The sequence below is a fragment of the Streptomyces sp. NPDC028419 genome, assembly GCF_055565515.1.
In genome coordinates this window covers 19976-77646 of the sequence record NZ_JBVHUE010000030.1, presented here as the reverse complement: position 1 = coordinate 77646, position 57671 = coordinate 19976, and the positions used below count along the sequence as shown (strand labels likewise).

44 protein-coding genes and 1 pseudogene (1 of these 45 cut by a window edge) are annotated in these 57671 nt (G+C 72.8%); 23 read left to right on the top strand and 22 right to left on the bottom strand.

What is annotated here, in order from left to right:
- Positions 1-431: the 3' portion of a 3-keto-5-aminohexanoate cleavage protein gene (locus ACZ4UB_RS29725; RefSeq protein ID WP_468074849.1), read on the top strand. 271 nt of this gene lie to the left of the window's left edge; the window shows 431 of its 702 coding nt (coding positions 272-702); the start codon falls outside the window, past its left edge; it ends in the stop codon at positions 429-431.
- Here the strand turns inward: ACZ4UB_RS29725 and soxR are convergent.
- Positions 418-876: a redox-sensitive transcriptional activator SoxR gene (soxR, locus tag ACZ4UB_RS29720; RefSeq protein WP_354383577.1), complete on the bottom strand. Its 459-nt coding sequence runs from the start codon at positions 874-876 to the stop codon at positions 418-420. The genes ACZ4UB_RS29725 and soxR overlap by 14 nt on opposite strands.
- 162 nt (positions 877-1038) lie before the next feature.
- Between soxR and ACZ4UB_RS29715 the strand changes: the two genes are divergently transcribed.
- The gene (locus ACZ4UB_RS29715) at positions 1039-1500 is read left to right on the top strand and encodes a MaoC family dehydratase (protein WP_354383576.1); all 462 of its coding nucleotides are present in this window, start codon (positions 1039-1041) and stop codon (positions 1498-1500) included.
- A 58-nt stretch (positions 1501-1558) separates the two neighbouring features.
- On the opposite strand, the gene ACZ4UB_RS29710 is transcribed toward ACZ4UB_RS29715, so the two are convergent.
- The 3 genes from ACZ4UB_RS29710 to ACZ4UB_RS29700 all read right to left on the bottom strand — a co-directional run bounded on the left by ACZ4UB_RS29710 (position 1559) and on the right by ACZ4UB_RS29700 (position 3826).
- Positions 1559-2185 carry a TetR/AcrR family transcriptional regulator gene (locus ACZ4UB_RS29710; protein WP_468074847.1) on the bottom strand — a complete coding sequence of 209 codons (627 nt, stop codon included), beginning with the start codon at positions 2183-2185 and terminating at the stop codon, positions 1559-1561.
- A 72-nt stretch (positions 2186-2257) separates the two neighbouring features.
- Positions 2258-2572, bottom strand: coding sequence for a YiaA/YiaB family inner membrane protein (locus ACZ4UB_RS29705; protein WP_468074845.1), 315 nt, complete (start codon positions 2570-2572; stop codon positions 2258-2260).
- Between the two features lie 96 nt (positions 2573-2668).
- Positions 2669-3826, bottom strand: a complete 1158-nt coding sequence (locus tag ACZ4UB_RS29700) for an acyl-CoA dehydrogenase family protein (protein ID WP_468074843.1) — start codon at positions 3824-3826, stop codon at positions 2669-2671.
- 156 nt (positions 3827-3982) lie between these two features.
- Here ACZ4UB_RS29700 and ACZ4UB_RS29695 point away from each other — a divergent pair, with 156 nt between their 5' ends.
- Positions 3983-4627: a TetR/AcrR family transcriptional regulator gene (locus ACZ4UB_RS29695; RefSeq protein WP_468074841.1), complete on the top strand. Its 645-nt coding sequence runs from the start codon at positions 3983-3985 to the stop codon at positions 4625-4627.
- Positions 4628-4962: 335 nt separating this feature from the next.
- Here the strand turns inward: ACZ4UB_RS29695 and ACZ4UB_RS29690 are convergent, their stop codons facing one another.
- From ACZ4UB_RS29690 to ACZ4UB_RS29655, 8 genes are all read right to left on the bottom strand, one after another.
- The gene (locus ACZ4UB_RS29690) at positions 4963-6042 is read right to left on the bottom strand and encodes a Zn-dependent alcohol dehydrogenase (protein WP_468074839.1); all 1080 of its coding nucleotides are present in this window, start codon (positions 6040-6042) and stop codon (positions 4963-4965) included.
- A 26-nt stretch (positions 6043-6068) separates the two neighbouring features.
- Positions 6069-7481 carry an aldehyde dehydrogenase family protein gene (locus tag ACZ4UB_RS29685; protein ID WP_468074837.1) on the bottom strand — a complete coding sequence of 471 codons (1413 nt, stop codon included), beginning with the start codon at positions 7479-7481 and terminating at the stop codon, positions 6069-6071.
- A 95-nt stretch (positions 7482-7576) separates the two neighbouring features.
- Complete coding sequence (locus ACZ4UB_RS29680; protein WP_468074835.1) at positions 7577-9085, bottom strand: CitMHS family transporter; 1509 nt, start codon at positions 9083-9085, stop codon at positions 7577-7579.
- Between the two features lie 73 nt (positions 9086-9158).
- Complete coding sequence (locus ACZ4UB_RS29675) at positions 9159-11357, bottom strand: molybdopterin oxidoreductase family protein (RefSeq protein ID WP_468074834.1); 2199 nt, start codon at positions 11355-11357, stop codon at positions 9159-9161.
- A 145-nt stretch (positions 11358-11502) separates the two neighbouring features.
- Complete coding sequence (locus ACZ4UB_RS29670; RefSeq protein ID WP_468074913.1) at positions 11503-12129, bottom strand: TetR/AcrR family transcriptional regulator; 627 nt, start codon at positions 12127-12129, stop codon at positions 11503-11505.
- A gap of 18 nt (positions 12130-12147) precedes the next feature.
- Positions 12148-13707, bottom strand: a complete 1560-nt coding sequence (locus ACZ4UB_RS29665; protein WP_468074832.1) for a hypothetical protein — start codon at positions 13705-13707, stop codon at positions 12148-12150.
- On the bottom strand, positions 13704-14525 hold the full coding sequence (locus tag ACZ4UB_RS29660; RefSeq protein ID WP_468074911.1) for a cupredoxin domain-containing protein: 822 nt from the start codon (positions 14523-14525) through the stop codon (positions 13704-13706). The genes ACZ4UB_RS29665 and ACZ4UB_RS29660 overlap by 4 nt, the downstream gene beginning before the upstream one ends.
- A gap of 110 nt (positions 14526-14635) precedes the next feature.
- Complete coding sequence (locus ACZ4UB_RS29655) at positions 14636-16801, bottom strand: right-handed parallel beta-helix repeat-containing protein (RefSeq protein ID WP_468074830.1); 2166 nt, start codon at positions 16799-16801, stop codon at positions 14636-14638.
- Positions 16802-16973: 172 nt separating this feature from the next.
- Here ACZ4UB_RS29655 and hmgA point away from each other — a divergent pair, with 172 nt between their 5' ends.
- From hmgA to ACZ4UB_RS29640, 3 genes are all read left to right on the top strand, one after another.
- Complete coding sequence (hmgA, locus tag ACZ4UB_RS29650) at positions 16974-18287, top strand: homogentisate 1,2-dioxygenase (protein WP_468074828.1); 1314 nt, start codon at positions 16974-16976, stop codon at positions 18285-18287.
- 43 nt (positions 18288-18330) lie between these two features.
- Positions 18331-19080: a GntR family transcriptional regulator gene (locus tag ACZ4UB_RS29645; RefSeq protein WP_468074826.1), complete on the top strand. Its 750-nt coding sequence runs from the start codon at positions 18331-18333 to the stop codon at positions 19078-19080.
- A 152-nt stretch (positions 19081-19232) separates the two neighbouring features.
- Complete coding sequence (locus ACZ4UB_RS29640; protein ID WP_468074824.1) at positions 19233-19526, top strand: hypothetical protein; 294 nt, start codon at positions 19233-19235, stop codon at positions 19524-19526.
- A 43-nt stretch (positions 19527-19569) separates the two neighbouring features.
- On the opposite strand, the gene ACZ4UB_RS29635 is transcribed toward ACZ4UB_RS29640, so the two are convergent.
- A complete protein-coding gene (locus ACZ4UB_RS29635) occupies positions 19570-20493 on the bottom strand; it encodes a hypothetical protein (protein WP_468074822.1) in 924 nt (307 codons plus the stop codon).
- On the bottom strand, positions 20490-21503 hold the full coding sequence (locus ACZ4UB_RS29630; protein ID WP_354384393.1) for an SPFH domain-containing protein: 1014 nt from the start codon (positions 21501-21503) through the stop codon (positions 20490-20492). Before ACZ4UB_RS29630 ends, ACZ4UB_RS29635 begins: the two co-directional genes overlap by 4 nt.
- Before the next feature lie 141 nt (positions 21504-21644).
- On the opposite strand from ACZ4UB_RS29630, the gene ACZ4UB_RS29625 reads away from it, so the two are divergent.
- Both ACZ4UB_RS29625 and ACZ4UB_RS29620 read left to right on the top strand, forming a co-directional pair.
- Positions 21645-22853 (top strand): type ISP restriction/modification enzyme, encoded by a 1209-nt coding sequence (locus tag ACZ4UB_RS29625; RefSeq protein WP_468074820.1) that lies wholly within the window; start codon positions 21645-21647, stop codon positions 22851-22853.
- Positions 22854-22954: 101 nt separating this feature from the next.
- Entirely contained in the window at positions 22955-24157 is a 1203-nt protein-coding gene (locus ACZ4UB_RS29620) for a CaiB/BaiF CoA transferase family protein (protein WP_468074819.1), read from the top strand.
- A 117-nt stretch (positions 24158-24274) separates the two neighbouring features.
- Here the strand turns inward: ACZ4UB_RS29620 and ACZ4UB_RS29615 are convergent, their stop codons facing one another.
- Entirely contained in the window at positions 24275-24544 is a 270-nt protein-coding gene (locus ACZ4UB_RS29615; RefSeq protein ID WP_354384390.1) for a hypothetical protein, read from the bottom strand.
- Positions 24545-24848: 304 nt separating this feature from the next.
- Here ACZ4UB_RS29615 and ACZ4UB_RS29610 point away from each other — a divergent pair, with 304 nt between their 5' ends.
- Positions 24849-26552, top strand: coding sequence for a serine/threonine-protein kinase (locus ACZ4UB_RS29610; protein ID WP_468074818.1), 1704 nt, complete (start codon positions 24849-24851; stop codon positions 26550-26552).
- A 13-nt stretch (positions 26553-26565) separates the two neighbouring features.
- On the opposite strand, the gene ACZ4UB_RS29605 is transcribed toward ACZ4UB_RS29610, so the two are convergent.
- The gene (locus ACZ4UB_RS29605; protein WP_468074816.1) at positions 26566-27369 is read right to left on the bottom strand and encodes an SGNH/GDSL hydrolase family protein; all 804 of its coding nucleotides are present in this window, start codon (positions 27367-27369) and stop codon (positions 26566-26568) included.
- A 199-nt stretch (positions 27370-27568) separates the two neighbouring features.
- Here ACZ4UB_RS29605 and ACZ4UB_RS29600 point away from each other — a divergent pair, with 199 nt between their 5' ends.
- A complete protein-coding gene (locus ACZ4UB_RS29600) occupies positions 27569-28666 on the top strand; it encodes a DUF5925 domain-containing protein (RefSeq protein ID WP_354384387.1) in 1098 nt (365 codons plus the stop codon).
- A gap of 115 nt (positions 28667-28781) precedes the next feature.
- Here the strand turns inward: ACZ4UB_RS29600 and ACZ4UB_RS29595 are convergent, their stop codons facing one another.
- Positions 28782-29168 carry a GntR family transcriptional regulator gene (locus ACZ4UB_RS29595; RefSeq protein WP_468074814.1) on the bottom strand — a complete coding sequence of 129 codons (387 nt, stop codon included), beginning with the start codon at positions 29166-29168 and terminating at the stop codon, positions 28782-28784.
- 92 nt (positions 29169-29260) lie between these two features.
- Here ACZ4UB_RS29595 and ACZ4UB_RS29590 point away from each other — a divergent pair.
- Positions 29261-30190: pseudogene (locus tag ACZ4UB_RS29590) on the top strand (GNAT family N-acetyltransferase); the annotation flags it as partial.
- Positions 30188-30703 (top strand): ribonuclease FAU-1 family protein, encoded by a 516-nt coding sequence (locus ACZ4UB_RS29585; RefSeq protein ID WP_468074909.1) that lies wholly within the window; start codon positions 30188-30190, stop codon positions 30701-30703. The pseudogene ACZ4UB_RS29590 and the gene ACZ4UB_RS29585, both read left to right, overlap by 3 nt.
- Positions 30704-30823: 120 nt before the next feature.
- Here ACZ4UB_RS29585 and ACZ4UB_RS29580 read toward each other — a convergent pair whose 3' ends face one another.
- A complete protein-coding gene (locus ACZ4UB_RS29580; RefSeq protein WP_468074812.1) occupies positions 30824-33787 on the bottom strand; it encodes an NACHT domain-containing protein in 2964 nt (987 codons plus the stop codon).
- Between the two features lie 296 nt (positions 33788-34083).
- Between ACZ4UB_RS29580 and ACZ4UB_RS29575 the strand changes: the two genes are divergently transcribed.
- Entirely contained in the window at positions 34084-35157 is a 1074-nt protein-coding gene (locus tag ACZ4UB_RS29575; protein ID WP_468074810.1) for a lytic polysaccharide monooxygenase, read from the top strand.
- A gap of 39 nt (positions 35158-35196) precedes the next feature.
- On the opposite strand, the gene ACZ4UB_RS29570 is transcribed toward ACZ4UB_RS29575, so the two are convergent.
- The 3 genes from ACZ4UB_RS29570 to ACZ4UB_RS29560 form a co-directional block, all read right to left on the bottom strand.
- Entirely contained in the window at positions 35197-36057 is an 861-nt protein-coding gene (locus tag ACZ4UB_RS29570) for an esterase/lipase family protein (protein WP_468074808.1), read from the bottom strand.
- Between the two features lie 239 nt (positions 36058-36296).
- Positions 36297-37334: a DNA polymerase Y family protein gene (locus ACZ4UB_RS29565; protein WP_468074806.1), complete on the bottom strand. Its 1038-nt coding sequence runs from the start codon at positions 37332-37334 to the stop codon at positions 36297-36299.
- Positions 37331-40942: a DNA polymerase III subunit alpha gene (locus ACZ4UB_RS29560; protein ID WP_468074804.1), complete on the bottom strand. Its 3612-nt coding sequence runs from the start codon at positions 40940-40942 to the stop codon at positions 37331-37333. The genes ACZ4UB_RS29565 and ACZ4UB_RS29560 overlap by 4 nt, the downstream gene beginning before the upstream one ends.
- A 184-nt stretch (positions 40943-41126) precedes the next feature.
- Here ACZ4UB_RS29560 and ACZ4UB_RS29555 point away from each other — a divergent pair, with 184 nt between their 5' ends.
- Genes ACZ4UB_RS29555 through ACZ4UB_RS29540 form a run of 4 tightly spaced genes read left to right on the top strand, consistent with a single transcriptional unit; the run spans position 41127 to position 44769 of the window.
- Positions 41127-42236 carry a DUF3533 domain-containing protein gene (locus ACZ4UB_RS29555; protein WP_468074802.1) on the top strand — a complete coding sequence of 370 codons (1110 nt, stop codon included), beginning with the start codon at positions 41127-41129 and terminating at the stop codon, positions 42234-42236.
- Positions 42233-42940 carry an acetate uptake transporter gene (locus tag ACZ4UB_RS29550; RefSeq protein ID WP_354384375.1) on the top strand — a complete coding sequence of 236 codons (708 nt, stop codon included), beginning with the start codon at positions 42233-42235 and terminating at the stop codon, positions 42938-42940. The genes ACZ4UB_RS29555 and ACZ4UB_RS29550 overlap by 4 nt, the downstream gene beginning before the upstream one ends.
- A gap of 25 nt (positions 42941-42965) precedes the next feature.
- The gene (locus ACZ4UB_RS29545; RefSeq protein WP_468074800.1) at positions 42966-44150 is read left to right on the top strand and encodes an AAA family ATPase; all 1185 of its coding nucleotides are present in this window, start codon (positions 42966-42968) and stop codon (positions 44148-44150) included.
- A gap of 49 nt (positions 44151-44199) precedes the next feature.
- Positions 44200-44769, top strand: coding sequence for a YcxB family protein (locus ACZ4UB_RS29540; protein WP_468074798.1), 570 nt, complete (start codon positions 44200-44202; stop codon positions 44767-44769).
- A 79-nt stretch (positions 44770-44848) separates the two neighbouring features.
- On the opposite strand, the gene adhE is transcribed toward ACZ4UB_RS29540, so the two are convergent.
- A complete protein-coding gene (adhE, locus tag ACZ4UB_RS29535) occupies positions 44849-47488 on the bottom strand; it encodes a bifunctional acetaldehyde-CoA/alcohol dehydrogenase (RefSeq protein ID WP_468074796.1) in 2640 nt (879 codons plus the stop codon).
- Between the two features lie 290 nt (positions 47489-47778).
- On the opposite strand from adhE, the gene ACZ4UB_RS29530 reads away from it, so the two are divergent.
- The 6 genes from ACZ4UB_RS29530 to fxsT all read left to right on the top strand — a co-directional run bounded on the left by ACZ4UB_RS29530 (position 47779) and on the right by fxsT (position 57561).
- Positions 47779-48681, top strand: a complete 903-nt coding sequence (locus ACZ4UB_RS29530; RefSeq protein ID WP_354384372.1) for an alpha/beta fold hydrolase — start codon at positions 47779-47781, stop codon at positions 48679-48681.
- Between the two features lie 188 nt (positions 48682-48869).
- On the top strand, positions 48870-49034 hold the full coding sequence (fxsA, locus tag ACZ4UB_RS29525; protein ID WP_467962595.1) for an FxSxx-COOH cyclophane-containing RiPP peptide: 165 nt from the start codon (positions 48870-48872) through the stop codon (positions 49032-49034).
- 29 nt (positions 49035-49063) lie between these two features.
- A complete protein-coding gene (gene fxsBH, locus ACZ4UB_RS29520; RefSeq protein ID WP_468074794.1) occupies positions 49064-51337 on the top strand; it encodes a radical SAM/SPASM protein FxsBH, inactivated beta-hydroxylase extension form in 2274 nt (757 codons plus the stop codon).
- On the top strand, positions 51334-52146 hold the full coding sequence (locus ACZ4UB_RS29515) for an AAC(3) family N-acetyltransferase (protein WP_468074792.1): 813 nt from the start codon (positions 51334-51336) through the stop codon (positions 52144-52146). Before fxsBH ends, ACZ4UB_RS29515 begins: the two co-directional genes overlap by 4 nt.
- Positions 52147-52226: 80 nt before the next feature.
- Entirely contained in the window at positions 52227-53612 is a 1386-nt protein-coding gene (locus ACZ4UB_RS29510; RefSeq protein ID WP_468074790.1) for a TIR-like protein FxsC, read from the top strand.
- Positions 53596-57561, top strand: coding sequence for an FxSxx-COOH system tetratricopeptide repeat protein (gene fxsT / locus ACZ4UB_RS29505; protein ID WP_468074788.1), 3966 nt, complete (start codon positions 53596-53598; stop codon positions 57559-57561). The genes ACZ4UB_RS29510 and fxsT overlap by 17 nt, the downstream gene beginning before the upstream one ends.
- The last annotated feature ends 110 nt before the right edge of the window (positions 57562-57671 follow it).

Below are 57671 nucleotides of genomic sequence, written 5' to 3'. Positions count from 1 at the left end.
GGTCCTGGGAGGTTCTGCCCGACCGGGCCGAGGTGCGCTTCGCCGAGCCGGGGGCGGTGGAGCTGGCGGCCGCGCTGGCGGAGCGGGGGGTGGGCGTGGACGCGGTGGTGCCGGGGGGCGTCGAGGGCGCCGGGGGCGGTGCGGAGGGGGCGATGTGGGTGGCTGGGGTGGCTCGGCTGGTGGTGGAGGTGGGGGCCGGGGGTGCGGGGGGCGGGGTGGAGGTGAGTGCCGCTGGTGGGGTGCGCGAGGTGCTGGTCCACGGCCGTGATGGCGCCGCCTGGGGAGCCTTGCTCCGCGGTGCGGGGGTGGGGCCGCACGGGTGGGTCCGGACCGGGCTGGGCGACGTACTCCTCCTGCCGGACGGTCGCCCGGCCCGCTCCAACGAAGAACTGGTGGCGGTGGCGCTGGCCCTGCTCGCTACTGGGGTGTGACGTAGAGGCGGGAGCCGGTGATGCGGTCGCCGAAGACGTCGTCCGGGTTGGACAGCACGCAGGTCTCCAACGAGAGGCAGCCGCAGCCGATGCAGTCGCTCAAGTGGTCGCGCAGCCGCCCGAGTTGCTTGATCCGCTGATCGAGCTCGGCGCGCCAGTTCTCGGACAGCCGGGCCCAGTCCTCGTGAGTGGGGGTGCGCTCCTCCGGGAGCTGCGCCAGCGCCTCGCGGATGGTGAGCAGCGGGATGCCGACGCGTTGGGCGGCGCGCACGAAGGCGACCCGGCGCAGCGCGTCACGGCTGTAGCGGCGCTGGTTCCCCGCGGTGCGGCGGCTGCTGATCAGGCCCTTGGTCTCGTAGAAATGGAGCGCGGAGACCGCCGCGCCGCTGCGCGCGGACAGCTGGCCGACGGTGAGTTCGTGGACTTTTTCGGGAATCTGCGGCACCGGGCCGAGCGTAGTCGGTGGCCGCGGGTGTCCGTTGACAGACGCAGGCGGCCCCAGCATGCTGAGCAAGCGCTTATTCGTTGATCGAGTCGCTGACCGAGTCGCTGATCGAGTCGTTGAGTTCGTTCGCCGTTGTCGTCGTCGAGGGGCAGGAACACGCACATGGCCGAGCCGAGGATCTTCACGTCCGCCGAGGAACTGCGCGGGGGGATCGGCGAGCCGCTCGGGCCGAGCGAGTGGCTGGAGATCGACCAGAAGCGGGTCGACCTCTTCGCGGACGCCACCGGCGACCACCAGTGGATCCACGTGGACCCCGAGCGCGCGGCGTCCGGACCCTTCGGGACGACCATCGCCCACGGGTACCTGACGCTGTCGCTGCTGCCGAGCCTGGTGCCGCAGACGATGCGGGTCGAGGGCATGAAGATGGGCATCAACTACGGGGTCGACAAGGTCCGTTTCCCCGCGCCCGTGCCCGTCGGCTCGCGCCTGCGGTCCACCGCCGTGATCACCGAGGTCACGGAGGCGGGCGGCGGGGTGCAGGTCGCGGCGACGGTCACGATCGAGCGCGAGGGCGGCGACAAGCCGGTGTGCGTGGCGCAGACGGTGTCGCGCTACTACTTCTGAACCGACGGCCCGGGCGTACCGGGGTCCGCCCGGGCACCGCGGGCGCGCGTCCGTGGCGCTACGGGCGCGCGCCGACCATGCGGAGCACGAGGCCGGCGTAGAGGGCGCCGACCTCGTCGGGCGTGCGCTGACCGGCCGCGCTGAACCAGCGGGCCACGTCGATGCACAGCGACAGCACGGCGAGGGTGGTGCCCGGCACGTCCGGCACGTCGAACTCCCCCGCACGGACGCCGTCCGCGAGGATCCGGCGGACGGCGGCGTCGCTGCGACGGCGCAGCGCCACGATGTCGGAGCGGTGCTCCGGAGCGAGAGCATCGAGCTCGTACTGGACCACCCGCGCGGTGGTGTGGTGCGCGGCGTGCCAGAGCACGAAGGACCGGACGGCGGCTTCGAGCCGCTGGGCGGCGGTGCCGGGGCCGTCCGCGGCGGTCTCCAGGATCTCCAGGGCCTTGTCGTGGCCGATCCGGCTGATCCGGTGGAGCAGCTCTTCCTTCGTCTTGTAGTGGATGTAGAGCGCGGCCGGGCTCATCCCGGCCCGCCCCGCGATGTCGCGCGTGGTCGTGGCGTGGTAACCGCGTTCCGCGAAGGCCTCGACGGCGGCGAGCAGCAGCCGGCGCGCGGCGTCGGGGGTGACCTCCGACCAGGGCTGGTAGCCGCCGGTCGTCGCCTCGTCCGCGATGTCCATCGCCCGCTCACCCTCTTCGCCGTGCTCGTCCCCGTGTGGAAGTGAACACCTTACCGGAGGGTGAGCAAGCGCTTAGCGGTCCTGCGCGGGCTTCGGCGCCGACCGCGGCGAGAAGGGGTCGTACTCCGTCATGATCTTCTCCATCCGGGCCTGGTCGACCCGGGTGACGATCTGGGTCACCTCCTGGCGGTCACGGACCACCTTGGCGAGCGTGAAGGCGGAGGTGACGAGGTAGAGCACCGCGATGCCGAGGAAGGCCCGCACCCAGGCGTTCGCCTCCAGGTTGTAGATCCCCAGGGCGACGGCCGCCATGGCGATGCCGAAGGAGGCGACGGCCTGGCCGTAGTAGGCCCCCGTGTTCTGCTGCTTGACCGGTGTCTCGTTCATGGGTCCAGCATCGCGAGCGGGCGCGGCCGGGGTAATCCGCGCACGTACTCAGGTGAGTTCACCCCGGTACTCAGGCGCGCGGGCTCGATGGATTGATCAGAAGGCCGAAACTCCGGTCAGGGCGCGGCCGATGAGCAGCTTCTGGATCTGACTGGTGCCTTCGTAGAGGGTCATGACGCGGGCGTCGCGCAGCAGCTTCCCCGCCGGGTACTCGTCGATGTAGCCGTAACCGCCGTGCACCTGGAGGGCGTTGCTCGCCGCGCGCACCGCGGCCTCGGAGGCGAAGAGCTTGGCGGTCGAGGACTCGGCCGCGAAGGGCAGTCCGCGGTCGATGAGGTCGGCGACCCGCCAGGTGAGCAGCCGGGCCGCGTCCACGTCCACGCTGATGTCGGCGATCAGCTCCTGGACGAGCTGGTGACCCGCGATCGACTTGCCGAACTGCTCGCGCTGGGCGGCGTACGCGAGGGCCGCGTCCAGCGCCGCCTGGGCGATGCCGACGCAGCCCGCGGCGACCGACATCCGGCCCTTGGCCAGCGCGGACATCGCGACCGAGAACCCCTTGCCCTCGGGGCCGAGCATCGCGGCGCCCGGAACCCGCACGTCGGCGAAGGCGAGTTCGGCGGTGGCCTGGCCGCGCAGGCCGAGCTTGCCGTGGATCTCGCGGCGGGTCAGGCCGGGGCTGTCGGTGGGGACCAGGAAGGCGGAGACCCCGCGGTGGCCGGGCTCGTCGTTGGTGCGGGCGAAGACGAGGACGACGTCCGCCCAGGTGCCGTTGGTGATGAAGGTCTTGGCGCCGTTGACGGTGTACGTGTCGGTGGCGGGGTCGTGCACGGCGCGGGTGGTGAGGTTGCCTGCGTCCGATCCGGTGCCGGGCTCGGTGAGGCCGAAGCAGCCCAGGGCGTCGCCGGAGCACAGGCGCGGCAGCCAGGCCCGCTTCTGCTCCTCGTTCCCCCAGGCGGCGACGGTCTTGGCGACCAGGCCGAGGGAGACGGAGACGATGCCGCGCACGGCGGAGTCGGCGCGGCCGAGCTCCTCGGTGACCAGGACGTAGGCGAGGTGGTCGCCACCGGAGCCGCCGTACTCCTCGGGCACGGTCAGGCCGAGGAAGCCGACGGCGCCGAGCTTCTTGACGATGGCCCGGTCCACGCTCTCGGCGCGGTCCCAGTCGGCTGCGTACGGCATGATCTCGCGGTCCGCGAAGTCGCGGGCGAGGCGGCGGACCGCGGTCTGCTCCTCGCTGAGTTCCAGGTTCATGGCCACCCCTCGACGCCGCCGGGGCGCCCCTCGGACTCGATCTGACTCGATCGGACTCCACCGGACCCACCACTGACGGGCCCGCCGACGAGCCCACTGACGGCCGCTTAAACTATCAGCGGTAGTTTAAGCGGGACAGGCCCTACTATGTGGCGCATGGCCAGACCGCGCAAGCCCCTCCTCAGCAGAGAACGCATCGTGACGGCGGCAGGTGCGCTCGTGGACGCGGAGGGGCTGGAGGCGGTCTCGACCCGGCGGCTGGCGGCGGCCCTGGGGGTCAGCGGGCCGTCCCTCTACAACCACTTCCGCACCAAGGACCAGATCCTGGAGGCGGTCGCGGACGCGGTGAGCGCACGGGTGGACCTGTCGATGTTCGAGGAGGGGGATCCGCGCGACTGGCGCACGGCCCTGGCCGACTGGGCGCATTCCTACCGGGACGCACTGGCCGACCATCCCCACATCGTGCCGGTACTGGCCCGGGGGCCGGGGCGCCGGCCGGCCGGGCTACGGGTGGCCGACGCGGTGTTCGGTGCGATGACGGCGGCGGGGTGGCCGCCCGCGCAGGCCACGCGGATCGGCGCGCTGATGCGGTACTTCATCCTGGGATCGGCGGTCGCCTCGTTCGCCCGGGGCTTCGTGGACGACGAGACGGCGTACGACCCCGCGGACTACCCGCACCTGGGCCAGGCCCACCTACTGGCCGAGCGCCAGCGCGAGATCGACCAGGCCGCCTTCGAAACGGGCCTGACGGCCCTACTGGACGGCCTGACCCTCCAACACGAGGCCCTGCGGGGCGCCTAGCGGAGCGGGCAGGCATGCGCGAGCGTGCAGGACGGGGCCACGTACGGGGCACCCCCGACCGCAGCCCCCTCCAGCCCCACCGGCGCTTGAGGCGCACACCACCCAAACCGAGCCCCACCAGCACTCGACGCACACACCGGCCAAACCCAGCCCCGCCGGCACTCGACGCACAAACCCACCAAACCCAGCCCCGCCGTCGTTTGAGGCGCACACACCCGCCAAACCCAGCCCCGCCGGCGTTTGAGGCGCACACCGGCCGCAGGGCGAAGGCCGAGCCCGACCACCCCAGCCCCGCCGGCGCTTGAGGCGCACACCGGCGGGCGGGGGGAGCCGGCCTAGAACACGACCAGGGAGCGACCCCCCTTACCGGCAAGCATCGCTCCAAACGCAGCCGGAATCCCGTCCAGCCCGATCCGATCGGTCACCAGCGCCCCGAGGTCGAGCCGCCCGGCCCGGACGTGCGCGGCCAGCACCGGCAGGTCCCGCGCCGGGTCGCTGTTCCCGTAGACGCAGCCGGTGAGAGTACGGGCGAAGTGGAAGATCTCCAGGGCATGGAAGCTGACCTGCTGTTCCTTGCCCCCGATCCCGACGACCGTCGTACGGCCACCGCGCCGGGTGGACTCCCAGGCCCCACGGATGGTCTCGGCCCGGCCGACGCACTCGACGGCGACGTCCACGCCCCGGCCACCGGTGAGCGCCCGGATCTCCTTGGCGGTGGTGTCGGAGGCGAGCACGAACTCGGTGGCACCGGCCGCACGGGCCAGTTCCTCCTTGGCCGGCGAGACGTCCACGGCCACGACGGGACCGGCCATCGCGATCCGCGCAGCCTGGAGCGCGGCCAGGCCGACCCCGCCGACACCGAAGACCGCGACGGACTCGCCGGGACGCACCTGGGCGCTGTGGTGGACGGCGCCGTAACCGGTCAGGACGGCGCAGCCGAGCAGCGCCGCCTCCGCGAGCGGGACCCCGGCCGGTGCGGGCAGCACGCAGTTCGCCGCGACGACGGTCTCCTCGGCGAAGGCGGCCACATTGAGCCCCGGGTGCAGCTCGGTGCCCTGGGCGTCGTGGGCGTAGACCGCGCCGACCCCCGCGAGGGCGTTGACGCAGAGCCACACCTCGCCGATCGAGCAGTGGTGGCACTGCCCGCAGGACGGGGCCCAGTTGAGGACCACCCCGTCCCCGGGGGCGACGTGGGTGACGCCCTCGCCGACGGAGAGCACGGTGCCGGAGCCCTCGTGGCCGAGGACGGCGGGTACGGGCACCCGCATGGTGCCGTCGGTGAGGGAGAGGTCCGAGTGGCAGACCCCGGCGGCGGTGAGCTTGACCCGGACCTGCCCGGGTCCGGGATCGGGGAGCACGATGTCCCGGATCTCCAGGGGCGCTCCGATGGCGGGCAGGATGGCGGCGCGGACCATGGTCGTCGTCTCCGTGTTTCCGGGGCTCAGAACTGCAGGGACTTGGTCTGGAGGTACTCGGCCAGGCCGTGCGGGCCCAGCTCGCGTCCCACGCCGGACTGCTTGTAGCCGCCGAAGGGGGCGAGCGGATTGAAGCGGCCTCCGTTGATGTCCACCTGGCCGGTGTCCATGCGGCGCGCGAAGGCGACGGCGGTCGCCTCGTCCGCCGCCCACACCGCGCCGCCCAGACCGTAGACGGTGCCGTTGGCGATGCCGAGGGCCTCGTCCTCGTCGTCGTAGGCGAGGATCGACAGGACGGGGCCGAAGATCTCCTCCTGGGCGATGGTCATGTCGGGCGTGACGTCCGCGAAGACGGTGGGCGCGACGAAGTAGCCGCGCTCCGCGGGAGCGTCGGAGCCGCCGGCGACCAGGCGGGCGCCTTCCTCCACGCCCTTGGCGATGTAGCCGCGGACGCGCTCGTGCTGCTTGGCGTTGACGACCGGGCCGAGGCGGGTGGCCGGGTCGCACGGGTCGCCGGTGGGGTACTTGGCGACCGCGGCGGCTGCGAGGGTGACGGCTTCCTCGTAGTCGTCGCGGTGGACGAGCATCCGGGTCAGCGCATTGCAGCTCTGGCCCGTGTTGTTCATGACGTGTCCGACGCCGGCCGCGACCGCCTTGGCGAGGTCGGCCCCGGGCAGGATGACATTGGCCGATTTGCCCCCCAGTTCAAGGGCGACGCGCTTCACGGCGGCGCCCGCGGTGGCGCCGATCCGCTTGCCGACGGCGGTCGAACCGGTGAAGGAGACGAGGTCCACCCCGGGGTGGGCGGCCAGTGCCTGTCCGGCGACCGGTCCGGTGCCGGTCACCAGGTTGAACACGCCGGCGGGGATGCCCGCATCGTGCACGGCTTCGGCGAAGAGCTGTGCGGTCAGCGGGGTGTCCTCGGCGGGCTTGAGGACGACGGTGCAGCCGGCGGCGAGAGCGGGTGCCACCTTGGCAACGACCTGGTGCAGGGGATAGTTCCAGGGGGTGATGGCCCCGACGACACCGATCGGTTCGAGGAGAACGGTGGAGTTGCCCAGCCGCTCCTCGAAGGCGTACGTCGCGCCCAGCTCGGCGAACGAGTCGGCCACGGCGATGGGCGCCCCGACGTGGACCCTCTCGGAGAAACCGAGCGGGGAGCCGAGTTCCGCGGTGATGGTCTGCGCGATCTCGCTCTTGCGGGCGATCAGGACGTCCCGCAGGGCGGCTATCCGCGCGGCCCGTTCGGCGGGCGGGGTGGCCGCCCAGCCGGGCAGCGCGGCGCGGGCGGCCCGGACACCCGCGTCCACGTCCTCTTCGGTCCCGGCCGGAACGCTGCCGATGACCTGCTCGTCCGCCGGGTTGACGACGTCGATCCGGTCCCGTCCGACGGCGGGCCGCCATTCCCCGCCGATGTACATCCCGTCGTGGGCCTTCATCGCATTCCTCCCGAGCGCGAGCGTGAACCGCATGGACCGCATGGACCTCGCGGCCACCCTACAAACTAGCGTCGGTAGTTTTGTGGGCGCCAGGGTCAGATGATGCCGAAAAGCATCCCCGCCCCCAGGACCACGAGCGAGGTCAGGGCCGCCCACTTCACCGTGAAGCGGGTGTGGTCGCCGAATTCGACCTTGGCCATGCCGACGAGGACGTAGACCGCCGGGACGAGCGGGCTGGACATGTGCAGGGCCTGACCCACCAGCGAGGCCCGGGCGATCTCGAGCGGGGAGACACCGTGCGCGGCGCCCGCCTCGGCGAGGACGGGCAGGACACCGAAGTAGAAGCCGTCGTTGGACATGAAGTAGGTGAGGGGCAGGCTCAGCAGCCCCGTGACCAGCGCCATGTGCGGACCCATGCCCTCGGGGATGGCGCCGACCAGCCAGCCCGCCATGTCCTTGACCATGCCGGTCCCGGAGAGGACGCCGGTGAAGACGGCGGCGGCGAAGACCATGCCCGCGACGTTGAGGACGTTGTCGGCGTGCGCGGCGATCCGGGCCTTCTGGTCCGCCATGTTGGGGTAGTTGACGGTGAGCGCGAGGGCGGCCCCGAGGAGGAAGAGCACCGGGATGGGGAGCAATTCCATGATCATGGCGGTGAGCAGCACGACGGTGAGGGCGGCGTTGAACCAGTAGAGCCGCGGCCGCAGCGTGGCCCGGTGCGGATCCAACCCCTGGAACCCGTCCTCCTCCGCGCCGGGAGCGGCGGACGCCGCACCACCCGCAACACTCACATCACCCGCACCGCCGGCGCCGGCGACTCCGGACGCGCTGGCACCCGATGCGCCGGCACCGGATGCGCCGGCACCGGATGCGCCGGCACCCGTACCGGCCACGACCAGGAGCTCGGCCTCGGCCGTCGCCTCGACGTCGGCCACGGCTTCCACGCTGCCGGCGGCCTTCTCTCCGTCCACCGCACCCGGCAGGGAGAGCGCGCCCACGCGGCGGCGCTCGCGCAGGCCGAGCACGTAGGCCAGGACGAAGACGCACACCAGACCAGCGGCCAGGGCCGGGATCATCGGCACGAAGATGTCGCCCGCGTCCAGCTTGAGCGCCGTCGCGGCGCGGGCGGTCGGGCCGCCCCACGGCAGTGTGTTCATGACGCCGTTGGCCGTGGCGGCGACCCCGGTCATGACCACGAGGCTGAGACCGAGCCGCTTGTAGAGCGGGTACATCGCCGACACCGTGATCATGAAGGTGGTCGACCCGTCCCCGTCGAGCGAGACGATGGCGGCCAACACCGCCGTGCCGACCACCACGCGCATGGGATCGGCCTTGCAGAAGCGCAGGATGCCGCGGACGATCGGGTCGAAGAGGCCCACGTCGATCATCACGCCGAAGTAGACGATGGCGAACATGAGCATGGCCGCGGTCGGCGCGAGCTTTCCGACGCCGTCGATGACGTAGTCGCCCAAGTGCGCGCCCTTGCCGGCGAACACGCAGAAGAGCGCGGGGATGAGGACGAGCGCCGCGATCGGCGACATTTTCTTCATCATGATCAGAACCAGGAAGGTCGCGATCATGGCGAAGCCGAGGAAGGTCAGCATGCTGGGAAGGTAGGTGTCCGCCGGTAACCCCAACAAGACGTCGACGCGTGAGCAATACGAGCAAAACCCCAGCTCAGGGCAGAGGCGTCAACTCCACGGGGAAACCGTTGAGCACGGCGGTGCCCGACAGCGGGTCGAGCCGGGAGCCGTCCAGGAGCTGATTGACATTGACTCCGGGCACCGCCGCGGCCGCACCCAGGCGCGTGCCGGGACGGTCGTGGCCCCAGCCGTGCGGAAGGCTGACCACGCCGACGCGGATCGCGTCGGTGACCTCGACCGGGACCTCCAGGCTGCCGCCGTCGGCGGTGATCCTGGCCCGGCCGCCGTCGGCGAGCCCCAGGCGTCCCGCGTCCTGCGGGTGGACGTGGAGGGTGCAGCGGTTGGAACCGCCCGTCAGCGACGGGACGTTGTGCAGCCAACTGTTGTTGGACCGCAGGTGGCGACGGCCTACGAGCACGAGGGCGTCGGGTCGTTCGGCAAGGGCCTCCCGCAGCCGGGGCAGCTCGGCGGCGATCGGGGCCGGCAGGAGTTCGATCCGACCGCTGCGGGTCTTGAGCAGGCCCGGCAGGCGGGAGGCGAGCGGGCCGAGGTCCACGCCGTGCGGTGCGGCGCGGAGGTCCTCGAGGGCGAGGTCGTAGGGGCCCAGGCGCAACATCATGTCGAGCCGCCGTTCGGGGCCGGTGTGCCCCGCCAACATGCGGGCCCGCACGCTCGGGTCGGTACCGGAGAGCGGTGACTGCGGGTCGGCGGCCGCCCGCGCCAAGGTGTCGGCGATGACGGCTTCGTCCACGCTCCCGGGATCGATCCCGTGCCGCCCGGTGACGGCGAGGATCAGCCGGGCGTGGATCTCGCACTCGTCCATCCGCCCCTCCTCCAGCGGGATGGCGGGGGGCGAGTAGCGGGCCTGGTTGTGTACGGCGAAACCGTTGAAGGCGAAGTCGAAGTGGGCGCTCTGCGCGGGCGGCGGCGGGGGCAGGACGACATGGGCGTGCCGCGAGGTCTCGTTGAGGTACGGGTCCACCGAGACCATGAAGTCGAGCCCGGACAGCGCCCGGTCGAGCCGGTCGCCGTCGGGAGCGGACAGCACCGGGTTGGCGGCGACGGAGATCACCACCCGGACCTGCCCCTCCCCCGGGGTTTCGATCTCCTCGGCGAGGGCGGCCATGGGCAGTTCGCCCTTGGCCTCGGGATGGCCGGAGACCCGGCTCGCCCAGCGGCCGAGCGCGAACCCCCGGCCGGGCGCGGCGGCTCGGGGCGCCGCGGCGGTCGCGGAGAGCGGGAACAGTGCGCCGCCGGGACGGTCGAGATTGCCCGTGAGGACGTTCAGTACGTCGACCAACCAGCTGGCCAGGGTTCCGTGGGCGACCGTGCAGCTGCCGATGCGCGCGTAGACGGCGGCGGTCGGTGCGGCGGCCAGCTCACGGGCGAGGAGCCGGATGTCGTCGGGGGCCAGGTCGCAGGCGGGTGCGACCTCTTCCGGGGTGAACGCGCGGAGGGCCTCGGAGAGTTCCCCGATTCCTTCGAGGTGTTCCGCGAGCGCTCCGGGGTCGGTGAGCTTCTCGACGAGCAGCGTGTGCGCGAGGGCCGCGAGCAGCAGGGCGTCGCTCCCGGGGCGCGGGGCGAGGTGGCGGTCCGCGAGGCGCGCGGTGCGGGTGCGGCGCGGGTCGACGACGACGAGGGTGCCGCCGCGTGCGCGCAGGGCCTTGAGCCGCCCGGGGAAGTCGGGAGCGGTGCACAGGGAACCGTTGGACTCGACCGGGTTGGCACCGATGAGCAGCAGGAAATCGGTGCGGTCGAGGTCCGGCACCGGGATCGCGAAGGGGTCGCCGAAGAGCAGGCCGCTGGAGACGTGCTTGGGCATCTGGTCGAGGGTGCTCGCGGTGAAGAGGTTCCGGGTGGCGAGCGCCTTGAGGAGCACGGGCGGATAGAGGGCGCCGGCCATGGTGTGCGTGTTGGGATTGCCCAGGACCACACCGGTGCACTGGGGGCCGTAACTGGCGATGAGTGCGGGAACGGCGGCGGCGATGGCGTCGAAGGCCTCGTCCCACGTGGCTTCCTGGAGCTTGCCGTCGCGTCGAACCAGTGGGGTGCGCAGCCGATCGGGGTCGGCGTCGAGGGCGCCGAAAGCAGCGCCCTTGGGGCAGATGAACCCGCGGCTGAAGATGTCCTCGCGGTCGCCGCGGGCGCTGGTGACCGCGGTTCCCTCGATGGTCAGGGTGAGGCCGCAGGTGGCCTCGCACAGGGGGCAGATGCGCAGGGCGGTACGGGGCATGGGCCCTCCTGAGGACAGCGGGCTGCGGCGACACGTGGGCGGCCTGAGCATACCGACCGGTACGGACGCTGGGGAGCCCCCTGCCTCCACGAACCGGTGGCGTCCGCTTGCGTGCGGGAGGCCGGCCGGGCGCGGAAGGGGTCCGTCAGTCCAGGACCCTGGCGAGATAGGCGTGCATCATCGCGCGGATCTCGTCGATGATGTCGGGATCTCCGGACGGGGCGGACCGGAAGGCGAGCTGCACGAGGGCGTCGGTGGCCTCGACGGCGACCAGCACCACCCGCCGCAGGGTCGCGTCGGGGGTACGGACCAGGTGGAGGCAGAGCAGTTCGGTGAGGCGGGCGGCGACCAGATCGTTGGGATCGGCGGGGTCGGCGGCCTCGGTCGAGGGTGGCGGGGGCACGCCGAAGTCGACCAGGGCGAAGCCCGGAACGGTGCGCTTCATCGCGAGGTACTCGTCGAGGACCGCGTCGACGGCGGGGCGCCAGTGCGCGGCCGGGAGTTCGGCGAGCCGTGCGGTGATGCCTTCGGCGTAGCGGTCCAGGTTGCGTTCGGCGAGGGCGTAGGCCATGGCCCGCTTGTTGCCGAAGAAGCGGTAGACCGAGCCGATCGGCACGCCCGCGCGGACGGCGACGGCCCGGGTGCTCAGGTTCTCGTAACCGGTCTCGTCGAGGAGTTCGGCGCAGGCGTCGAGGATCCGGGCGAGCCGGTCGGCGCTGCGCTGCTGGATCGGGGCGCGGCGCAGGGGGTGGGCTGGAGGCACGGGGTCCATCATGCCGGTCCTCGGTTCTCAGTTCAGCAGGAGGCTCAGCCCCCCGACGGTGTACGTGATCATCAGCGCCAGCAGGGGCAGTTGTCCGGCCACGGCCCGGGCCGGCGGGAAGAGCCGCACGGACCGGTCGTGCGCGGCGACGACCCCGAGGACGTGGCCGGTGACGACGGCGATGACCTGGAGGGCGGCGAGACCGCCGGGATCCAGAGGTGGGGTCGGAGCGGGAGCCGGATCAACACCCCCCGCGATGATTACCGTGCGTGACGTTTCGGTGACGAACAGGGAGAAATAGTGGGCCGTGAGGTAACCGAGAGCGATGGGAAGGAGGGAGTGGGCGAAGGCGGTCAGGGGACCCGGTAGCGGACCGGAGACCAGGCGGGTGGCCGCCGCACAGAGGCAGTAGAGCGTGGCGACGAGGGCGACGGAGCCGAGGAGTCCGAGCGTGGCCGCGGGGGTGCGGCCGAGAGGGGAAGTCTGCATGGTGTTGATCCACGAGGGGTTGTCGGAGAAGCCGTCATAGGCGGTCGAACCGAGCAGGACGCAGACGGTGGCGACGAGTCCGGGCCGCTCGGGCGTCGCGTCGAGTCCGTGGAAGGGGTTGCGCAGGACGAGGCGGCCGTCGTCCCGACGGCCGAGGGGGGAGAAGCGGGCCAGCAGGGTGGAGTAGGCCTCGAAGGGGTCGCCCTCGGCGAACCACGATTCGCCGAAGCGGGCCGCGAGGCCGAGTTGGACGGTGACGAAGACGACGAGTGCGGTCAGAAGGGCGGTGCGCGAGGCGGGGTCCGGGGAGACGAGTTCGAGCCAGGTGAAACCGAAGAGGCCGATGGCGGCGGGCCAGAGGCCGAGCCAGGAGGGAAGGGGATGAGGAGCCGGCCCGGGGCCGCGGCCGGAGGTCGCGGTGCGGTCGGCGGTCGCGGTGCGGTCGGCGGTCGCGGTGCGGTCGGCGGTCGCGGTGCGGTCGGCGGTCGGGATGGCGCGACGCGGCGGGGTGTCGTGCACGGTCGGACCGCGGCGAGCGGTCGGGTCCCGGCGCAACAGCCGGTGCCACAGCCAGTGCAGGGTGCGCAGCGGGTTGAGCAGGCTCCAGATGGGGCCCAGGAGGAGGGAGGCGGGGACGAGCCCGACCCACAACAGGACGTAGACGGCGCCGGGAGCGGGATTGCGGGCGGGGTCGTCGGGACCGAGGAGGAGGTGCAGCAGGACGAAGAGGGCGGCGGCGAGTCCGAGGACGCGCAGCGCGGTCCGGGTGGCCGGCGCGTCGGCCACCCGCTGGACGGCGGTGGGCAGTGGACGACCGGAGCGCGCCCCCTGGAAGCGGGAGGTGGACCAGAGGAGGCCGAGTGCGAGGAAGGAGACGAGGAGTGCGGTGAAGGCGCCGGCGAAGGCGTAGAACGGCGAGATGGGCAGGTCGTGCTGCGATCCGATGCCGTGGGCGAGGGTGGTGAGCGGATCGGCGGCGGGTTGAGCAGGGAGGTGATCGGTGAGGCGATCGGCGAGGTGATCGCCGACCCGATCGGCGAGGTGATCGGGTCGGCGATCGGCGAGAGCACTCCGTAGTCCGTTCGGAGCGGAGATCATCGGACGAGGAGCTGGGTCAGGACGAGGTCGGATTCGTGGGTCTCGACCTCGAAGAGACCCGTGCGGTCGACCGTCAGGACCAAAACCGCTTCCTGGCCGGCGGGCAGCGGCAGTTCCTTGTCGTAGCCGTGGACGTGCAAAGTGTCCGCCCGGTCGCTGGTGACGCGCAGGGCGACCCGCTCGCCCCGCTTCAACTCCGTGCGACCGGGGGCGGGGGTCACCTTGCCGCCGCGGACGGCGACGGTGACCGTCCGGTCGGCCGCGGCGGCCGGGTCCGGGGCCGGCGCCTTGGCCGGCGGCGCGGACGGGGCCGCGGTGCCGGGAGTGGAGTGGTCGTGGCCCGCCGGGCCGGGCGCGGACGCGGTGAGCGGGACCGCGGCCTCCACGGCCTTGCCGTCGACCGCCCAGGCCGTGTGGTCGTCCGCGTAGAGCCGGACGGTCAGGGTGTGGGCGCCCTCGGGCACCTGGGTGGCGGACAGGTGGTACCAGGGGCCGTACAACCGGGCCAGTTTGTGCCCGTCGAGCAGCAGGTGGGCATGGCCCCCACCAGCGAGGGCGGCGCCGCCCACGCTGTCGGGGGTGAAGCGGAAGTTGCCCACCTCCAGCTGGAGGTTCCAGCCGTCCTCGCTGTCGGGGCGGAGGGAGAGCTTCACCTCCGGCGCTCCCTGCGCCGGGACTTGGCGCAGGCGGTGGCCCGCCTCGTCCTGGGCTGCCAGCAGGGTGCCGACGCTGCCCGAGGCCTGCTGGTGGGTGGTGCCGGGTTTGTGGTGGGTCGTGGCCCGCCCACCGCACCCGGCCGCACCCGCCGCGGCGAGCAGGAGCAGCGCCGCGCAGGCCGCTGCCCCGCGAACCCGCCCGGTCCGGGGGCGGGGTCGGGGGCTGGGGCCGGAGCTCGGCGGCCCGGGCGGCGTCGGCCGCTCCCCCGCACTCACGCGACGCCGTCCGAGGTGGGGAGCGAGGTGGAAGCCGGGGCGGGTTCGTGATCGCCGCGACCCGGACCGTCGGCGGCGCCGTCACCGTCACTCCCGTCGTCGCCGGCGGCGGGGGGAACGGGGACGGCGGGGTCGGGGTTCGGTCCGGGGCGGGCGGAGGCGATCACGGCCCACAGCACCCATACGAGCGCCACCAGGGCGCGGATCCACGCCGGGCTGAGCGGGATCCACGGAATCATCAGCACGGCCTTGTCGAAGGCGTCCAGCAGGGTCAGTGCGCCGAGCAGCAGCGTCAGCCGCGCCAGCCAGGGGCGGTCGGGGCGCAGTGCGACCCCGGTACCCGTCCACCACAACCCGAGGAGGAGCAGCGCGAAAGCCGGGACGGAGGTGCTGGTCAGCGCCATCGTCGACCCGGCGACGTCCAGGGCGAGCCCGGCCAGACCGAGCAGGGCGCAGAGCGTGCCGAGCCGCGATCCGCGCAGTCGCCGCCACCACAACACCCCGCCCACCAGGGCCAGTACGACCGCGACGGCCAGCGCGATCTGGGTCTCCACCCGCTCCAGGCCCCGGGCGCCGTACCAGTCGCACCCGGCCGGGAGCTTGCGCGCCTGGACGTTGTAGTCGGCGCACACGAGCAGTTGGGCCAGCTTGACCGGTTCGCCCGCCAACCGGGCCGAGCCGCCCGACACCGCTCCGCGCGCGTCGCCGCACTGCGGGAGGGTGCCCGGGGTGGAGCCGTCGGGTCCGTCCTGCCAGCAGTTCCCCGTGCCCTGGCCGTCCCACCACACGTCCGCGCCGTTGGGGCGGGAGGCTCCGGACTTGTCCTTGCCCAGGACGTTTCCGGCGTAGCGGTTGTGGTGCGAGGTGTCGGCCTGCTTGCTCCAGGCCGACTCGCCCCGGATGAAGGCGGGGACGGCGCTCAGGAAGAAGCCGGCGCGGCGGTGTCCGTACACCCAGTTGTTCTCGTACACGTTCCAGTTGCCGCCCGCGGTGATGATGCCGGTGCCCGGCGGCATGGAGATCTGCGGACAGACCACGCCCTGTTCGTAGCCGCGGTCGACGGGTGCTTTGGCGCAGGTGCCGTCGGCGACGTAGGGGTAGAAGTCCTCGTTGTTGTCGTGGATCAGGTTCCGCTCGAACAGGGCGTGGTTCTGCGGGAGTCCGGGGTGACCGGGGAAGGCGCTGTCCATCGAGGCGCCGCCCATGTTGGCGTCGAACTCGTTGTCGTGCACCCACACCGAGTCGCCCGCGGTGCCGGAGTACCCGACCATGTTGTGGTGGCTGCGACAGCCGGTGATCTCGATGGAGTGGCGAGGGACGTCGTAGCCGCGGCCGTCGTTGATGTTGGAGGCGCTGCCGGGGTAGATGCCGGAGTCGCCGTTGCCGTAGGACTCGCAGTTCTTGTACAGGCCGTGGTCGCTGGCGAAGGTGAGGAAGCCGTACTCGTCGTTCCACCGGGTCAGCACGTCGTCGATGACGAAGCCGTCGCCCGCCAGGACGTACAGCGAGTTGAAGGTGGTGCGCTGCGCGGTGAAGTTGCGGAAGTAGATCCCGTCGGACTTGTCGGCCCGGATGGCGTTCAGCTTCTGGTACTTGGCGTCGATGACGACGTCCTGACGGGACGCCCCGGTGCCCTCGATCTGCAGGTTCTTCTTGCCGAGGATGGCCACGAGGTTCTGGTTGTGGCGGCACTGCACCTGCTGCTCGTAGGACAGGATCTGGTAGCCCAGTGCGGAGTTGGAGGCCTTCAGAGCCGCACACGCGCCGGTCGGCTTGGGCAGGGAGGGCTCTTCCTCGTACAGGCCGGGCAGGATCGCGATGTTCATCCCGGGGCGGTCCACGGCGTCCACGGCCGCCTGGAGGTCGCGGTAGCCGCTCTTCTCGCACCGGTCGTACAGGGCGAGGTTGCGCTGTCTGAGCGGTTCGGGGAATCCGGCGGTCCGGCGTTCGAAGTCGGGGCGGCCGGTCTTGCAGACGAGGAGGTCGGGTTCGCCCGTGCGGTACTGCGGCACGCTTCCGGAGCCGTCGGGCAGGGTGACCGGTCGCTCCTCGTGGGCCTGCGCGGCGGGCGCGGCCGCGAAGAGGACCAGGAGCGAGAGGAGGGCGGTGAGGGCGGCGAGGAGAGCCGCCGGAACGGCAGGGAGCCTGCGGATCCACGACATGCGCGTGAGAGTAGAGCAATGTTCATGTTTTTGGATCCCCCACGTCCGCACGAATTCGACCCCCGGACCGGCGAGCGAAGGGTTGGCGAGCGGCCGGCGGATGCCCGTTGACGTCGGGGCCGCGGAATCCTACTGTCAACCATAGGATTCCTTCTACGGAGCGGGAGCAGCCATGAGCGAGCAGGCCAGGAAGACGGCGGAGGGGTTGGAGTACCTCACCGGCTTCGGCAACGAGCACAGCTCGGAGGCGGTTCCCGGCGCCTTGCCGATCGGCCGAAACTCGCCCCAGCGGGCCGGGCTCGGCCTCTACGCCGAGCAGCTGAGCGGCAGCGCCTTCACCGAGCCGCGCCCCCACAACCACCGCTCCTGGCTCTACCGCATCCGCCCCTCGGCCGCGCACCCGCCCTTCACCCGCATCGACAACGGCGCCCTGCGCACCGCTCCCTTCACCGAGTCCGTCCCGGACCCCAACCGGCTGCGCTGGAACCCGCTGCCCGCCCCGGCCCCCGGCACCGACTTCGTGTCCGGGCTGTGGACCCTCGGGGGCAACGGCGACGCCACGCAGCGCACCGGCATGGCCATCCACCTCTACGCCGCCGACACCTCGATGACGGACCGGGTCTTCAGTGACTCAGACGGCGAGCTACTGATCGTCCCGGAGCAGGGCGGGCTGCTGCTGCGCACCGAGTTCGGCCTGCTCAGCGCTCGCCCCGGCGAGATCGCGCTGATCCCGCGCGGGATCCGCTTCCGCGTGGAGCTGCTCGACGCCACCGCCCGCGGTTACGTCTGCGAGAACTACGGCCGCCCCTTCGAGCTGCCCCACCTGGGCCCGATCGGGGCCAACGGCCTCGCCGCGGCCCGCGACTTCCAGGCCCCGGTGGCGGCGTACGAGGACGAGGACCGGCCGGTCGAGGTGGTCAACAAGTTCTGCGGCAACCTCTGGACCGCCACCTACGACCACTCCCCGCTCGACGTGGTCGCCTGGCACGGCTCGCACGTCCCCTACGTCTACGACCTGCACCGTTTCAACGTCCTGGGCAGCATCAGCTACGACCACCCCGACCCCTCGATCTTCACCGTCCTCACCGCGCCCTCCGACACCCCGGGCCTGGCGGGCGTCGACTTCGTGGTCTTCGCCCCGCGCTGGCTGGTCGGCGAGGACACCTTCCGGCCGCCCTACTTCCACCGGAACGTGATGAGCGAGTACATGGGCCTGATCGAAGGGGCCTACGACGCCAAGGCGGAGGGTTTCGTCCCGGGCGGCGGGTCCCTGCACAACATGATGTCCGCGCACGGCCCGGACCGGGAGACCTTCGACCGCGCGAGCGCCGCCGAGCTGAAGCCGCAGAAGATCGAGGACGGCCTGGCCTTCATGTTCGAGACCCGCTGGCCGGTCACCGCCACCGCGCAGGCGGCCGAAGCCGAGCACCTCCAGCGCGGCTACGACGACGTATGGCAGGGGCTGGAACGACACTTCCGCGCCTAACATCGCAGCACACCGCCCTGCCCACCCGTTCGGAGAACCGCCCGTGACCGCCTTCGCACCCGACTCCCTGGTACTGAACCGGAAACTGCCGCTCTGGTACCAGGTGTCGCAGTCACTGCGCGCCTCGATACTCGGCCGCACCCCGGAGGCGACCCTGCGCCTGCCCACCGAGGAGCAGCTCGCCGAGCACTACGGGGTGAGCGTGCTGACCATGCGCCAGGCCCTCAAGGAGCTGGAGCAGGAGGGCCTGATCAGCCGGCACCGGCGGCGCGGCACGTTCATCGAGCCGGGGGCGCGGCGCAGCGCTCCGGTGCGGCTGCTGGGCTCGGTCGACGCGATCGTGGCCCAGCAGTCGGGCGAGCGCACGACGATCCTCGACCGCACCCGGACGCGGGTGCCCGGGGAGCTGCTGGAGTACTTCCCCGACCTCGCGGAAGTGGTGACGTACCGCCGGCTGCGGCACGACGGGGAGAGCGGCGAGCCGACGAACTGGGCCGAGAACGCGGTCCGTCCGGAGCTGGCCGAGGCGGTGGACCTGGCCGATCTGGAGCGGTGGCCGATGACCAAGGTGCTGCGCGACGTGGTGGGCGTGCGGATCAGCCGGATCACGGACACCGTCGAGGCGCGGCTCGCGGATCCGGCCACCGCCGAGCTGCTCCAGGTGCCGCTGCTCAGCCCGATCCTGCACTACACCGGGGTGACCTACGACGAGGACGGGCAGGTGGTGGACGTGGCCCGGATCCGCTACCGCGGTGACCGCTTCTCGTTCACGGTGACGATGGACGCGCACTAGCGGCACCGGCGGCGCTGGCGGCTCCGTCGGCACCAGCGGGTGAACCTGTGCGGCGGATGGCGGCGGGGCCGCGGGCAGCGGTGGCCGTCCGCCGGGACGCCGCCCAGGATCGGCTGGGAGGCGACCCCGAGCGACGGGAAGGGCGGCAGTCGATGCGGCAGGGAGACCAGGACGAGCGGCACGAGCGGGACGAGCAGCACGAGCGGGACGGCGTCGTGCTGGGCCTGATGGGTACCGCTCAGCCGGAGCGGCGCCGCGGGGCCTCGCACCTGCGGGCCGCGATCCGGCGGACGAACCTGCTGCCCGCCTTCCTGGTGCTCACGGTCATGATGGTGGCGCTGTGGCTGGCGGGCATGCCGTTCCTCCAGGCCCTGACGATTTCGACCGCGGTGAAGGTCGCCCTGGTGCTGCTCGAACTCCGCCGGCTGCCCGATCCCGAAGCCTGATCGCGGCCACAGCTCCCGGGGCTCAGCGCTCAGTGCTCAGCGCTCACGTCACCAGGTGCAGGGACGTTCCCGCGATGCCCACCCGTACGCTCTGGCCCCAGGTCAGCTCCAGGGCGTCGGCCTCCATCCCGTCGCCGAAGACCACGATCCGGTCCGACTCCACGGTCAGCCGCAGCTCCTGCCCCCGCTCCAGCTCACCGGCCACCCTCGTGGTTCCGGTCGTGGGAGAGGGCCAGGCCTCGCGCACGAACCACAGGAGGCGCGGGTCGCCCGGCCCGGGCAACCCCCCGGGGCTGCCGCGGTCCAGCCAGAGGGAACGCAGCCAGCCGGTGGCTCCCGTACCGGTGCCCACCACCACCCCGGACGACGCCTGCGACTCGCCCTCACCCGCTCCCGCGCCCTCACCCTCGCCCGACGCGCCGTCGGAGCCCAGGCGGTAGCGGGCCGTCTGGTGCCCGGACGAGCCCAGGTAGATCTCGTTCAGCGCGCGCAGGCGCTGGGTGTCGTCGGCGACGGCCTCGACCATGGTCAGCTCGTCCGTCCGTCCGCCGCCGGCGGTCGCCGCGCGCAGCAGGGCGGCCGTGTCGGTGCTGCGGTGCCGGACCAGGACCCCGGGGTTGCGCCCGGGGTCGGTGTCGATGCCCACCACGGGCTGCCCGCCGAGGTACTTCGCGGTGTTCGCGACCAGGCCGTCCTGGCCGACCACGACCACCACGTCCTGCGGCGCGAAGAGGAACCGGTCCAGGTCCGCCCGCTCCACCCGGGAGCTGCGCCAGGTGAGCGGCACCGCCGCCGCCACCTCCCGCAGCGCCTGCTGGTTGCGGTCGTGGCGGCGGACCACCTCGTCGATCGACCGGCCCCGGCTGGAGAGGAAGAAGGCGGCCTGCCCGTGCGTACCGTGCCGGGCGAGCAGCTCCTCGTACTCGGTCCTGCGGTGCACGAGCACCGCCCGCGGGGCCAGGCTCACGCGTCCGCTCCGCCGTCCGGACGTCCGAGCTTGCTGAGGAGCCCGGTGAGGACGTCGGGAGAGAGCGTGATGTTCTCGATCCGCGGCAGGTTCTCCGCGAGCCGGGTCGCCGCCAGGGCGTGCAGGGTGCCCGGGGCGACCTCGTCGTGCACGTGCAGCCAGGCGGCCTGCGCGTCGGCGCGCGCCGCGCCCGTCTCCCGCGCCGCCTCGGCTTCCGCGCGGGCCATGCGCACCTTGCGGTCGGCCTCGGTTCCGGTCCGGATGCCGTCGGCCGCCGCCTTCTCCTCGGCCTCACGGCGGGCGTTGGTGCCGCGCTGGTCGATCAACTGCTCCTCGCGGCGGGCCAGTTCGATCTGGCTGGCCAGCTCGTTCTCGGCGATGGCCCGCTCGCGCTCGACGGCGACGGCCCGCCGTTCGTAGGTGGCCCGGTCCGCCTCCTGCTGGATCTGCTCGCGGGCCGGGGTGCGCAGGGCGCGCTCCACCTCGACCTCGGGGCGGATCGCCACGACCCGCACGGCCACCACCTCGATGCCGGTGGCCGGGAGCCTGGGCTCGGCGGCGAGACCGGTGGCGACCCGCTCCCGCACGGAGGCGACGCCGTCCACCAGGGCGACGGCCAGCGGGGTTCGGGCCAGTACGTCCAGCGCGTGCTGCTGCGCGGTCTCGGTCAGCAGGGTGGCGATCTGCTCCAGGGGTGCGCCGCGCCAGCTTCCGGTGTCCGGGTCGACGGAGAAGTCGAGCCGGTCCGCGGCCTCGGCCGGGTCGCTGATCCGGTAGGTGACGGTGGCCTGCACGGCGACGTCCTGGAAGTCGGACGTCCTGGCATGGAAGGCCATGGCCAACTCCCGGTCGTCGACGGGCACTTCGGAGAGCGCCGCGGACAGCGACCGGTACCAGAAGCTGAGCCCCCGCCCGTCGTGGGCGAGGTGTCCGCGCTTGTGGTGCCGGATGTGGGCGGTGGGCGCGGAGCGCAGGTGGCGCCAACCGAAGCGCCGGGTGATGTCGGCCATGACGGACCCCCTAATTTCGTCATCCCGACGATAAAGGGGTCGCCCCCATATCGTCAAGAGGACGAGAAGGGAGAACTCCGACCATATTCGGGTGTGTGCGCCGACCGTGGACCGGGCCCACACCCCCTAGCATCGGATGCTGTGAGCGAAGACGTACCTCAGCCGGTCGTGCCGCCGACCGCGCCGCCCCCGGCCGCGCCCCTGTTGGACGAGCTGCTCCCCTGGTCCGTGGGTGGGATGCGGCTCGGGCGGGACTGGGTGGCCGCGCCCGATCCCGGCTCGTTGCGGGCCCGTTGGGCGGCGGTGACCGGCGCCGAAGGTGCCGAGCGGGAGCGGCTGTTCCGGCCGAGCCGCTCGCGCGGGCCCGCCTCCGGTGCGGCCGCGCTGCCCGGCCAGCGGTCGGCCACGGGGCGCTTCGGACGGGAGCCCGGCGCCTGCCCCGACCCCGTCCGGGTGCTGTACGAACCCTTCGACGAGCAGTGGTTGCTGCCCGACCAGCGGCTGATCGACCTGGCCCGCCCCGAGCTGTGGCGGGTCCTGGACGAGCACCAGCTCTTCCTCGTGGAGCCGCCCGGGCTGGCGTCCCCGCTGGTCACCGCGCACCTTCCGGCGGGGCGGCTCGGCCGGATCCGCCCGCTGCACCGCCGCCCCGGGGGCGCCGAGCCCAATCTGGCGCCGGGGCTGTTGCCGCTGCTGGGCGAGCTCTACCGCGGCTGGGTGACCCCGGAGGACGTCCTGTGCTGGGTCCTCGCGGCGGCCCGACCGGGCCCGCGGGGCGACGAGGTCCCGCTCCCCGCCGATCCGGAGCGGTGGCGGGCCGGGCTGGAGCTGGGGCAGCGGCTGCTGACCGTCCAGCTGCGCGGGGCCCGCGGGGGTGAGCCGCCCCGACTGCCGGGCGGGCGCCGCCCGTACGTCCGCTCGGCGGTGACGGGGTGGCCCGGCGAACTGGCGTACGACGAGGAGGGCGAGAGCCTGCTGCTGGGCGCCGGGAGCATCGCACCCGTCCCGGCCGCGGCGTGGACGTACGAGGCGGGCGGGGTGCGCGTGCTGGAGCGGTGGTTCGCCGCCCGCTGCGCGCACCGGGCGCCGCAGGCGCAGGGCCTGGACGCGCTGGGCCCCGCCGAGTGGCCGCAGACCTGGACCTCGGAGCTGCTGGCCCTCGTCACCACCGTGAGCCTGCTCGCCGAGCTGGCCACGGAGCGGGCCATCTTCGAACCGGGGCCCGCGCTCCCGGCGGAGCGGCTGCGCACGGCCGGGGTGCTGCCACCGCCCCGCTGGGCGCGCCGCCCGGCCTCGGTCCTGAGCCACCAGGAGGAGGGACCGGAGGGCCAGTTCGCGCTCCCGTTCTAGGCCCCGTCGCCACGGTGCCACGCGGGTCGGGAACGGGCCGCGGCCTGCGGTGGACGACCTCGGGGGGTGACAGACCGGGAGCGGGACGGTAGGACCGGGGCATGAACTCGAGCCACCAGCCACTCCCCCTCGACGGGATCACCGTCGTCGCCGTCGAGCAGGCCGTCTCCGCGCCCTTCGCCACCCGGCAGCTCGCCGACCTCGGGGCCCGCGTGATCAAGGTCGAGCGGCCCGACGGCGGGGACTTCGCCCGCGGTTACGACACCGCCGCGCACGGGCTGGCCTCGCACTTCGTGTGGGCCAACCGCGGCAAGGAGTCGATCGCGCTGGACCTGAAGGACCCGCGCGGCCTGGACGCCCTGCACGGCCTGCTCGCCGACGCGGACGTCTTCGTACAGAACCTCGCCCAGGGAGCCGCCGCCCGGCTCGGGCTGGACGCCGCCGCACTGTGCGCGCGCTACCCGCGGCTGGTCGCCGTGGACGTCTCGGGCTACGGCGCGCAGGGACCGTACGCGCACAAGCGGGCCTACGACATGCTCGTGCAGTGCGAGGCGGGCCTGGTCTCGGTCACCGGCACCCCCGACCGGCCGGTCAAGGCGGGCATCCCGGCCGCCGACATCGCGGCGGCCATGTACGCCTTCTCCGGGGTCCTCGCGGCCCTGCTGCGGCGCGGCACGACCGGGCGCGGCGGTCCGGTGGAGGTCTCGATGCTGGACGCGCTCGCCGAGTGGATGGGCCACCCCCTGCACCTGACCATGCACGGCGGAGAGGAACCGGCCCGGACCGGTCTGGCGCACGCCGTGATCGCGCCGTACGACGCCTACGCCACGGCCGACGGGGACCGGGTCCTGCTGTCGGTGCAGAACGACCGCGAGTGGCGGCGGCTCGCCGAACAGGTGCTGGAGCGACCGGAGTTGGCGGAGGATCCGGCGTACGCGACGAACGCCGCGCGCACCGCGAACCGGGAGAAGACCGATGCGGTGGTCGCCGAGGCGCTGGGCCGGTACGGGGCGACCGAGGCGCTCGCGCGGCTGGAGGCGGCCGGGATCGCCTGCGCACGGCTGAACTCGGTGGCCCGGCTGGCCGGGCACCCCCAGCTGGCGGCGCGGGACCGCTGGCGGGAGATCGCCTCACCGGCGGGTCCGCTGCGGGCGCTGCTGCCGCCGATCGGACTGCCGGGTGGCGCGGAACCGCGGATGGGTGCGGTTCCCGCGCTCGGCGAGCACACCGGCGCCTTGCTGCGCGCCCTGGGGATGACGGACGCGCAGATCACGGCACTGCGCCGGGACGGTGTGATCGCCTGAGGCCGGGGACGGGAGCGATCGGGGAGACGCTCTGGACGCGGATACGGACGCGGGTACGGACGCCGGGTACGGAAGCGGATCCGGGTGCCGCCGCAACGGCCCTGGATCCGGAACCGGTTACGAGCGCCGGCTGCCGAAGAGCGTACGACGCAGCCGTCGCAGCGGCGCGAAGAGCGAGACGCGCGCGCTCCGGCTCCGCTGTACGTGCGTGTGGTCGCGCGACGTCAGCTCACGCATCAGCAGCGTCGCCTCGGCGGCGTCACCGTGCGGCACGGCGGGTCCGCCGAGCACCGCGAGGTGACGGTCGAGGCGCGAACTGGTCGCACCGCTCCCGCAGGTGATGGCAGGCACGCGGGGCGGCCTGCTGCGCATAGCTATCTGTTCCATGTCTCTCCCCACCCGTACGAAGGCACCCGGCCCGGGCAGGTTAACCCTATCGCCCTCGCGTGGCAGTCGGGTATCCCGGTCGCGTGAATTACCCCTGTAGTGGTGGGTAGTTGACGATTACTCAGCGCAGTTGACCGTTACTCTCCGAAGTGACCCGGCGTCACGGGGCTGCCGCGGGGCCCTCCGACGGATCCGACGGCCGCGCGAGAGTGCGATGCGGAGAGTTGCGGCGCGACGGGCGTCACACCGGGAACGATCGGTTAACTTGGAGTGATCACCCCGTTACCCGGATGAGGGGGCTCGCGTGAGCGGAGAGCCGAGCGGCGACGAACGCGTGGTCGCGGGACGGTACCGGCTGCTGGGCCCGCTGGGCCAGGGCGGCATGGGCCTCGTCTGGCGGGCCAGGGACGAGGTCCTGGGCCGCGAGGTCGCTGTGAAGGAGGTCCGGGCCCCGGCCGGTATGGACGAGGCCGACGTGCAGCGGATGTACGCGCGCCTGGAGCGCGAGGCGTGGGCCTCGGCCCGGGTCACGCACCGCGGGGTGGTCACCGTCTACGACGTGGCCACCGACGGCGGGCGGCCCTGGATCGTGATGGAGCTGGTGCGCGGGCTCTCGCTCGCGGAGGTGCTGGAGGCCGACGGCCCGCTGCCCCCGCAGCGGGCCGCGCACATCGGCGAGCAGGTGCTGTCGGCGCTGCGCTCCGCGCACGAGGCGGGCGTGCTGCACCGTGACGTGAAGCCGGGGAACGTGCTGATCGCCAACGACGGCCGGGTGCTGCTCAGCGATTTCGGCATCGCCCGGCTGGAGGGCTCCTCGGCGATCACGATGACCGGCGAGGTGATCGGCTCCCCCGAGTACCTGGCGCCGGAGGCGGCGCTGGGCACCGCGCCCGGGCCCGCCTCCGACCTCTGGTCGCTGGGCGTGATGCTCTACGCGGCGGTCGAGGGGCACACCCCCTTCCGCCAGGACACCCCGGTCGCCACGCTGCAGGCCGTGGTGGAAAGGGAGCTGCCTCCGCCGCGCCGCGCCGGGGCGTTGGCGCCCGTACTGGAGGGGCTGCTGCGCAAGGACCCGGCCCTGCGCCTCTCCGCGCCGGAGGCGGCGCGGATGCTGCGGGTGGTGGGTGCGGGCGGCGCCGTACGGGCGGAGGGCGGACCGGTGTCGGGCCCCGATGCGCCGACCACGACCGCGCGCCACGGCGACGGCCCGGGTCGCGGACATGAGCAAGGGCGCGGGCCGGCCATCGGCCCGGATCGGGACTCGGGGCCGTACGGGACGCCCACGCCCCCGGCGCCCACGCTCGGGTCCGGCTACGGGCCCGCTGCGGACTCGCCCCGCACCGGTCGGGCCGGTCTGGTGCTCACCGCCGGAATCGTGCTCCTGCTGCTGGCGCTGGCCGTGCTGGGCTGGCTGCTGCTCAAGGACCGTACGGGCGGGGACGCGGGCGACGGCGGTGCGACGGCCGGGCCGGGCAGTTCGCTGAGCGCCTCCCCCGCCGGCTCCGCGACGCCCTCGACCACTCCTTCGCCCAGCCCGTCGCCGAGCGGGTCGGCCACGCCGGACCAGAAGGTCACGGTGTCGGTGCGCGCGGTGCGCGATCGGTACGCGGGCCCCTGCCCGCCGCCCGAGGAGTCCGCGCCCGCCTTCACCGCGTCCCTGGAGGTGGTCCGTACGCCGGTGGTCGTGGAGTACCGCTGGACCACCCGCAGCGGGGTGAGCTCCGCGCCGGACTGGCAGGCCGTCACCTTCGAGGCGGGCGGGCCCACCGTCCGGGAGCTGTCCTTCACCGAGCTGAGCCACCGCCCCGGTGCGACGCTGGACGACGCGGTGCGGCTGGAGGTGCGGCGGCCGGGCACGCTCGTCTCCGATTGGGTGAACTTCTCCGTCAGGTGCGCGGCGCCGACCCCGTCGGGCGGGACCTCCTCTCCCGGCACGTCCGGCACCTCCGGTACGTCCGGTTCGTCCGGCGCGCCGAGCCCGTCGTCCAGCCCGGGCCCGACGCCGTGATGATGCCGGTTCCTCAGGCCGCGCTGGTGAAGACCGGGAGGTAGCCGCCGGACTGTCCGGCGGCGGTCGGGTGGTAGGACTCGCCGATGTTGGCCCAGTTGAGACTGTGCAGCCACTCGCTGCCCGAGCAGATCTCGTGCCCGGTGAAGGCGCTGGTCACCGAGGCGAAGCTGAAGCCGTGGTTGGCGGCGCGCTTGGCGAGCGCGGCGTTGAGGTAGTCGGCCGCGCCGTCGATCGCGGACCGCTTGCCCTCGGACAGGCCGGCGATGCAGCTGCCGCCCAGCTTGTAGAAGCGGGGGTAGCCGAGGATCACCACGTGCGCGTTGGGCGCGCGCGAGGCCACCGCGTCGTACACGGCGTCGAGTTTGCCGGGGAGGGTGGAGTCGACGTACGCCTTGGCCTGGTTGACGCGGTTGATGCAGTTGGTCTCGGACTGGAGCACACAGGTCGTCATGACGTCGGAGAAGCCGGCGTCATTGCCCCCGACGGTGAGGCTGACGAGGTCGGTCCCGGTGTTGAGCGGGGCGAGCTGGTTGGCCCGGACGTCGTCCGTCCGGGCGCCCGAGCAGGCGGTGAAGGAGAAGGTCTGGGGTGCGTGCGCGGCGGCCCAGAGGGCTGGGTAGGCCCTGCTGGTGCGCTTGCAATCGCCGCTGGAGCTGTCGTAGTTCCCGGATCCGACGCCGGAGGAGTACGAGTCGCCGAGGGCGACGTAGCCGAAGTCCGCCTGGGCGGCGGAGGCCTGTCCGGCGCCGAACAGCGCGGCGCCCGCGGCGAGGAGGAGCGAGGAGGTTAATGCGGCAAACCGTGACAATCTCATGTACGGCTCCTTGTGGGGGTTTCGTCTCGGTTCCGTGGTACAAGGAGCGGGGCCTGTCTGGAAGTGTTCATGCCAAGAATGTTCGGGGTGGAGTTCCGGCCGGAATCTTCACCCCGGTTGCGTTTGAAGAGGGAACCCGCGCACCCGTTCCGGCGAAACACGGGTGCACGGGGCCACTTCGTGCCGGATCATGGGCGCCATGCCAGCCAACCCTCATGACGCGCTGCCGATCCGGCTCAACGTCGACGACAGCGACTCCCCGTCGGACGTCGTCGACGCACTGTTCCTCGGCCGGTTCGCGTCGGGCGAGCAGCCGTACTCGCACAGCGTTTCCATCGAGCGGGTGAAGGCGGGGGCCACCCTGGTCCCGCCCGCCGCCACCGTGTTGCGCTCGGCCCGCGACTCCGACCGCAGCGCCACCCTCGCCGAGGGCGAGGGGTGGACCATGCTCGTCTCGCGCTGGAGCCGGGGCGCGGACGTCACCGTGACGGCGGTCAGCGACGAACTGGCCTCCAGCGTGCTCGGCGAGGCCACCGAGGGCGTCCAGGACGAGCCCGAACCGCAGCCCGAGAACGTCACCATGGGGTTCTGGTACGTCTCCCCGCGCCGCGGCCCGTACCGGACGACCCGCCAGATCGCCGCCGGCACCTGGCCCGAGGTGCGGCCCAACTACACCGCGCCCGTGGCCGGTGCGCTCGACCGGCTGATGAAGGTGACCCCGGACGACATCGCGGGGCGGTTGCTGCTGCTCCACGGGCCGCCCGGGACCGGCAAGACCTCCGCGCTGCGCACGCTCGCCCGGTCCTGGCGCGACTGGTGCCAGGTGGACTGCGTCCTCGACCCCGAGCGGCTGTTCAACGACGTCGGCTACCTGATGGACATCGCCATCGGCGAGGACGAGGGCACGGCCAAGGGCCGCTGGCGACTGCTGCTGCTGGAGGACTGCGACGAGCTGATCCGCGGCGAGGCCCGGCACACCGCCGGGCAGGCGCTGTCACGGCTGCTGAACCTGACGGACGGTCTGCTGGGCCAGGGCCGCAACGTCCTGGTCGGCGTCACCACCAACGAGGACCTGGAGCGGCTGCACCCCGCCGTGGTCCGGCCCGGGCGTTGCCTGGCCCGGATCGAGGTCGACCGGCTGACCCACCGCGAGGCCGTGGAGTGGCTCGGCACCGACGAGGGGGTGCCGCGCGAGGGGGCGACCCTGGCCGAGCTGTTCGCGCTCCGGCGCGGCGCGGGCCCGGCGTCCCTGCTGCCGCCCCAGGGTCACGGGGCGGACGCGGGGCTGTACCTGTAGGGGCAGGGCGTGTTCACCTGATGGGCCTCTCCCTGGACGCCGGAGTGCCTACCTCGCCATCGCTGGGCGTCGTGATCGACGTACAGCGGGGGCGTGGTCGGCCTGCGATCGGCCGTCAGGCTCCGTACCGCGCCTGCAGGGCCGCCGCGGCGGCGGCTTCGGCCGCCTCGCGGGTCAGGCCCAGCCGGTGGGCGCGCTCCGCGTAGGCCTGGGCGGCCGTCGCGGCCTCGCGGTCGGCCGTGCCGCCCTCGGCGGCGATGAAGGTGCCGTTGCGGCCGCGGGTCTCGATCACCCCGTCCGCCTCCAGTGCCCGGTAGGCCTTGGCGACCGTGTTCGCGGCCAGGCCCAGCTCCTCCGCCAGCCCGCGCACCGTCGGCAGTTTGAAGCCGGCCGGCAGCCGCCCCGAGCGCGCCTGCCCGGAGATCTGCGCGCGCAACTGTTCGTAGGGGGCGGCCGCACCGGCCGAGCCGTCAAGGGCGAGCTTCAGGTTCGTCGAGGTCACGGGCCCGATTGTCGCCCATCCCCCGGCCGTTCCCCGGCCACCGGCGGGAAATTCGGAGGCGGGCGCCGCGAGGACGAACGTAGCGTCGGAGCATGACCGTTCTGATTCGTGACCTGCGCCCCGGCGACGTGGCGGATGCCGAAGCCGTCGTCCGCGTCCGCCGGGCCGCGCTCCCCTACATGATCACGACCGCCGAGGGCGTCGCCTTCGAACTCGCCTCCGCCCACCCCGACCGGCACTACCGCCTGCTGGTCGCCGAGACGCCCGACGGCACGGTGGTGGGCAGCGCCCAGGTGGGGATCGCGCACGACAGTCCCGAGCCGGGTCAGGCCTTCCTGAACGCGTACGTCGACCCCGCGCACCGGGGTCTGGGTGCGGGCGGCCCGCTCGTGCGCGCGGCGGAGCGGCACCTCGCGGAGCGGGGTGCCACCGACGTGTTCGCCTGGGTCCTGGACGAGCCCGCCCACCGGTCCTTCGCCGAGCGGCGCGGGTACTGGGCCAGTCGCTCCGCCCACTTCCTGCGCCTGGACCTCACCACCGCGGCCCTGCCGGAGCTGCCCGCCGCCCTGCCCCCCGGGGTCGACCTGCACCCGGCCGCCGCCTTCGCGGCCGACCCGCGACCGCTGTTCGAGGCCGACGCCGAGGCCTCCTCGGACGAACCGGGGGACGTGCCCACGGACATGGACGACTACGAGGACTGGCTGCGGCACATCTGGCGCGCCCCCGCCCTCGACCGGGAGCTGAGCACGGTCGTCCTCGTCGACGGTGAGGTGGCGGCCTTCACCGCGGCCCACACCGACGGCGCCACCCGCTACGCCTCGGCGATGACCGGCACCCGGCGCGCCTTCCGCGGCCGGGGGCTGGCCAAGCTGGCCAAGGCCGCTTCCCTGCACCGGGCCCGGGCGGCGGGCTACACGCAGGCGTTCACGGGCAACGACAGCGAGAACGCCCCGATGCTCGCGGTCAACAAGGGCTTCGGCTACGAGATCTGCGCCGGCGAGGTCCGCTACGCGAAGCGGGTGTCCGCGCCGGATCCCGACGGCGCGCGGGTGCTGCCGAGGACGCTCACGGTGACCCTGGTCAAGGCCGGCGTGACCAAGATCCGCTATCCCGCCGACCTGCTCGCCGACACCGGCACCCGGGTGTCCGTACGCGCCCCGTGGGCGGCCCCGGGCGTCCGCGACTTCGGCTTCGTCCGCTTCGAGCCGGGCGACGTGTTCACGGAGCACTTCTGGCGGGACCGCTGGTACGCCGTCAAGGAGGTCCGCAGCGGCGCGGGCGTCCTCAAGGGCTGGTACTGCGACATCACCCGGCCCGCGGTGGTCCGGGGCGGGGAGGTCGTGGTGGAGGACCTCGACCTGGACCTGTGGGTCTCGGCGGACGGGTCGCGGGTGATCCGCCTGGACGAGGACGAGTTCGCGGACAGCGGCCTGGCGGAGCGGGACCCGGGGGCGGCGGCGCAGGCCGTCGCGGCCCTCGACGCCCTGGAGCGGCAGGCCCGCTCGACGGCGGGCCTGAGAGCGCTGCTCGCCTGACCCCAACGGCCCCGGGCCCCGGCGCCATCCCGCACCTCCTCACGGAGGTGCGGGATAGCGGTACCTGCGTTCACGTGCGACAGATCTGCCCGTGACCGCGGGTACCGCTCGCTCCTCACGTCAGGAGACCTGCATGGTGTTCGCGTTCCAGGTCGGCTGGCCCCCGGACCAGTTCCTCACGAAGCGTCGGGCCGGAAACATCAGGTGCCGGGTGACCGGCTCCAGGATGCCGGGGTCGCGCTCCCTGCGGGCCTTCGCCAACAGGGCCAGTGACAGCGGATACCTCACCCGCTGCGCGTACACCTCGTCGAGCAGTTCCACGAGCCCCGTGCACACGTAGGTCAGACCGGTGAGGGCGTGGCCCTCGGCTAGGAATCCGCGGCTGGACTGTTCCTCGTACAGCTTCCGGAAGGCCCTGTCGCAGCGGGCGGCGCCGCACTGGTTCCAGTAGGCCACGAAGCGGTCGTCCAGTCGGGGTATGTCGAGGTTCACGAGGGTGTCCATGGGGTCACCCAGCATCACGGCGAGATCGGCGAGGGCCTGGTGGGCCCGCTCGTACTGGCGCGCGTTGGCGTCGCTGCCGCCCATGGCGTCGAAGATCCATGCGGCGGGCGAGAGGGGGCCCAGCGAGTTGGGGATGCCCGCCGTATCGAGCATGACGGACAGGACGTTGCTGTGCGCCGCGTCGGGCGGACCCGCGGCGCGGCGGGATTGCGCACTCGCCAGCACCCGGATGTCAGCCGCGCCCGTGTACAGGCACAGGGCCCAGCCCGCCGCGGAGTTCTGCATCTGCCTCGAGGCGATGCGTTGCAGACCGCTCAGCGAGTCGAAGTGCGCCCGCACGGGATCGGCGTACGCGTTCGCCCGCTCCCGGTCGCTCGGCAGGGCGGGCAGGTAGTGGATGTTCGCCACGAGCCACGCCAGGGAGAAGCTGTGGCCTGTTCCGGCGTCCGCCTCTCGGGGGAGGTTCTCTTCGGCGACGTCCTGGAAGGCCGCCCAGGCCGCCTCCGGGTAGGGCCCCGAGGGCGACAGGAGCTCGCGGAGTTCCCCCGACGCCGTGGAGATGTAGCTGTCGATCGCGAGCTTCATGAGCAGCCGCATGGCCGTGACGTTGATCTTCACGACGTCGAGCCGGCGGGCCATGAACTCGACGAGCGTCCGGAGCCCGACGCCCTCCGCCGTCTGTCCGCGTTCCAGGAGCCTGGTGACGACACGGCTGCTCCCGCTGACCCACTTCTCGTCCGCCAGGTTCATGCAGATCTGGGCGAGGACCTCCCATCGGCCGCCCGTCAGCTCGGGCAGGAGCCGGTCGGCCAGCAGTTCGGGCGTCCCGCTGTTCCGCGTCAGGTGAAGGGCGGCGAAGTACTCCTGGAGGCTCTGGTGGGTGAAGCCGAAGATTCCCGAACCGTCCGGCTCCGTTCCCAGCTCCGTGAAGATCCAAGCGCGCCCGCGGCACAGGTTGACGAGGTCTTCGGCCAGGCGGCGCGCCTCCTCGTGGGCGGGCACGGACTCGTCGGACATGGCGGCCGAGGCAACCGACTTCACATCGGATTCCGGCATTCCGGCCAGCCATTGGGGGTCGGTGATCGACCTGTAGGCCAGCGCGGCGAGGGTGTGCCGTACGGTGTCGAGATCCGTTTCGCTGTTGACCGGAAGGCCTTGGAAGTTGTCCCAGTCGGCCAGGAGCAGTTCCGCGCACTTCTTGTACAGCTGCGCCCGGCTCCGCGGGATGAAGCGGTGCCCCCGGTACAGCACGCAGATGTAGGCCAGCAGGAGCGGATTGCAGCGCAGGTCCGGGATGCTCGCGCTCTCCCGCATGAAGGTCTCCGCCACGTGGCCGGGTGGTTCCGGCAGGCGCGCCCCCACCGAGAACCACTTGGACACGTACTCGCGGACCTCACCGTCCTGCAGGACGCGCCCGTCGTCGAAGGGGCGTATGCGGTACTCGTGGAAGGTCGCGGGATTCAGTTTCGCCGAGCTGTACCCCACGATGCGGGACGTGGCGAGGATGCGGGACAACGGGTACAAGCGGCTGGCGGTTTCGATGATCTCGGAAGACCGTCGGCGCACGCTCTCCGATTGCACCTCGTCCAGGCCGTCGAACACGAGCAGTGCGGACCCTTCGAGGAGCAGCTCCTCGACGAGCCCTTCCGGCACCCTGATCTGGTACCGGTGGGACAACTGCTCTTCCACGACCTTCACCAACGAGAAGCCCGCCGCGGTGAAGTCGACCTCGCGCATGACCACGTAGAAGGGGATCGACCGGCCCTGCTGGAACAGCAGTGACGCGGATACGGCGCTGCTCGTCGACTTCCCGGCCCCGGGGTCGCCCAGGAGTACGGTCCGGTCGATGGAATCGACGAAGTCGTCGAAGGACGTGCGGTCCGCCGCCTGTCCGTCGACCAGCTGCGGCTTGACGAAGATCTTGCTGTAGTGGATCCGGCGGCGGTTGCCGAGGTCCGGCAGCGCTATTTCCTCGTGCAGGGAGAACGCCTTGCGGTAGCGCTGGGTCCATTGCGCCCGGTCCTCGATCGTCAGCCTGTGCGGACGGGCCAGGACGGCGAGGTACGACTCGATGGAATCCGCGGTGGCCCGCGCCAGCGTGGCGTGCGCCCAGTCGATCGCGTTCGTTTCGTCCTTCAGCGCCGCACGGAGTTCTCCGACCAGCTCCTCGCACTTGCGGTGCAGATGAACGAAGAGGAGTTCCGAGTAGTTGTTCACGGCGGCGACGTCGGCGTTCGGGAACTGCTGCCTGAAGAAGTCCCGCAGGGCGAACTTCACCTTCGTCGCCGCCCTCAGGTCCCCGTCGAGGATCTCAATGGCCATCAGCTGCTGGGAAAGCGCCCGGAATTCCGGGGTCGCTATGCAGCCGAGCACTTCGCGGTTGCTCACCCCGCGGGGGAGGTCGTTCAGCAGGGCGGTGGGGGAAACGGTCCGACGGTCCGGGTCGGCTATCCGGGCCAGGGCATCGGCGAGGCTCCCCCTGGCCCGTCCCCGGCGGGCCAGTTCGCGTTGCACACGGCCGATGAGCGGCCTCGCGACCACTCCTGCCAGCCGTCCCGCGATGGCTGCTTCGATGCTCAAGCGTCCCCCTGCGACCACGACAGCGCGACCGCTGCCCCTCGACCGTGGCTGACAGTCTCCGGGCAGGGGGCGGTCGGGTGCAACGGCGCGGGGCTCGTTCCTCAGGGGGCTCTTACCGGTGCCTTAAGCGGACCCTAAGGATCGGCGCCAGGGGGCCCAAGGCCTCGGAACGAGCGCTTCCGGTGGCTAGCTTGGGCGAGCCAGGGAGGGCCGGAGGCGGCGTCGTCACCCCGTGACGGGGACGGCGCCGCACCGCCCGTAGCAACCCGTACGCCCCGCTCAGAGGAGTTCTGCCCATGCCCGCACGCCGCCCGCACGCCGCCACCCGCACCGCCGCCCGGATCGCCGCCCTCGGCCTCGCCCCGCTCGCGGTGGCCGCGTACGCCGCAGCGCCCGCCGCGGCGCACGGCTCGATGACGGACCCGGTCAGCCGGGTGGCCGCGTGCTACGCGGAAGGGCCGGAGTCACCCAAGTCGGCGGCGTGCAAGGCGGCCGTCGCGGCGAGCGGCGCGCAGGCCTTCTACGACTGGAACGCGGTGAACATCGCCAACGCGGCGGGCCAGAGCAAGAAGCTGATCCCGGACGGGCAGCTGTGCTCGGCGGGCAACAGCAAGTACAAGGGGCTGGACCTGCCCCGCGCCGACTGGCCGGCCAGCCCGATGGCGGCCGGCGCCCACACCTTCCGCTACAAGGGCACCGCCCCGCACAAGGGTTCCTTCGAGCTGTACGTCACGAAGGACTCGTACGACCCGACGAAGCCGCTGAAGTGGTCCGACCTGGAGGCGACGCCGTTCGCGAAGGTCAGCGACCCGGGCATGCAGAGCGGTGACTACGTCTTCTCCGGCACCGTCCCGAAGAAGACCGGCCGCCACCTCATCTACAGCGTCTGGCAGCGTTCGGACAGCCCCGAGGCCTTCTACACCTGCTCCGACGTGGTCTTCGGCAAGGACACCGGGGGCAAGGGGGGCGACACGGGCGGCAGCACCCCGCCCACCACCGTGCCCGGCACGGACCCCGTGCGGTCCGCGAGCCCGGCCGGGCCGGCCGACGGATCCGCCGCGCCCGGCGCCGGCTCGGGGAGCGGGTCGACGACCGGGCCGAAGGCTCCCACGGACCAGCAGATCGCGGACGGCGCGGGCAAGTCCACGGTCGAGCACGCCGGGCACGGGGACAACGACCCGAAGACCAACGGCTCTTCGGCCGCTCCGGTCGCGGCCGGCTCCCCGGCGGCGGGCAACCTCGCCGAGACCGGCGGGGACGACTCGACCCCTATGATCGCGATCGCCGGCGCGGGCACCCTCGCGGTGGGCGCGGCCGTGCTCTTCGGGGTGGCCCGTCGCCGGGCCACCACCGGTCGTCACGGCCGCTGACGCCCAGCCCGCCCCAGCCCGCCCCGGACCGCCCGTGCGTCAGTCGAAGACCGACGCGCAGGTGGTCCGTCGCGCGTTCTGCGGGTCGAGCGCGTTGGCCGCCTCGTGCCAGGCGATCCGGTCGGTGAGGCCGATCGCGACGTGCTCCGAGAGGTCGACCGCGCACAGGTCCTGGAGCAGCACGTTGTGGACGTTCGGGCCGTCGAGGAACTGGGTGCGGTAGGGGGTGACCACCTCGTCGAAGCGGGTCGTGATGACGGTGTAGGCCACCCCCGGCACGGTGTCGCCGCCCGCGTTCAGCTTGGTCAGGAAGGGCGAGCCGGCGATCTGGTCGGCGAGCCCCGGGGTGGTCGAGTTGATCAGGTCCCCGGCGCCGGGGAAGTAGGGCAGCAGCTTGGTCAGGCCGAGCAGGGTGGTCCCGTGGTTGTCGGGGGCGATCCCGACCAGCGCGTTGACCTTGGCCGCGCCGCCGAGGAACTTCAGGTAGTAGTTCGGCATCATGCCGCCCTGCGAGTGCCCGACGATGTCGGTCTTCGCCGCGCCGGTGGAGGTGAGCACCTTGTCGACGAAGACGTCGAGCTGGCCGGCGGACTTGTCGATGGGACCGAGCCCGTTGAAGAGGGGCACCCCGGGCAGCTGGCCGTAGTCGAGGGAGTAGACGCAGTACCCGCGGTCCACGAGGTACGGGGCGAAGCCGAGCCAGTTGTCGACGGAGTTGCCGAAGGTGCCGTGGACCAGCACCACGGGGCGCGGGTGCGCGGCGGACGGCTTGCAGGACCAGTTGTTCCATCCGCTGTGGGGGGCGGAGGCGGCCTCCGCCGACCCGGTGGGGACCAGGGCGGCGGCGGCGAGGGCCAGGACGGCCAGGGGGCGGAGCAGGCGTCGTCTCCAGGGCAGCATCGAGTGATCTCCTAGGGGGATCCGCGCAGCGCGAACTGGGCGGGCAAGGGGAGGTACGGCGGGGGGAAGTCCCGTGATCCGGATCACATGGAGGTGCTGCTGCCGCCAAATTACGGGCGGGTAGCAAGACTTGGAAGTTACGCGTCAGTAAAGAATGCGTGTCGCGCGGCGAATCGGTTCGCCTATGGCGTACGGGCGTTCTACGGGGCAGTACATGAGCGGGTCGGCCGCGGTGGCCGTCATGCCGCCAGGCTGCCGCGGGCGATGGCGGCCGGCCCGAACCGCGCCCGGATCCGGTCCGTGACCGCCTCCAGCCGCCGGGCCTTCTCGTCCTCGGGGTCGAAGGTCAGCTGGCGGGCGGCCCGGTCGGTCGGGGTCAGCTCCTCGGCGCGCAGGGAGAGCGACCGGACCCGCGCCCGCTGGAGCCCCAGGGCCGCGTGCACGGCGTAGGCCGTGGCGGTCAGGGCGGCCGAGTGGGCGGTGGCCTCGGGCAGCACCCGGGTCCGGGTCAGGGTGGTCCGGTCGGCGCAGCGCACGGTGAGGGAGAGGGCGCGGCAGACCTGGTCACCGGCGCGCAGCCGGGCGCCGAGCTCCTCGGCGAGGGAGAGCAGGGCGCGCCGGTGGCGTACGGGATCCAGCTCGTCCCGGTCGAAGGGGCGCTCGGCGGCCAGTGACCGCGCGGCCGCGCCGGGCAGCACCGGGGTCCGGTCGATGCCGTGGGCCCGCTCGTACACCTCGCGCCCGACCCGGGGTCCCAGGATCCGCCGCAGGGTCGCGGGCGGGGCGGCGGCGACCCGGCCGACGGTGTCGAGGCCGTAGGAGCAGAGGGTCCGGGCGGCCCCCCGGCCCACCCCGGTCAGGGTCGCGACGGGCCGGCCGGCCAGGAACTCCCGTACGGCGGCGGGCTCGTCCGGGACCACCAGGGTGCGCCCGGGGCCGGCTCCGCGGGCCGCCATCGCGGCCAGCATCGGGTTCCCGGCGGCGCCGATGGCGCACTCGACCCCGTACAGGGCGAGGGCGCGCACCCGGATCACCGCGGCCAGGTCCGCCGCGTCCCGCCCGAAGTAGCGCAGCGCGCCCCGGAGGTCGGCGAGGGCGCCGTCGGGCGGGAGCGGCTGGACCACCGGGGTGAGGGCCCCGAGCAGGGCGAGCAGGCCGGCGTGGGTGTCCGCGTCCAGCGGGCCGCCGTCGACCCCGCGAAAGCGCAGGCACAGCACCGGCGCGGCGCCCCCGCCGCGCACGGCCGCGCCCGGGCCCGCCTCCGACCCCGCGCTCATCCCGCGCTCCCCGGGCTGGAGTGCCAGAGCTTGCGGCCCGTGGCGGGGCCGGTGCCCGGCGGCTGGAGGTCGGCCCAGGGGTTCAGCTCGTACCCCGTCGCCAGTCGGATGGTCCGGCCCGGGGCCGGCGCCGCGGCGGCCCCGGCCCCCGGCGCGGCCCGCTCCGGCGGCGCGGCCGGCGCGGCCGGTTCCGCCAGTCGGGCCGCGACCGCCTCCAGGCCGCCCGTGGCCCGCAGTTCGGCCAGCTCGGCCAGGTTCCAGGCGGCCGCGCCGACCACGCTCAGGCTCTGCGGGCCGCGCCGCTGGACCACCCCGCGCACCAGCAGCAGGAAGGAGTGGAAGACGGTGTGCGCGCACGCCGCGTGGCTGTCGTCGAAGAAGGCGAGGTCGACCAGGCCGCTGCCGTCGTCCAGGGTGGTGAAGATGACCCGCTTGCCGGAGCGGATCGGCGGGGTCTGGGTGGCCGCCTTGGCACCCGCGACCAGGACGGTCCGGCCGTGGGCGGCCGTGCGCAGGGCGCGGGCCGTGACCACTCCCAGCTCCGCCAGGAAGGCGCGGTGGTCCCCCATCAGGTGGCGGGAGGCGTCCATGCCCAGCACGCCGAGTTCGGCGCTGAGCCGCTCGGCGTCGTCCAGGTCGGGCAGGCCGACGGAGGCGGTGGACCGCCCGCCGTCCAGCGGGAGTTGGGGTCCGCGCGCCCCCTTCGCCCGCTGCGCGCCGTGCAGTTCGGACAGGTGCAGCAGCAGGTCGCGGCGGTTGGCACCGAAGGCATCCAACGCGCCGACCTGCGCGAGCCGTTCGGCCACCGGCCGGCTCGGTCGGGCCCGGTCCCAGAAGTCGCGCAGGGAGCCGTAGGGCTGCCCGGTCTCGATCCGCGCGGCTTCGCTCTCGCTGATGCCGTGCACGTCGAGGAGCGCGAGCCGCAGCCCCCAGCGCTGCGCGCCGCCGGTCGGACCGTCGGACACCAGTTCGATGCGGTGGGTGACCGCGGACCGGTTCACGTCCAGCGGCAGCACCGGCACCCCGCGCCGCCGCGCGTCCGCGAGCAGCAGCCGCTTGGGGTACATGCCGGGGTCGTGGGTGAGCAGCCCGGCGTAGAAGGCGGCCGGGTGGTGCGCCTTGAGCCAGGCGGACTGGTAGGTCGGCACCGCGAAGGCCACCGCGTGCGCCTTGCAGAAGCCGTACGAGCCGAAGGCCGCGACGATCTCCCAGGTCCGGGCGATCACCTCGGGCGCGTAGCCGAACTCGGCGGCCCGGGCCGCGAACCAGACCTTGATCCGGGCCTGCGAATCCGGGTCGGACAGCCCGCGCCGCACCCGGTCGGCCTCGTCCCGCCCGCAGCGGGTCATGATGTCGACGATCTCGATGATCTGCTCGTGGAAGACGACGACCCCGTAGGTCTCGCGCAGCGGCGGCTCCAGGTCCTCGTGCGGGAAGCGGACCGGCGCCCGCCCGTGCCGGGCCTCGATGAAGGGGCGCACCATGTCGGCGGCGACCGGGCCGGGGCGGAAGAGCGAGATGTCCACGACGAGGTCGTGGAAGGTGGCGGGCTGGAGCCGTCCCACCAGGTCGCGCTGGCCGGGCGATTCGATCTGGAAGCAGCCCAACGTCTCGGCGGAGCGGATCAGTTCGTACGTCGCCCCGTCGCCCGGCGGCACCTGCGCCGGGTCGTCCAGGTCCAGCTCCCGCCCCGTACCGCGGCGGATCTCGGCGACGGCGTGCGCCATCGCCGACTGCATCCGCACCCCGAGCACGTCGAGCTTGAGCAGCCCGAGTTCCTCCACGTCCTCCTTGTCGAACTGGGACATCGGCAGCGGGGCGCTCCCCTGGCCCGCGGCGCCCAGCGGGACCTCGCCGCTGGTGGGGACCACCGGCGTGCGCGCGAGCAGCGAGGCGTCGGAGAGCAGCACTCCGCACGGGTGCATGGCGACCCCGCGCGGCAGCGCGTCCAGTGCCTCGACCAGCTCCCAGAACAGCCCGTGCGTCCCGCCCCGCTCCTGCCGTTCGCGCACGTCGCGCAGCTCGGGCAGCTCGGCGAGGGCCGCGCGGGCGTCGCGGGCCCGGACGTGCGGGAAGGCCTTGGCGAGCCGGTCGGTCTCGGCGGGGTCCATGGACAGGGCGGCGCCCACGTCGCGGATGGCGTGGCGGACCCGGTAGGTCTCGGGCATGGCGACGGTGGCGACCCGTTCGGTGCCGAAGCGGTCGATGATCGCGCGGTAGACCTCCAGGCGGCGCGCGGACTCCACGTCGATGTCGATGTCGGGCAGGACCCGGCGGCGCTTGGACAGGAAGCGCTCCATCAGCAGCCCGTGCTCGACCGGGTCGGCGTGCGCGATGCCGAGGAGGTGGTTGACCAGCGAGCCCGCCCCGGAGCCGCGCGCGGCCACCCTGATGCCCATGTCCCGTACGTCGTCCACCACTTGAGCGACCGTCAGGAAGTACGAGGCGAAGCCGTGGTGGGCGATGATGTCCAGCTCGTGGCGCACCCGCTCCTGGTACACCGGGTCGTCCGCGTGCCCGCGCAGCACCATGCCCGCCGCGCAGCGTGAGGCGAGCACCCGCTGCGCGGTGCGGTGGGCGGCGCCGACGAGCCGGGGCTCGGGGAAGTGCACCTCGCCGATGCCGAGGTCGTCCGCGGGGTCGACCACGCAGGCTTCGGCGGTGGCACGGGTCTCGGCCAGCAGGGCACGGGCGCCGGAGGGGCCCAGACCGGCCGCGAGCGCGATGCGGTCGGCGGCCTCGGCCATGGCGGCGGGATCCTTGAGCCAGCGCTCCCCGCTGTCGAGGCCGCGTCGGGGGTCGACCGGGACGAGCCGGCGGGCCGCGTCCAGGACGTCGGCGACCCGGCCCTGGCCCTGGTCGGCGTAGCGCACGGCATTGCTGAGCACGACCCGCACGCCCTGGTCGGCGGCGAAGCCGACGGTACGGGCGGCGAGGCGCAGCGAGCCGGGGCCGGTGCCCGGTCGGGCGCCGGCGCGGCCGTGGTCCACGGCCTCCAGGCGCAGGTCGTCGCCGTAGCGCTCGCGCCAGGGGGCGAGCAGCCGGGCGGCCCGGTCGGGGCGGCCCGCGGCGAGCGCGCGGCCCACCTCGGAGTCGGGGCCGAGCAGGACGTACACGCCGCCCGCGCCGTGCAGGGCGTCCCAGGGCAGCAGCGGGGAGCCCCCGCCGCCGCCCCGGGGGCGGGCGTGGGCGGCGCTGATCATCCGGCACAGCTCGGCCCAGCCCGCGGCCCCGTCCCGGGCGAGGAAGAGCGCCCGGGTGGCGGATTCGTCGATGAAGGCTCCCCCTTTGACGGGGGTGACGGGCGTGCGGAGCCGGTGCGAGAGCTGGCCGCCGCGGCCGGAGGCGGGACGGGGGCCGGTGGCGCCGGTGGCCGAGCCGGTGACGGGGGCCGGGGCCACCGCCAGTCCGACGCCGAAGAGCGGCCGGATCCCGGCCTTCTCGCACGCCTTCAGGAACCGCACCGCACCCGCGAGGGTGTCGCGGTCGGTGAGCGCGAGGGCGTCCATGCCCCGCTCCGCGGCGCGCTCCGCCAGCCGCTCGGGGTGCGAGGCGCCGTAGCGCGCGGAGAACCCCGAAACGGTGTGCAGATGCGTGAAACCAGGCATCCGCGGCCTCCTGCTTCGCTCGTTGCGCCCGACACTCCTTCATCCTCCCCGTCTCCACCATAGAGCAATTCGAATGTTCGTGCGAAACACCTGTTCGACCACTCGGGTGGGGCCCGCCCCGCCCCGTTCATCCGTTCGGCCCACCCCTGCTGCGCCCGGTCCCCACCCGGTCGAGCGTGAAGGCATGAACCGGCCCACCGATACCGCAGCAGGCCCCTCGGGCAGCGCCACCGGCCCCTCCGGCGGCTTCCTCGCCGAGGTCAAGGACGCCGTGACCACCCGGGCAGCCCTGCTGGTCCTGGGGGTGTTGGCGCTCCAGCTCGCCTTCATCACCTCCTACATCGGCGCCTTCCACCACCCCGAGCCGAGCGAGATCCCGCTGGCGGTCACCACCCCGGTCGCCCAGCTCACCGAGCGGTCCGTGAAGCAGCTCGGGGAGCTGCCCGGCAAGCCGCTGGACCCCCGCGCGGTCAAGGACGAGGCCACCGCCCTGCGCCAGATCAAGAACCGGGAGGTGGACGGCGCCCTGATCGTCGACCCCGGCGGCACCACCGACCGGCTGCTCGTCGCGGGCGGCTCCGGGGCGGCGCTCTCCCAGGCCCTCGAACAGGTCGTCGGCCTGACCGAGAAGGCCCAGGGCCGCACGGTCCGGGTCGTCGACGTGGCCCCCTCCGCCGCGGGCGACGGGCGCGGCCTCAGCTCCTTCTACCTCGTCGTCGGCTGGTGCGTGGGCGGCTACCTGTGCGCCGCGATCCTCGCGATCAGCGCCGGCGCACGGCCCGCCAACTCCGCCCGCGCGGTCATCCGGCTCGGTGCGCTGCTGCTGTACTCCCTCGCCGCCGGACTGCTCGGCGCGGTGATCGCGGGCCCCGTCCTGGACGCGCTGCCCGGCAGCATCCTCGGCCTCTGGGGGCTGGGCACGCTGGTCGTCTTCGCGGTCGGCGCGATCACCCTGGCCTTCCAGGGGCTGGCGGGCGTCGTCGGCATCGGTCTGGCGATCCTGCTGGTGGTCGTCCTCGGCAACCCGAGCGCGGGCGGCGCCTATCCGTACCCGCTGCTGCCGCCGTTCTGGAAGGCCATCGGCCCCGCCCTGCCACCGGGCGCGGGCACCTACGCCGCCCGTTCCATCGCGTACTTCAAGGGCAATGACCTGGCCCCCTCGATGCTGGTCCTGGCGGGCTGGGCCGTGCTCGGCTCCGCCGTGACCCTGGCCTGCGCGATCTTCCACAAGGGGCGCCCGGGAGCGGCCGTGGGCAGCGGGCTGCCCGACCCCGACGAGGAGGCCGCCCGGTGAACGACCCCGTGAACGGCCCGGCGAACGGCCCGGCGCACGACCCGGCCGGCCGCGCCCTGTGGAACCGCCAGGGGCCGGTGGCCCAGTCCGCCTCCGTCAAGCGGATGGAGCCGAGCGCCCAGGCGCAGCTGGGAGCGCTCGGCCTCACCGGCTTCATCGTGGTCACCACCATCGCCACCGGCATCGACGCGGGCGTCTTCCCCGAGAAGCTCGCCCACTCCGTGCTGCCGCTGGTCGGCTTCTTCATCGGCGGGCTCGCCCAGCTGCTGGCCGGCCTCTTCCAGGCGCAGCGCGGCGACACCTGGCACGCCACCGTGTTCGGCGGCTTCGGCCTCTTCTGGATGGCCAAGGCCTGCCTGCTCCAGTGGGTGCTGCCCGCGACCGACCCCGCGCTGCGCGGGGACGTCAGCGGACTCTTCACCCTGCCCTGGGTGTTCGTGGTGTTCGTGCTGTGGCTCGGCAGTTGGCGGATCCACCTGGTGTTGCTGTCGACCTTCACCTGCGTGCTCGTCGTCTTCATCGCCATGACGGTCAACGGTTTCACCGGTGAGGTGATCTGGAACCGGATCACCGGCTGGGCGGGCCTGCTGGCCGCGCTCGGCGCCCTGTACCTGCTCGCCGGGCAGATCCTCGCGAGCACCTGGGGCCGCCCGGTGCTGCCCATGGGCCGTTTCCTGGCCCCCGAGGAGCACCCCGAGACGTGACCGGACGGGATGCGACGATCGAAGGATGATCACCACACTGGCCGTCGAGAACTACCGCTCCCTGCGCCGTCTGATCGTGCCGCTCGGCCGCCTCACCGTCGTGACGGGGGCCAACGGGACGGGCAAGTCCAGCCTCTACCGCTCCCTGCGGCTGCTCGCCGACTCCGCGCGCGGCGGCGCGGTCGCGGCGCTGGCCCGGGAGGGCGGGCTGCCCTCGACCCTGTGGGCGGGACCGGAGAAGACCGGGCGGGCGGTCCGCGAGGGGCGCTACGCCGTCCAGCCCACCGTCCGCTCCGAACCGGTGAGCCTGCGCCTGGGCTTCGCCGGGGACGAGTTCGGGTACGCCGTGGACTTCGGCCACCCGGCGCCCGTACCGGACTCCCTCTTCGGCCTGGACCCCGAGATCAAGCGGGAGTGCACCTGGGCCGGGCCGGTGCTGCGCCCCGCCGCCCTGCTCTCGGACCGTTCGGGGCCCGCCGTGCGCACCCGCACGGCGGACGGCGGCTGGCACCGCACCCAGGGCGCGCTGCGGCCGTACGACTCCATGCTGAGCGAGCTCGCGGACCCGCAGTTGGCGCCCGACCTGCTCGCCCTGCGCGAGCTGATCCGGTCCTGGCGGTTCTACGACCACGTCCGCACCGACGCGGCGGCCCCCGCCCGCACCCCGCGGATCGGCACGCGCACGCCCGTGCTCGGCGGCGACGGGTCCGACCTGCCCGCGGCGCTCCAGACCATCCGGGAGGTGGGCGACGCGGCGGCGCTGGACGAGGCCGTGGCGGCGGCCTTCCCGGGCACCCGGGTGGGGGTCCGGGAGCGGGACGGGCGCTTCGAGCTGGAGCTGCACCAGCACGGCCTGCTGCGCCCGCTGGGCGCCGCCGAACTCTCCGACGGCACCCTGCGCTACCTGCTGTGGACGGCGGCCCTGCTGACCCCCCGCCCGCCCGCGCTGATGGTCCTCAACGAGCCGGAGACCAGCCTGCACCCGGACCTGCTGGCCCCCCTGGCGGACCTGATCCTCACCGCGAGCCGGGAGACCCAGACGGTGGTGGTCACCCACGCCGATCCGCTGGCCGACGCGCTCGCCGCGGGCAGCCGCCACCACCGGGTGGACCTGCGGACGATCACCCTGTTCAAGGACTTCGGCCAGACGGAGGTGGCGGGCCGCGAGGGCCCGCTGGACGAGCCGCTCTGGTACTGGCCGCAGCGCTGACCCGATGCCGCGGACGCCCCGCTCGGGGGGTGTCGTACCCTCCGCTGTCATGGACATGAATCAAGCCGCGCGGGCCGGGAACACCGTCTCGCGCACCGCCCGGTTCGCCCACACCCCCGAGGCCGCCGACTACGGCCGGGCCCTGTGGCGGTTCACCCTGGGCACCTGGCCGGGCCGCACCGCCATGTCGGTGCTGCCCCTCGTGATCGGTGCCGCGGCGGGCGGCCTGCGCGTCGCGCTCTGGGGCCTCGGCACGTCCGGGTACGTCACGCTGGGCGTGACCCTCCTGATCGCCCCGCTCGGCATCCGGCAGTGGCACCGCAGGTTCCGGATGAACCGCCGGTACGAGGCCGACGCGGCCCGCGGCGCCCTGCGCACCACGCTCACCGAGGACGGCCTGACCACCGCCGGCTCGGCCGACGGCGACGGCGACGGGGGCGCCCCGGCGGACCAGGTCGACGACTGGCGCGCCTACCCCTGGTGGTTCGAGACGGACGAGCTGTTCGTCCTCACCGGGAGCCTGGAGCACTTCCTCGTGCTCCCCAAGCGCGGAGCGCTCTCCCCCGAGGACGTCGACCGGGCGCGCGCCCTGTTCACGGAGCACCTGCGGCGGATCTGACCCGCGCCCGCGCGTGCGGACGCGCGGGAGCCCGCCCGGGGCGTGACGCCCCGGGCGGGCTCTGCTCGTCCTGCGGCCGCTACTTCTTCTTGGCGGCCTTCGGGGCCTTGGCCGGGACGCCCTCGGTGGTGCCGTAGTACGCCTGGCGCATGAGCTGCTTCATGTCGCCGATCATCGGCATCCGCGGGTTGGCGGGGGCGCACTGGTCGGCGTAGGCGTTCATGGCCTGGGTCGGCAGGGCCTCGATGAAGGCCCGCTCGTCCACGCCCTCCTCGGCGAAGGAGGCGGGGATCCCGCACTTGGCGCGCAGTTCCTCGACGGCCCTGGCGTAGGACTCGACGCCCTCGGCCGGGGTGGCGGCCGCCAGGCCCAGCATCTTCGCGATCTCCTGGAACCGCTCGGGGGCCCGGTAGACCTCGGCCTTCGGCCACGGGGTGGCCTTGTGCGAGACCGTGCCGTTGTGCCGGATCACGTGCGGCAGGAGCAGCGCGTTGGTGCGGCCGTGGGCGACGTGGAAGGTGTTGCCCAGGGTGTGCGCCATGGCGTGGACCAGGCCGAGGAAGGCGTTGGCGAAGGCCATGCCCGCCACCGTGGAGGCGTTGTGCATCTTCTCGCGGGCCTCGGGGTCGTTGGGCCCGTCCAGGACGCAGCGTTCGAGGTTCTCGAAGATGAGCTTGATGGCCTGGAGGCACAGGCCGTCGGTGTAGTCGTTGGAGTAGGCGGAGACGTAGGCCTCGGTGGCGTGCGTCAGGGCGTCGAAGCCGGAGTCGGCGGTCACCGTGGCCGGCAGGCCCATCGGCAGGACCGGGTCGACGATGGCGACGTTCGGGGTCAGCGCGTAGTCGGCGAGCGGGTACTTCTGGGCCGCGGCCGGGTCGGAGATGACGGCGAAGGGGGTGACCTCGGAGCCGGTGCCGGAGGTGGTCGGGATGGCGACCATCTTGGCCTTCTCGCCGAGCGAGGGGAACGTGTAGGCGCGCTTGCGGACGTCGAAGAACTTCTCCTTCGTGTCGGCGAACTCGACCTCGGGGCGCTCGTACATCAGCCACATGATCTTCGCGGCGTCCATCGGCGAACCGCCGCCGAGGCCGATGATCGTGTCGGGCTCGAAGTCGCGCATCATCGCGGCGCCGGCCTGGACGGTCGACAGCTCCGGGTTGGGCTCGACGTTGTCGATGACCTGGATGGCGACCGAACCCTCGCGGGCCTGCAGGATGTCGGTGACCTTCTGCACGAAGCCCAGGGCGACCATCGTCTTGTCGGTGACGATCGAGACGCGGCTGATGCCGTCCATCTCACCCAGGTAGCGGATGGAGTTGCGCTCGAAGTAGATCTTCGGCGGGACCTTGAACCACTGCATGTTGTTGTTGCGCCGTCCGATCCGCTTGATGTTGATCAGGTTGACCGCGGTGACGTTGTTGGACACCGAGTTGTGGCCGTAGGAGCCGCAGCCGAGGGTCAGGGACGGCAGGAAGGCGTTGTAGACGTCGCCGATGCCGCCGAAGGTGGAGGGGGAGTTGGCGATGACGCGGATGGCCTTGACGCGCTTGCCGAACTCCTCGACGAGGGCCTCGTCCTCGGCGTGGATGGCGGCGCTGTGGCCCAGCCCGTGGAACTCGACCATGGCGGCGGCCAGTTCGAGGCCGTGCTCGGTGTCGTCGGCCTTCAGGGCGGCCAGGACCGGGGAGAGCTTCTCGCGGGTCAACGGCTCGTTCTCACCGACCTCGTTGCACTCGGCGAGCAGGATGGAGGTCTGCGGGGAGACCTCGAATCCGGCCTGTTCGGCGATCCACTGCGGCGACTTGCCGACGACCGCGGGGTTCAGCTTGGCGCCCGAGGCGTCGGCGGCGTAGGCGGTCGTGCCGAAGATGAACTGCTCCAGCTTCGTCTTCTCGGCGGCCGAGACGACGTGGGCGTCGAGCCGCTTGAACTCGGCCAGGCCCTTCTCGTAGATCTCCTGGTCGAGGATGACGGCCTGCTCGGAGGCGCAGATCATGCCGTTGTCGAAGGCCTTGGAGAGCACGATGTCGTGGACCGCCCGGGCCAGCTTGGCGCTCTTGTGGACGTACGCCGGGACGTTGCCCGCGCCGACGCCCAGAGCGGGCTTGCCGCAGGAGTAGGCGGCCTTGACCATCGCGTTGCCGCCGGTGGCCAGGATGGTGGAGACGCCCGGGTGGTTCATGAGGGCGCCGGTGGCCTCCATGGAGGGGGCGGTGACCCACTGCACGCAGTTCTCCGGAGCGCCCGCGGCGACGGCGGCGTCCCGCACGATGCGGGCGGCCTCGGCGGAACAGTTCTGCGCGGAGGGGTGGAAGGCGAAGATGATCGGGTTGCGGGTCTTCAGCGCGATCAGCGCCTTGAAGATCGTGGTCGAGGTCGGGTTGGTGACCGGGGTCATCGCGCAGACGACGCCGACGGGTTCGGCGATCTCGGTGATGCCGTTCAGCTCGTCGCGGCGGATGACGCCGGCGGTCTTCAGGCCGCGCATCGAGTTCACGACGTGCTCGCAGGCGAAGAGGTTCTTGACCGCCTTGTCCTCGAAGATGCCGCGGCCGGTCTCCTCGACCGCCAGCTCGGCCAGCTCTCCGTGGCTGCTCAGGGCCGCCAGGGAGGCCTTCTTGACTATGTGGTCGACCTGCTCCTGGTCGAAACCCTCGAACTGGTCGAGCGCCGTGAGCGCCCCCTGGACGAGCGCGTCCACCATCTCGTTGGCCTGCATGGCAGGACTCCTTCTTTGCGACCCGTTTTCCTGATGCCTCAATTCGACACCCAAAAGCGGAAGCAGTGGCGCCGAAAAAGCCCCCAGAGTGGGGGCCGAAGGGCCGTTCACCAGCGTTCACTCCCCCTCAACAAGGCATCTGACCTGCGGATATGTCAGGGGACCAAAGACCCCTGTGCGCTTGTGAAAACTTTCACAAGAATTTCGGAGAGAGTGCGCCCTACCGCACTCCTCCCCCAGCGAGCACAATCACCAGGACGGCTTCGCCGTCGACCGTGAGGGAGGGACGCGTGCACAATCGGGTGCGCACCGCGGACGGACGGCAGCTGATGGTGGAGCGCTTCGGCGACCCCCGCGGCAGACCGGTCTTCCTGCTGCACGGCACCCCGGGCAGCAGACTGGGCCCGGCCCCCCGGGGCATGGTGCTCTACCAGCGCCGGATCCAGATCATCGCCTACGACCGCCCCGGTTACGGGGACTCCGACCGGCTGCGCGGACGCTCGGTCGCCGACGCCGTCCAGGACGTGGCCACCATCGCCGACGCCCTCGGCCTGGAGCGGTTCGCCGTCGCCGGCCGCTCCGGCGGCGCCCCGCACGCCCTGGCCTGCGCGGCCCTCCTGCCCGAGCGGGTCACCCGGACGGCGGCCCTGGTCGGCCTCGCGCCCTGGGACGCGGACGGGCTCGACTGGTTCGACGGCATGACCGCCTCGAACGTGCGCGAGTACACCACCGCGTCGGCGGACCCCGAGGAGCTGGCGGCCCGGCTCACCCCGCGGGCCGCGGCCATCGGCAAGGACCCGGGGCGGCTGCTGGAGGAGCTGCGCATCGAACTCACCGACAACGACCGGATGATCGTCGCGGACGCCGGCCTGCGCTCGATGCTGCTGCGCAACTTCCGCGAGGGGCTGCGCAATTCGGCGGACGGCTGGATCGACGACGCCCTCGCGCTGTGCAGCCCCTGGGGGTTCGAGCCCGCCGACATCCGCTGCCCGGTCATGATCTGGCACGGCGAGCAGGACGTCTTCTCCCCCGTCGGCCACTCGCGCTGGCTCGCCGAGCGGATCCCCGGCGCCACCGCCACCATCGATCCCGAGGCGGCGCACTTCGCGGCCCTGCGCGCCCTGCCGCAGATCCTCACCTGGCTGCTGCGCGATCTCCCCGACCCGCCCGAACAGCACCAACGGCCTGCCTGACGGCGAACACGAGGGGGCCCGCGGGCGGCGGGCAAAGGAATTGCGTCACTCTTTCTATAGAACGCTTGACCTGGCGTCATGTCTCGGTTGCCAATAGGACGTGGACTAGTAAAGTCCACGCATGACACGAGCGTGACGCTCTTGTCAATCCCCCGCCCATTTCACATGGCCCCCTCAAGGACGGTGTCGTGAACACTTCCGCAACCCCCGCGACCAGCACGGTCAAGGCCCCCCGGGTCCCCCTCGCCCAGATCGACGTCCGCAGCGCGTCTTCCGCCGCCGCGCTCGGCCGCGTCCTGCGCCAGGAATCCGGTCGCACGGTTCAGGCACCGATCTTCAACTCTGCGCTCTGACCGAGAAGTAGGCGCTCTAGACTGGTGGAATGACCGGCCTGATCGCTTTTCGCGAGATCGTCCTCAAGGTTCACAGCAGATGCGATCTTGCTTGTGATCATTGCTATGTCTATGAACACGCAGATCAGAGCTGGCGAGCCCGGCCGAAAGTGATCTCCCCCGAGGTCATTTCCCATACCGCGTCGCGGCTCGCCGAACATGCCCGTGATCATGCACTCCCCTCCGTCACGGTGATTCTCCACGGAGGGGAACCCCTGCTGGCCGGACCCGAGCGACTGCGCCTGGTCTGCGAGGAATTCACCCGCGCCCTCGCCACGATCGCCGCGCTGGACCTGCGCATCCACACCAACGGCCTCCAGCTCAGCGCCCGGTACCTCGACCTCTTCGCCGAATTCGGCGTCCGGGTCGGCATCTCCCTGGACGGCGACCGCGCGGCCAACGACCGCCACCGCCGCTTCGCGGACGGCCGCACCAGCCACCCGCTCGTCCTCGCCGCCGTGGAGCTGCTCCGCTCGGCCCCCTACCGGCACCTCTACCAGGGCCTGCTCTGCACGGTGGACGTGGCCAACGACCCCGTCGCCGTGCTCGACGCCCTCGTCGACCTCGAACCCCCGCGCGTGGACTTCCTGCTCCCGCACGCCACCTGGCAGACGCCCCCGCCCCGCCCCGACGGCGCGCCCGACGCCTACGCCCGCTGGCTGCTGCGCGTCTTCGACCACTGGGACCGGCTCGGGCGGCCCGTGCCCGTACGCCTCTTCGAATCGCTCGCCAGCACCCTGCGCGGCGGCCCCAGCCTGACCGAGTCCCTGGGCCTGGCCCCGACCGACCTGGTGGTCGTGGAGACGGACGGGACCCTGGAGCAGGTGGACTCCCTCAAGAGCGCCTACGAGGGCGCAGCCGCCACCGGCTTCGACGTCTTCTCCCACACCTTCGACCAGGTCGCCGCCCACCCCGGGGTGCGCGCCCGGCAGCTCGGCCTGGCGGGCGTCAGCGACACGTGCCGCGCCTGCCCCGTCGTACGTTCGTGCGGCGGCGGGCTCTACACCCACCGCTACCGCCCCGGAACCGACTTCGCCAACCCCTCCGTCTACTGCGCCGACCTGCGGGAACTGATCGACGGGGTCGAGGGGCGCACCGCCGCCGAGGCGACCGCCGTCGAGCTGACCGACCCCGCGGAACTGGCGGCCTCCCAACACCAGTTGACCCGGGTGCTGCTCGCCCGGTTGCACGCCGAGCTGACCGAGTTCGCCCCCCGCGCGGGCGGCGGGGCCGCCTGGGCGCACGCCTGGGAGCTGCTGGGTGCGGTGGAGGGCGCGGGCGGGGCGGGTGCGCACGCGCTGGACGTCGTACTGGCGCACCCCTACACCCGGACCTGGGTGCTGGCGGCCCTGGACGCGGCGCAGGAGGGGCGCCCGGACGGGCCGGAGGCGGCGCTGCGGCTGGCCGCGCTGGCCGCCGCCGCCGTGCTGCGGGGCGGCCTGGACCTGCCCGCCGAGGTGGGCTACCGGGACGGCGAGGTGTACCTGCCGACGCTGGGGCTGCTGCGGCTCGGGGAGCCCGGCACGGACGGCCGCGCCTCGCTGCGGGCCACCGAGGACGGCTACGCGGCCCACGACGGCCGCTCCGGGCACCGCTTCGGCCCGGCCGCCGGGGACGCGCGCTGGCAGCCCGTACGGTCCTGGTCCCCGGGGCCGAAGGGCCCGGCCGTGGCGCTGGACGACCTGGACCCGTACCGCACCTGCTTCGCCCGCCCCCCGCGGCTGCGGCTGGGCGCCGGGGAGGCCGAGGAGTGGCGGGAGCGGCTGGGGGCGGCCTGGGCGCTGCTGCACCGGGCGGTGCCGGAGTTCGCGCGGGCGGCCGCGGCGGGGCTGACCACCCTGACCCCGCTGGCCGGCGGCCCGCGGGCGGTCGGCTGGGGCGAGGCGGGCCGGCACGGCCCCGGCGCCCTGGGCCTGCCCTACGCGGCCGGGGTCGGCGAGACCGCCCTGGCCCTGCTCACCGGGCAGCGCCGGGCCCGGCTGCGGGCGCTGACCGAGGTGGCCGACCTGTACGCGCTGGACGGGGCGTGGGAGCACCCCTCGCCCTGGCGGGAGCGGCCGGTTCCGGTGTCCCGGCTGCTGGCGGACGTGCACGAGCGGGTCGCGGTGGAGGCGTACCGGCGGGCCACCGAGCCGTACCACCCGGCGGGCACGGACCGGATCCACCGGGCGCTGGACCGGCTCGCGGGCGCGGCCGAGCTGACCAGTACCGGCAAGCGGCTGGTCGAGGAGCTGCGCTGGGAAGCCAAGGCGGTCGACGCGTGAGCGGCGGGCCGACCCCGCTCCTCGCCGCGCCCAGTACGGCCGCGCTCGCCGCGCGGCTGCGGCTGCTCGGGGTGCGGCCGGGGGGCCGGCTCCTGGTGCACGCCTCGCTGGGCGGCACCGGTCTGCGCGCCGAGCGGCTGCGGGCGGCCCTGGTGGAGGTGCTCGGCCCCCGGGGCACCCTGGTGGTGCCCGCCTTCACCACCTCCAACTCCCGTACCTCCACCAGCCACCTGGCCAGGACCGCGGGCATGAGCGGGGCCGAGCTGCGGGCCTTCCGGGCCCGGATGCCCGGCTTCGATCCGGCGCGCACCCCGAGCGAGGACATGGGCGTCTTCGCGGAGGCGGTGCGCACCGCGCCGGGGGCCGCGCGCAGCGGCCATCCGCAGACCTCTTTCGCGGTGCTGGGGCACGGTGCGCGGCGGTTCGCCGCCGGTCATCGGTTGGCCTGCCATTTAGGGGAGGATTCGCCGCTGGGAACGCTGTGCCGGGAGGGGGGGCAGGTACTCATGATCAATGTGGGATTTTCCGTTTGCAGCGCTTTCCATCTCGCGGAGTATCGAATTCCGAAGCCCCCCTTGCGCATGTACGCGTGTGTGGTGAAGGTGAACCTTCCGGGGCGGCGGCAGGGGGAGGAGTGGACGGCATACGAGGACGTCGCGCTCGACGACAGTGATTTCGCGGAGATCGGCCGGGACTTTCCCTCGTCCAAGATGCGCGAGGGGCAGCTGGGAGGGGCCTCGGTCAAGATCTTCGGGATTCGTGATGCCGTCGATCACGCCGTTACCTGGATGACCGAAAACAGACGCTGATTGACTGAACCATGAGGCGATGTGGCGGAGCAGCTCCGGAATGATGTTTCTTCGCTTCACATCTTCGGGACGGGGGTCGTGTGCCCGCATCAGTGCAGCCGTACTTTTTTCTCAGTTATGCGCATACGCCGAGGTTCGGGGCCGGGGGGCCCGACCCCGACATGTGGGTGGAGCGGCTTTTCCGTGACCTCTCCAGCCACGTCATGGCGCTCACTGACCTGCCCGCCGGGTCCGACGCCGGATTCATGGACCGGGAGATACGCAGCGGCGAGGGCTGGTCGGAACGGCTCGGCACGGCACTGGCCACCTGTCGGGTCTTCGTCCCGCTCTTCTCACCGCGCTACTTCGCCAGCGAGATGTGCGGAAAGGAATGGTTCGCCTTCGCGCACCGCACCATCCAGCGGACCGCGGTCAGCGGCGAACCGGCCGAGGCGATCGTGCCCGCGCTCTGGGTCCCCGTGCCACCCGCGCAGCTGCCCGGCCCGGCCGAGCGGCTCCAGTTCAACCACAACACCTTCGGCGAGCGCTACGTCACCGACGGGCTCTACGGGCTGATCAAACTGCGCGGCTACGCCGAACAGTACGAGCGGGCCGTCTACGAGCTGGCCAAGCGCATCGTGCGCGTCGCCGAATCCGTGCGCCTCGACATCAGCCGCCCCATGGACTACCGGGTGGTGCCCAGCGCCTTCGGCAGTCCGGGGGCCGCGGGCGGCCCCGGCAACGCGGCCCGCAGCCTGCACGTCACCGTGGCCGCCGCCACCCGGCACGACCTCCCGGAGGGCCGCAGCCCCGAGTACTACGGGGACACCGCACTGGACTGGAACCCGTACCACCCGGTCGCCCAGCGGCCGGTGGCCTACGTCGCCGAGGACCTGGTGCGCTCCCTCAACTACCAGACCACGATGGCCTCTTTCGACGACGAGGCCGGCCACTTCGACACCAAGCAGCCGCCGACCCGCCCCGAGATCCTGATCGTCGACCGCTGGGCCGTCGCCGACGACCTGCGCCGCCAGCGCCTGGCCGCCTTCGACCAGGACCCCCGGCCCTGGGTGAGCGTGGTCGTGCCGTGGAACCGCTACGACCACCAGAGCCGGGCCAGGGAAGCGGAGTTGACCGACCAGCTCGAAGACACCATGCCCGTGAAGATGGGTCAGGGCCGGATCGCCTGCCGGGCCGCCGCGAACGGCGTGGCCAACATGGAGACCCTCGGCCAGATCCTGCCGCAGGTGGTCGAGGCGGCCGCCCAGCAGTTCCTCAGACACGCCCAGGTCTATCCGCCCGCGGGCGGGGCGCACACCGAACGGCCGCGGCTGCTCGGCCCGATGGGCATGAACGGGCCACCGGCGCCGCCGCCCGCGCCCTTCCCGCCCGACACCGAACAGCACGACGCCCGGACCACCGGGCCGCACCCGGACGCCGACGGACCGACCAACCAAGCGGGGGACGCGGATGACAGCCAGTCGTGACGGACGGATCGTCACCTTCTACTCGTACAAGGGCGGTACCGGCCGCACCATGGCGCTGGCCAACACCGCCTGGATCCTCGCGGCCAACGGCAAGCGGGTCCTCGCCGTGGACTGGGACCTGGAGGCTCCCGGCCTGCACCGCTTCTTCCACCCGTTCCTGGACCCCTCCACCCTGGGGGCGACCACCGGGATCATCGACCTGATCAGCGAGTACGCCTGGGCCGCGACCAGCCCCGCGCAGCGCTCCGACGACTGGCACAAGGACTACGCGCGGATCCAGCCGCACGCCGTCTCCCTCACCCCCGAGACCCTCGGCTGGGAGTTCCCCGACGGCGGCACCCTGGACTTCGTCTCCGCGGGCCGGCAGAACCGCGAGTACTCCGCCACGGTCTCCACCTTCGACTGGGACAACTTCTACGACCGGCTCGGCGGCGGCCACTTCTTCGACGCGCTGCGCGACGACATGAAGCGCAACTACGACTACGTCCTGATCGACAGCCGCACCGGGCTGAGCGACATAGCCGACATCTGCACGGTCCACCTGCCCGACGTCCTGGTCGACTGCTTCACCCTCTCCGACCAGTCCATCGACGGCGCCGCCTCCGTCGCCCGGCAGATCGACGAACGGTTCAACGACCGGGGCATCAAGATCTACCCGGTCCCGATGCGCATCGACGAGGGCGAGAAGGAGAAGGCCGACGCGGGCCGCGCCCTGGCCCGGATCAAGTTCGACCGCTTCCCCAGCGGGCTGGGCGGCGACGAACTCACCGCCTACTGGGGCGCGGTGGAGATCCCGTACCGCCCGTACTACGCCTACGAGGAGACCCTGGCCACCTTCGGCGACGAGGCCGGGCTCACCAACTCCCTGCTCTCCGCCTTCGAACGGCTCACCACCGTGGTCACCGAGGGCGAGATCACCTCCATGCCCGCCATCGGCGAGGAGGTCCGGCTGCGCATCCGCGACGCCTTCACCCGGCGCCGCCCCGCCCTGCCCGCCGACCTGTTCCTGTCCTACGTCGCCGAGAACCGGATGTGGGCCGACTGGATCGAGTCGGTCCTCACCCGGGCCGGCTTCCGGGTGGTGCCCAAGGACGTCTCCGCCGAACGCCCGCCCGCGGCCGCGCCCGGCGACACCCTGGGCGCCGGGATCAGCGTCGACACCGCCGCCCGGACCGTCGTGCTGCTCTCCAGCGCCTACCTCAAGTCCGCCCGGGCCGTGGACGTGTGGGAGCGGGCGGCCGCCGAGGACCCGACCGGCGGGCGGCGCCAGCTGGTGCCGCTGCGCGTGGGCGACGTCCGCCTGAGCACCCCGTACATCGACCGCAATCCGGTGGACCTCTTCCGCCTCGACGAGGTGCACGCCACCACCGCCCTGCTGCGCGCGGTGGAGCGGCCCACCGCCCTCAACGACGGGATGACCAGCGCCACCGCGCCCGGCCCCCGCTTCCCGGGGACCGTCCCCAAGATCTGGAACGCGCCGCCGCGCAACCCCGGGTTCACCGGGCGCTCCATCGTGCTGGAGCGGATGCGCGACCAGCTCGGCGGAGGCGTGGCCGTGGTGCTGCCGCAGCCGCAGACCCTGTACGGGCTCGGCGGGGTCGGCAAGACCCAGGTCGCGCTGGAGTACGTCCACCGGTTCATGGCGGACTACGACCTGGTGTGGTGGATCTCCTCCGAGCAGACGGACGACGTGGTCGCGGCCCTCGCCGAGCTGGCCGTCCGGCTCGGCGCGCAGACGGGCGAGGACATGGCGGCCGCCTCCCAGGAGGCCATCGACCTGCTGCGGCGCGGGGTGCCCTCCCCGCGCTGGCTGCTCGTCTTCGACAACGCGGACGATCCGGAGACCCTCAAGCGGTTCTTCCCGCCGGGCGGTCCCGGGCACGTGCTGGTGACCTCCCGCAACCAGAGCTGGTCGCAGTACGGGGACGCGCTGCCGGTGGACGTCTTCCTGCGCGAGGAGTCCATCGAGCACCTCCAGCGGCGGGCCCCCGGGCTCACCAAGGACGACGCCGAGCAGGTCGCGATCGCGGTCGGCGACCTGCCGCTCGCCGTCGAGCAGGCCGGTGCGTGGATCGCGGAGACCGCGACGCCCGTCTCCGCGTACCTGGAGCAGCTCGCCCAGCAGGCGGCCCGGGTGCTGGCGCTCAACCAGCCGCCCGGCTATCCGGAGCCGGTCGCGGCCACCTGGAACGTCTCCATAGAACGGCTGCAGAGCCGCTCCCCCGCCGCCGTGCGGCTGCTCCAGCTCTGCGCCTTCTTCGCGCCCGAGCCGATCTCGGCGAACCTCCTCTACAGCAAGGAGATGATCGACGCCCTCAAGCCCTACGACTCCTCGCTCCAGGAGAAGCTGGTGCTGGGCCGGGTGATCCGCGAGATCGGCCGCTTCGCGATGGCCAAGGTCGACCAGGTCAGCAACAGCATCCAGGTGCACCGCCTGGTCCAGGCCGTGATCCGGGCCCAGTTGACCGAGGAGGAGCAGCGCGAGGCCCGGCACGCGGTGCACCGGATCCTGGCGGGCGCCCGGCCGGACGACGACGAGCCGATAGACAACCCGGAGACGTGGCCGCGGTTCAACACCATCTGGCCGCACCTGACCCCGTCCGAGGCCCGCTTCTGCAAGGAGCCGGAGACCCGGCGGCTGCTGATCGACCGGGTCCGCTACCTGTGGAAGCGGGGTGACTTCAAGGCGGCCTACCAGCTGGGCGAGGAGCTGCGCGAGACCTGGAAGGAGACCCTGGGCGGCGACGACCTGCAGTACCTGTACCTGCGCTTCCACCTGTCCAACATCCTGCGCTCGCAGGGGCGGTTCGTGGAGGCCAAGGAGCTGGACGAGGTCACCCTGGAGCGCCAGCGCACCGCGCTCGGCCCCTCGCACCCGCACACCTACATGACCACCAGCGGTCTGGCGATGGACCTGGGCACCCTCGGCCGCTACGGCGAGGCGATGGAGCTGGCGACGGCCGCGCACGAGGGCTTCAGCCAGATCTTCCACGAGTCGCACCCCCGGACCCTGGCGGCCGCGAACAACCTGGCGCTGAACCTGCGCATGGTCGGGCAGTACGCCCGGGCCCGCGAGATCGACCAGGAGGTCTTCGACCGGCGCACCGAGGTGCTCGGCCCGGACCACCCGTACACCCTCTCCTCGGCCCAGAGCCTGGCCCGCGACCTGCGGGAGGTGGGCCGCTACGACGACTCGGTGCAGCTGCTGAGCCGGACCTACGAGATCTACAAGCGGCAGTTGGGGCGCGCCTTCCCGGGCACCCTCGCCGCCGCGAAGTCGCTGGCCGTATCGCTGCGCCGGGCCGGCGAGTTGGAGGACGCGCGGCGGCTGACCACCGCCACCCGCAACCGCTACCGGGCCAAGTACACCTCGGTCAATCCGGACCTGCTGGCCTGCGAACTCAACCTGGCCGCCGACATGTTCGCCGTCGGGGACTCGGCGGGGGCGCGGGACCTGGCGCAGGAGGTCGTCGACGAGTACATGAAGGTGCCGGGCGAACGGCACCCGTACACGCTGGCCGCGCTCAACAACCTCGCCGTCTTCCACTGGGGTTCGGGAGCCGCGGAGACGGCCGAGACCATGCTGCGCCACGTGATCCGGCACATGCGCGAGGTGCTCGGCGACAACCACCCGCACACCATCTTCGCCCACCTGAACCTGGCGAACACGCTGGCCGACCTGGGCGATCCGGAGGGAGCGCTGGAGTTGGAGCGGATGGCGGTGATGCGGCTGCGCGAGGCGCTCGGCGCACACCACCCCGAAACCCTGGCGAGCGCCTCCAACATGGCGGTCAGCCTCGACTCGATGGGCCGCAAGGAGGAGGCCGCACGGGTCCGCACGGAAGCGGTGAACGAGCTGACGAGGCTCCTGGGCGAGGAACACGGCCTGACCCGCTACGCACGCGACGAGCGCCGGGTCCACCGCGACCTGGAGCCGCTGGCGGTGTGACCGCCCGCGGGCGGGGGGGGGGGGGGGGGGGGGGGGGGGGGGGGGGGGGGGGGGGAGGGGAAAAAGAGAAGGGGGGGGGGGGGGGGGGGGTGGGGAAGGGGGAGAGACTC

Coding starts and splice junctions, on each gene's coding strand:
- ACZ4UB_RS29655 (WP_468074830.1), bottom strand. CDS start 16,801: ATGTCGTGGATCCGCAGGCTCCCTGCCGTTCCGGCGGCTCTCCTCGCC.
- ACZ4UB_RS29570 (WP_468074808.1), bottom strand. CDS start 36,057: ATGCTGCCCTGGAGACGACGCCTGCTCCGCCCCCTGGCCGTCCTGGCC.
- ACZ4UB_RS29605 (WP_468074816.1), bottom strand. CDS start 27,369: ATGAGATTGTCACGGTTTGCCGCATTAACCTCCTCGCTCCTCCTCGCC.
- ACZ4UB_RS29545 (WP_468074800.1), top strand. CDS start 42,966: ATGATCACCACACTGGCCGTCGAGAACTACCGCTCCCTGCGCCGTCTG.
- fxsBH (WP_468074794.1), top strand. CDS start 49,064: ATGACCGGCCTGATCGCTTTTCGCGAGATCGTCCTCAAGGTTCACAGC.
- ACZ4UB_RS29670 (WP_468074913.1), bottom strand. CDS start 12,129: ATGGACCCCGTGCCTCCAGCCCACCCCCTGCGCCGCGCCCCGATCCAG.
- ACZ4UB_RS29620 (WP_468074819.1), top strand. CDS start 22,955: ATGAACTCGAGCCACCAGCCACTCCCCCTCGACGGGATCACCGTCGTC.
- ACZ4UB_RS29710 (WP_468074847.1), bottom strand. CDS start 2,185: ATGGACATCGCGGACGAGGCGACGACCGGCGGCTACCAGCCCTGGTCG.
- ACZ4UB_RS29565 (WP_468074806.1), bottom strand. CDS start 37,334: ATGAGCGCGGGGTCGGAGGCGGGCCCGGGCGCGGCCGTGCGCGGCGGG.
- ACZ4UB_RS29690 (WP_468074839.1), bottom strand. CDS start 6,042: ATGGTCCGCGCCGCCATCCTGCCCGCCATCGGAGCGCCCCTGGAGATC.
- ACZ4UB_RS29630 (WP_354384393.1), bottom strand. CDS start 21,503: ATGGCCGACATCACCCGGCGCTTCGGTTGGCGCCACCTGCGCTCCGCG.
- ACZ4UB_RS29675 (WP_468074834.1), bottom strand. CDS start 11,357: ATGCCCCGTACCGCCCTGCGCATCTGCCCCCTGTGCGAGGCCACCTGC.
- ACZ4UB_RS29640 (WP_468074824.1), top strand. CDS start 19,233: ATGCGGCAGGGAGACCAGGACGAGCGGCACGAGCGGGACGAGCAGCAC.
- ACZ4UB_RS29695 (WP_468074841.1), top strand. CDS start 3,983: ATGGCCAGACCGCGCAAGCCCCTCCTCAGCAGAGAACGCATCGTGACG.
- ACZ4UB_RS29540 (WP_468074798.1), top strand. CDS start 44,200: ATGGACATGAATCAAGCCGCGCGGGCCGGGAACACCGTCTCGCGCACC.
- ACZ4UB_RS29665 (WP_468074832.1), bottom strand. CDS start 13,707: ATGATCTCCGCTCCGAACGGACTACGGAGTGCTCTCGCCGATCGCCGA.
- ACZ4UB_RS29715 (WP_354383576.1), top strand. CDS start 1,039: ATGGCCGAGCCGAGGATCTTCACGTCCGCCGAGGAACTGCGCGGGGGG.
- ACZ4UB_RS29555 (WP_468074802.1), top strand. CDS start 41,127: ATGAACCGGCCCACCGATACCGCAGCAGGCCCCTCGGGCAGCGCCACC.
- ACZ4UB_RS29600 (WP_354384387.1), top strand. CDS start 27,569: ATGCCAGCCAACCCTCATGACGCGCTGCCGATCCGGCTCAACGTCGAC.
- ACZ4UB_RS29685 (WP_468074837.1), bottom strand. CDS start 7,481: ATGAAGGCCCACGACGGGATGTACATCGGCGGGGAATGGCGGCCCGCC.
- ACZ4UB_RS29680 (WP_468074835.1), bottom strand. CDS start 9,085: ATGCTGACCTTCCTCGGCTTCGCCATGATCGCGACCTTCCTGGTTCTG.
- hmgA (WP_468074828.1), top strand. CDS start 16,974: ATGAGCGAGCAGGCCAGGAAGACGGCGGAGGGGTTGGAGTACCTCACC.
- fxsT (WP_468074788.1), top strand. CDS start 53,596: ATGACAGCCAGTCGTGACGGACGGATCGTCACCTTCTACTCGTACAAG.
- adhE (WP_468074796.1), bottom strand. CDS start 47,488: ATGCAGGCCAACGAGATGGTGGACGCGCTCGTCCAGGGGGCGCTCACG.
- ACZ4UB_RS29560 (WP_468074804.1), bottom strand. CDS start 40,942: ATGCCTGGTTTCACGCATCTGCACACCGTTTCGGGGTTCTCCGCGCGC.
- ACZ4UB_RS29705 (WP_468074845.1), bottom strand. CDS start 2,572: ATGAACGAGACACCGGTCAAGCAGCAGAACACGGGGGCCTACTACGGC.
- ACZ4UB_RS29575 (WP_468074810.1), top strand. CDS start 34,084: ATGCCCGCACGCCGCCCGCACGCCGCCACCCGCACCGCCGCCCGGATC.
- ACZ4UB_RS29615 (WP_354384390.1), bottom strand. CDS start 24,544: ATGGAACAGATAGCTATGCGCAGCAGGCCGCCCCGCGTGCCTGCCATC.
- ACZ4UB_RS29700 (WP_468074843.1), bottom strand. CDS start 3,826: ATGAACCTGGAACTCAGCGAGGAGCAGACCGCGGTCCGCCGCCTCGCC.